Below are 57,671 nucleotides of genomic sequence, written 5' to 3' on the forward strand. Positions count from 1 at the left end.
AACCACAAGTACAGGCTGGTATCTGCTGGATGGACGGATTGTCGTATATGTTCAGCAAGACGCTGCCCACTTCATCCATGATGGAATCTTTGAAATGCGGATACCGCTCTCCCGGATTTCGAAAACTGAGAATTGACATATCGCAAAATATCGATATAATAAATTTCATGAAACCTATTGATGTATTTAAAGCATTGTCCAATGAATCGCGGATTCAGATCTTACAATGGCTCAAGGAACCTAATATTCATTTTACACCCCATGAAGGGATTGATATGACGGAAACCGGGGTATGTGTCAGTCAAATTACCGATAAGCTGAATATGACTCAATCAACGGCCTCCCAGTATCTTTCGATACTGCAGAGAGCAGGGCTTATTACAACCAAACGTATTGGCAAATTTACGTATTACCAAAGGGATGAAGAAGCGATTCTCAATATGGCTGAATACATGAAGCAAGAAATGTAAGGCACAAACTGAGTTCTTGATCTAAGAATTCGGTTTTGTTTTAAGTGAACAATTCGATATTTCGTAATATGTAGAATTTTTATGATTATTCATATCTACAATTCGCGATATATCTTTATATACAATTACAACTTAGGAGCTGAACATTACATATGTCTACGAACTGGAAGATATACACACTCGCCATAATCAGTTTTTTGGTTGGAACCTCGGAATATATTTTATCCGGGATTTTAGATAAGGTTTCACTTTCGTTTGGTGTATCGATAGCGTCTGCAGGTCAACTGATTACGATTTTCTCACTGGTATATGCGCTCTGCACACCTGTTCTAATGGCTTTGACGGCAAGCATGGACCGCCGCAAATTAATCGTCTCTGCACTCGGTGTATTTGTTGTATCCAACATTCTTGCTTTCGTGCTGCCTGGGTATGGACTATTCGTGGCTGCACGCATCCTGATGGCGCTTGGAGCCGGAGTAGTCGTGGTTACGGCATTAAATATTGCTGCCAAAATCGCTCCTGAAGGCAAACAGGCCAGCTCGATCGCAACGGTCGTCATGGGATTTACGGCATCGCTTATTATCGGAGTCCCTCTGGGGCGGATGACCGCGGAACTCCTGGGCTGGAAGTTTGTGTTTGGCGGAATTGCTCTGCTGGGCATCTCGGCAATGATCATTCTCTCGTTCACCATACCGAATATTAAAGGAGATTCACCTGTACCGTTGCGTAACCAATTAGCACTGTTGAAAAAGCCAAAAGTAGCACTCGGATTGTCCATTTCTTTCTTCTGGCTTGGCGGTTATTCTATCGCTTATACGTATCTGTCGCCGTTCCTGCTCAAAGTATCGGGTATAAGCAGCGGCTACATCAGCGGGGCTTTGCTGGCTTTTGGGATCGCCAGTATGATTGGCTCAAAGGTAGGCGGCTACAGTACAGACCGCTGGGGAGTACACCGTACCTTATTCAGCGGAATGGCGCTTCATATCGTAATGCTGCTCTTGTTAGCTGTAGTTAAGGACTCTTTGGCCGGAGTATTGGCTGTATTGGTATTATGGTCATTTGCTGCCTGGTCGTCAGGACCGACACAGCAATATTATTTAACAACGATTGAGCCTGAAGCCTCTGGGGTTATGCTAGGTCTGAATCAGTCCATGATGCAGCTCGCGATGGCTGCCGGAGCGGGGCTGGGCGGTGTAGCCATCAATCAAGTTGCTTTGTCCTCCGTTACATGGTTTGGAGCTGCCGGCGTTGCCCTGGCGATTATTGCTGCTTTTATTCTGTATCGGCTGGATTCCGCACATCAATTGACAGCCTGCTCATTAGAATCTTATAATGAATTAACTTAAACGTATAAGTTGACCTTTAATTTTATTTATAAGGAGCGATTATTATGGAACTGGCAGCATTTATCCACGAACCGAAGGGGGCATTTTCCTATGCGGTTAATCAGGAGACCCTTCATATCCGTATTAAGACCAAAAGAGATGATATTCAAGCCGTTAAGCTTCTTCCTATTGACCCGTACAACTGGAAGCCTGTAAGCAAAGGGTCACATGTGTGGGAGTTTGCAGTAAAAACCATACAGCCTGTGGAGATGAAGAAGGAATATGTTACCCGTCTGCATGATTGCTGGTTTGCAGAGGTGCCGGGGTTCAAATGGAGCAGAATCCGCTATGGCTTTATATTGGATGACGGGCAGGAGCTGTGTTTTGCCGGATCCCATAGCTTCATCCCGCTGCAGGAAGACTCGGCGCCGCCTGCCGACCATACGAATTATTTCAACTATCCCTATATTCTCGAAGATGATCTTTATAGGGCACCCGCTTGGGTAAGGGATACCGTGTGGTATCAGATTTTCCCGGACCGGTTCAACCGGGGAGCTGCCGGGGAACAGGACAATCTGCTCGCTTGGGGCAGCGATGAACTGGACGGCCCTGAGAAGAAATTTGGCGGGGATCTGCAGGGCGTGACAGAGAAGCTGGATTATATCCGGGGTCTTGGTTGTGATGGGATTTACTTTACGCCTATCTTTGAGTCACCTAGCTCGCATAAATACGACACCAAGGATTATTTCCGGATCGACCCCCAGTTTGGCGACAATGAGAGCTTTGGACGGCTGGTGGAGGAGGCGCACAAACGGGGCATTAAAGTGATGCTGGATGCCGTGTTCAACCACTGCGGGCAGGAGCATCCCTTCTGGCAGGATGTATTGAAGAATGGACAAGACTCGCCTTACTTTGATTACTTTTATATCATGGACCCGGGCAAACCTGTGGTATCAAATTCTATGGCGGCTACGGCGGATGACGATGATTTGGGAGCACATCTGAACTACCGGACTTTTGGATTTGCCGAAAATATGCCAAAATGGAATACAGAAAATGCAGAAGCAAGAGAGTACCTGCTGAGTGTAGCTGTGTATTGGACTGAGCGATATAATATAGACGGCTGGCGGCTGGATGTTGCCAATGAAGTGCCCCATGATTTCTGGCGGGAATTCCGCAAAAAAATCAAAGGCATTAACAAAGAGATCTATATTCTCGGTGAAAACTGGTTTTACTCCAACCCTTGGCTACAGGGCGACCAGTTCGATTCGGTTATGAACTATGAGTTCACGGCAGCAGTTACCCGTTTCTTCGGGGTCCATCTTCAGAATCAGGAACGGTTTACAGCAGCAGATTTTGTATATGCGATTAACGGGCTGCTCGTCAGCTATCCCAAACCTGTGATGCAAAATATGTTCAACCTGCTGGACAGCCATGATACCGCACGAGTTCTCCACATCTGCGGGGACAATGCAGAACTGGTGAAGCTAGCCTATGTCTTCCAGCTTACGTACGGTGGTTCCCCAAGCATTTATTATGGTGGCGAAGTGGGTCTGGGCGGGGATGAACACCACAACCGGCAATGTATGCCGTGGGATACTGCGAAGCAAAACCAGGATCTCTATCAGACCATTCGCCGGTTGATTGAATTAAGAAAGCAATACAACGTGTTCAAGGAAACTGATATCTCCTGGCTGTCCATTGATGATGAGACCGGAAGCTTGATTTATTCAAAAGAATCACAAGGCAGCACTCTGTATGTGCTGATTCATAATTCACCGGTCGCGGCAAGCCTCAACCTTCCCGTTGATCTGAAGGATCAGGTGCTTCAGGACATTTTTGCCGGAGAATCCGTTCGCCTGTCAGATGAAATCAGCATGGAACCTTACTCCTTCCGGTTGCTGGCTCAATAAAGTAAAACGTAATAATTGTGGAGGTTAAAGTTAATGAATGCAGAGGGCAAACCAGCTATTCTAGAATCGATGACAATGTTTGTTCCACAAGACGCCAATCGCGGCATTTCTTTTACCAATAAGGAAGCGGCCTTTTACTTCACTCAATCGCACCTGACGAATCATCCGGAGCATGCCCATTTTGAAGGATTCAATGTGGCCAAGAACAGAATTTTCGGCGGATATTCTCTATTTATAGATAAGCAAAAGCTAGATAATCGAAAGTCGGATGTCTGGGTGTATCCCTATAAGATGCTTCGCAAACACGGGGAACGGACCGAAGAGCTCTGGATGTTTGATTATAAAAATGTAATAGAAGTAAGTCTGGAAGGCGGCTCCGGGCAGGCTGCCGGTATTGTTTTAAACGGTGAAGATGTTGAATTTATAAGCCTTAATCATCAGATTGCTCTGTTTGCCTCCATGGAGGGAGACTGGATTATTGCTGTAAGCTCCAAAAATATCCAGCCGCTGTCTATAGACAACGGGATTATAACCAGCTCTGGCAACTCAGACGGCTTTTACATTGCGGTTGGCAAATCAGCCGCTGAGGCAACTGCCTTGATTCAGGATGCCCAGAAACATGCTGCCCGCTGGAAAGCGGATCGTGTGAAGCGGATGGAAGACTTTTTGAACCATAATGTATATGTAGATTCCAGCCCGGAGTCACTCACCCTTGCGCTGAACTGGCTGAATCTCACGATGGATCAATTGGTGACAAGGCAGCAGGGAGAGGGGATCTATGCTGGTCTGCCCTGGTTCAATGAGTACTGGGGGCGCGATCAATTTATTGCTCTTCCGGGTGCAGCGCTCGTAAACGGACAATTTGAGACAGCCAAGCACATCCTGTTATCTTTTGCAGAATTTCAGGATACGGAGGAGTCGTCCAGAACTTTCGGCAGAGTGCCGAATATTCTCGCTCCCCAGAACATTGATTACCATACCACTGATGGTACACCACGTTTTATTATCCAGCTGCAGGATTATGTGAAATACTCCGGTGACACTGCAATCATCACACAGCTATACCCGGCGGTGCAGAACAGTATAGAAGGGTCGATTCGCAACTGGGTGGATGACAAAGGATATCTTACACATAAAGACAATGAAACGTGGATGGATGCCCGTGATGCGGAGCTGAATTCTTATTCGCCAAGGGATACCCGGGCCAATGATATACAAGCGCTTTGGTACAATCAGCTTCGGGCGGGCGTATATTTTGCGGAGGTTATGAACGATCAAGAAAATGCAGCCAAATGGGATGCGATTGCTGAGAATTTAAAGGGCAATTTCGAGCTGGATTTCCGTGATCAGGCACATCCTTATCTGGCAGACCGTTTGACTGCGGAGGGCGAAGCGGAATTCTCCTTGCGTCCGAACCAGCTGTTTGCTCTGGATATGCTCGAAGACAGTGAATTTAAGAGCAAAGTTATCCGCACCGCATGGGAGAAACTAGCTTATCCTTGGGGAGTTGCCTCACTCGACCGTCAGCATCCGTTGTTCCATCCCTTTCACCTAACGGAGCTTTATCACAAAGATGAAGCTTATCACAACGGCGCGGTATGGACATGGTTAAACGGCATCGCCATGCAGCGGATGATTGAAGCAGGCCAGCCAGAAACGGCATACAAGCTGTTCCGAAATATGAACTGGCAAGCGCTGAATCTCGGTGTGGTCGGAGGACTGAGTGAGAATCTGGATGCTTACCCTCAGGAGGGTGAGGACTGGGCGAAGCTAACTGGAGCTTATTTGCAGGCCTGGTCCAATGCGGAGCAGCTGCGGGTCTGGTACCAATATTTTCTTGGCATCCAGCCGGATATGATCCGCCGTACGCTTACGCTTGCACCCAGAATCCCTGAAGAGATCAAAGATTTGCACTATCAGGTCAAAGTAGGTGACGGCAGTATTAATGCGACCTATTCCGCGGAAGCTTCCGGACAAACCTATCAATACAGCTTTAATGGAATTGGGCTGACTGTAATTATTGATATTTTGCCTTTTGAGATCGCGAGAATAGAGGTTGAGTCCAATACCATGCTGGAGATTAACCGGACTGGGCATACATTAAAGATTACTCAGCGTGATGCGGAGGACAAGATCATTACAGACGCTACCATACCACTATCAGAAGAGAGAACCCGGTGGCAGTCGCAAAGCGATCAGATCTTTAAGGATGTCAAATTTGCAGAGCCATTGCCTCTGAATACGCATCCGGTGATGCGGCGGTACAATGTTTCAGCAGAAAGCCCGAGTGACTAGAGGATGTCTTCAAACTGGAAGAGCTCTGGGGAAGCAGGGATTTAGTATTGAAAGTAGGGTCCCTAAAAGCCCACGGCGGGTTCGTTCTCGTAGAGGACTCAGGAGACGTTATGGAGAGTAAAGCCCCTGTTTATTCTCTTTTGCGGACCCAGGCGGCCTTATCTGCTCTGCATTAGATCTAAAAACGGCCAGCTGAAAGAAATAACTGCGCTGGAGTCCGTTGTCCTACTGTAACAGGCTAAAAGCTCCAAATAAGTGCAACTCGGTCCTTTCGTGCTCAGAGCACCCATGATTCCTTAGGGCATACAGCAGCAGGTTTTGGCGGGGAAGCGGTTTGAAGCTACGCCTTAGAATAAAAGAATGTTGAAGCCGCCCTTTTGGGCGGTTTTTTTAAAACATAATTTATTTGAGGACGGCGAAGCCGTTTCCACTTGGCAGAACAAAGGTTACGTTCGATGCCGCTTTCGATACGCCATTGGCGGCTCACCGACAATTTTTTTGAATACGGAGTTAAAAGTGTCGATATCCCGGTATCCTACCGACTCGGCAATCATGCTGATTTTGAGATCAGAGGTGCGCAGCCGTTCGCAGCTTTTTTGAATCCGCAGATGCTGCAGATAGGAGCCAAAGGACTGGCCGGTATGCTTGAGGAACATACGTTGGAGATGCCGGCTGCTCCAGCGGGATATTTGGGCCAGATGGGCAAGAGTGATTCCCTCGGAAAGCTTCTGCTCCATAAATAGAATGACCTGGGCGAAATCGGAAGCCTCGATTGTGGACCTGTCTTGATCCGCATATAGTTGCCTGTATACAGTGACTATCAGCTGGCTTAGCAGTGTTTGCAGCATAGTTACGGAGCCGATGCCAGGCACAGACATTTCGCGGTGTAGATTCAGCATTAGTATCTCTATCGAGCCGTCCCAATCCGAGACGGAAAAATAAGCTGATCCGCTGCTGCCGAGTGACTGCAGATGTTCTATAATTGGTGATTCTTCTTGCAGCAGGACGGACAAACGGTCCACCATATAATCATCAAAAAGACAGTTATAGACTATCAAACGGTCTTGTTCTGGATGAGATGTGGCCGGCCGGAATACGTGGGACACGCCCACAGGAATCACGAACAGCATGCCTTTGCGGACCGGAATAACAGCTTGATCCATGTGATGAAAACCCCGCCCTTCAGCGACGTAGCAATATTCAATAAAGTCGTGGGAGTGATAAGGAGCGAAGAAGTTTTCCGCGTAGCGGTTGACCAGCAAGTGCAGATTATTCTGCAGAAAACTCTCGCTTTTGAACAATTGTGCCGATCGTTGCATGTAATCTCCTCCCATAAAAAATGACATGATTTCAGGGATATATTGACCGTATTGCCGGGTAATGAAAGCGGTGCCGAAGCTATAATTATAGAGCAATGATTAAATTATAGCTATAGAGGGAGGATCACACCGATATGTTCGCAATAGAAAAACTTCGCTGTGAGTACAAACAAAACCCGCTCGGCATCGATCTCGCTGCAGCGCGAATCAGCTGGCAGCTGGTAACGGATCGCAGAGATTGCAAACAGGCTGCTTACCAGATTCAGGTTGCTATGGATAACGGCTACCGTGAAATGCGCTGGGATTCCGGCAGAGTGGAGTCATCGCAGTCCATTCATGTCGAGATGGAACAGGTGAAGCCGGAAGCGCGCACACGTTACTATTACCAAATTAGGGCATGGGATCAAGGCGGTGTGTGCTCCGGCTGGTCGGAGACTGCATTTTTTGAAACCGGGTTGATGGGTGAGCCATGGGAGGGAGAGTGGATCAGTGCTCCAACCGAGTATTTCACTGAAGATTCCGAGGTTTGCCCGCAGCTTCGTACATTCGTTGAGCTTAAAGGGATGGTTGCAAGCGCAAGAATTTATGTTACCGCACTGGGTCTGTACGAGCTGCAGTTGAACGGCCGGCGTGTCGGAGATCACTATTTCACTCCCGGTTGGACGAGTTACGGCAAACGCTTACAGTATCAAACGTATGACGTAACCAATCTCCTGTCCGGGGGGACAAATGTGCTAGGCGCGCTGCTGGGGAATGGCTGGTACAAGGGACATTTGGGATGGAAAAAGGAGGAAAAAATCTATGGATCAACAACAGCGCTTTTACTGGAACTTCATATAAAATATACGGATGGCAGTACGCAGCGCATCCATACCGGGCAAGGCTGGGAGGCGGCAGAAAGCGCGATCCGCATGTCGGATATCTATATGGGTGAGACTTACGATGCGCGGCTTGAGCGTAATCTTATGAGTACATCGGAAGCAGGATGGCATCCCGTTGCTGTCATCGGGCATACCAAAGATATTATTGTGGCACAGGAAAATGTTCCTGTAACCCGGAATGAGAATCTGCAGCCTATTGCACTGCTGACAACTCCCCAAGGTGATAAAGTTCTGGACATGGGGCAGAACATGGTCGGTTGGCTTAAATTTTCGGTACAGGGGAAGGCCGGGGAGACTGTTGAACTTCAGCATGCTGAAATATTGGACCGGGACGGCAACTTCTACCGGGAAAACATCCGTAGTGCGACGCAGCTCATCCGCTATACGCTGAAGGGTGGTGAAATAGAGAGCTATGAGCCTCATTTCACCTTCCAGGGGTTTCGTTATGTGAAGCTTACAGGCTTCCCGGAAACCGTTCAGCTTGAGGATTTCACAGGTGTGGTGGTGCATTCAGACATGGAGCGTACCGGGGACTTCCAGTGTTCGGATCCATTGGTGAACCAGCTGCATCACAATATTCTTTGGGGGCAGAAGGGGAACTTTCTGGATGTGCCAACCGACTGCCCGCAGCGGGATGAACGGCTCGGCTGGACCGGTGATGCGCAGATGTTTGTCCGTACAGCTTCGTATCTGATGAACACTGCGCCGTTCTTCACCAAATGGCTGCGGGATTTGAAGGCGGATCAGACCCCTGAAGGAGGTATTCCGTTTTATGTTCCCAACCTGACAGAAGCTTTCTCTGACGGCTGGGGAGAGACAAGCAACTCGTCGGCAGCTTGGGGTGATGCAGCTGCAGTCTGTCCCTGGACAATCTATGAAATGTACGGCGACAAGCGGCTTCTAGCAGAACAGTATGAGAGTATGAAAAGCTGGGTGGGATATATTCGCGCCCAGGGAGACAATCCTTATTTGTGGAATACCGGATTTCATTTCGGGGACTGGCTGGCGCTGGATTCAAAGCCGGACAGCTATGTTGGAGCCACAGATCCCAATTACGTAGCTACCGCATTTTATGCCTATTCGGTTTCACTGACAATTAAAGCAGCTGCCGCACTGGGAAATACAAAGGATGCAGATGAATACCGCGAATTACATCGTAGAATACTTGAAGCCTTCCATGAAGAATATGTGAATCCAGACGGGCAGTTATCCGTCCCCACCCAAACGGCTCAGGTGTTGGCGCTGCGCTTTGATCTTATAGATGGGGTAGCGAAGGAGCAGGCGATCCTGAAACTGGCAGAGCTGCTCTCCGAAGCCGGAGATCATCTGACGACAGGCTTTGTCGGCACACCTTATTTGAATCCTGTGCTTAGTGACAACGGGCATAACGACCTTGCTTACAAGCTGCTCTTTCAGAAGGATTATCCATCCTGGCTCTATCAAGTGACTAAAGGGGCAACTACGATCTGGGAGCATTGGGACGGGATCCGGGAGGATGGCAGCTTCTGGAGTGCAGACATGAACTCCTTTAATCACTATGCATACGGAGCAATCGGAGAATGGCTGTACCGTTATGTTGCCGGAATGGGGCCGGACGAAGCTGAGCCGGGATTTAAGAAGGTTCACATCCGTCCGAGACCGGGCCAAGGCATGGATTTCGCTAGAGCCAGTCTAGAAACCATGTATGGCACATTGGCTTCGTCATGGCGGCGGCTGGAGGATGGCGGCATGGAAGTTCAGATTACGGTCCCCGCAAATACAAGTGCGGTAGTTATACTTCCGGGAGCAATGCTGCAGGGATTGCTTGAGAGCCGCATTCCGGTGGAGCAGGCTGAAGGCATCTACAGCACATTGCCTGCAGAAACTGGTGTGCAAATAGAAATGGGATCGGGCAGCTACCTATTTACTTACGGGTATCCTTCGTAAATGCCGTAATTGCTGCCGTTCAGACTCGGCAGCGTCAGGCTCTTACTCCACAGTGAGAGCCTGACGCTGTTTTTTTCGCTTAATTATGCTTTCTGATCTTTGCACTTACGCTCTCTGCAAACGTCTTAACTGCAGACAAAACTTAGAGGAAAACATTAAAGTACAGCGCTAAACTTCTTTAAATTGATATTACGACTAATCAAGGGTATACCAGCTTTAGCTTAGCACTTGCATAAATGTTGTACGATTACATTAGAAACGAAAGGAGGAAATCTAAAATGGAAGAAGAAAATTTTGCTTTCACGCTGCACTTGAGCGCAAAGCCCGGCGAAATCTTTACTTTCGGCACTTATCCGCAGACTGTTGGCGGCGGGGACAGAACACCGATTAAGTGGCGGGTGCTGCAAAATTCGGGTAGTGAGCTATTCATTTTGAGCGAGTACATTTTGGATTGCAGGCGATATCATGGGGAGTATGCCGATATTACATGGCGTGACTCTGATTTGCGAAGGTGGCTGAACGATGAGTTTTATAATGCCGCGTTCAATGACTCCGAGAAGAGATTCATCAAGACTACACATTGCGCTGACAATGGAGAGGGTAGTGCAGACACGGAGGACAAGGTTTTTTTGCCCAGTGTTCTGGAGGTGAAAGAACTGACCTATAAACTTGATGAAGTCTCTTTAAGTGCGAAACGGCGGGCAATAGCAACAGAATTTGCCAGAATAAAAAAGAACGATGGATGCCACTTGTACGTGTATAATAAAAAAGTGAAAAATGACTATATCACCGAGGAGGGTGAAGAATTGGGCTGCTCCTGGTGGTGGCTGAGAACTCAGCTTGGCAATTCTTCGCGCGCGTTTTTTATTGGCCCTCGCAGCAGTATTCGCAGTTATGGACGTGTCAACTTAGCTTGTTACGGTGTGCGTCCCGCTTTAATAATTCATCTTCAATGATAACGATCGGCACTGGATTATTCATGGTATCGGCCATCTTTTCCGTAGAAATACCTCTCATAAGTTATTCTGCGTAATCTCTATAATGAAGGTGTATTGCATAGAAAGGAGGAGCATCGGCTACAGCTACGATCAGGCACCTACACATTTTGGAGGAGGAGTATCATGCGCAGCAAGTATCTTGCAGGCTCACTTGTAGTCATTCTGCTGATCTCAAGCTGGTTCCTGGCCGTTGGGCCTTTCGCACCCGTATCTGCGGCTGGCGGAACGAACCTGACGCTGGGAAAGCACGTAACGTCGAGTGGACAATCTCAAACGTACAGCCCGGACTTCATCAAAGACAGCAAGCAGGAAACCTACTGGGAAAGCACAAACAGTGCATTCCCCCAATGGATTAGTGTCGATCTTGGAGCAAGTACGAGCATGGATCAAATGGTACTCAAAGTTCCTGCAGGCTGGGAAACCCGTACGCAAACGCTGGCCATCCAAGGCAGCACGAACGGCACCACGTTTACAGATATTGTCGGTTCCAAGGAGTACGTATTTAATCCGGCGGTGGCAGGCAATTCAGTTACCATTCATTTTACCGCTGTCAGTACACGTTACGTCCGTCTGAACGTAACAGCCAATACCGGCTGGCCAGCTGCACAACTCTCTGAATTCGAAATTTATGGTACCGGCAGTATTACGCCAACACCGACTCCTACAGCAACAATTACACCAACAATTACACCAACAGCTTCACCAACGGTTACACCGACACCAACAGTCAACCCAACAGCAACTCCAACGACTTCTCCGGGCAGCAACATTGCCACCGGCAAACCAATCAGCGCATCCTCAAGCACACAATCGTACGTGGCTGCTAATGCAAACGATAATAATACGAGCACATACTGGGAAGGCAGCGGCAAGCCAAGTACATTAACGCTTGATCTCGGCGCAAATTACAACGTTACATCGGTCGTGCTCAAGCTTAATCCGTCCACTGGATGGGGTAAGCGCACACAAACCATTCAAGTGCTCGGCCATAACCAGGACACGACGGCTTTCGGCAGTCTGGTATCCGCACAATCGTATACGTTTAATCCGTCCTCCGGCAATACGGTCACTATTCCGGTGAACGCAACGGTCAAACGCATACAGCTTAACATCACAGCAAATTCCGGTGCACCCGCCGGACAGATTGCTGAATTTCAAGTGTTCGGCACACCTGCACCGAACCCGGATCTCCTGATTAGCGGCATATCTTGGACACCTGCCGCCCCTGTTGAGGGCAGTGCGATCACGTTAAATGCAACGGTTAAGAACAACGGCAATGCAAGTTCCGCAGCCTCAACGGTGAATTTTTACCTGAACAGTGAACTTGCCGGAACTTCCCCGGTAGGCGTATTAGCGGCAGGCGGGTCGGCGAACGTTTCGCTGAATATCGGAACAAAAGCCGCTGCATCCTACGCCTTAAACGCCAAAGTTGATAAGAGCAACCTTATTATTGAGCAGAACGACACCAACAACAGCTATACGAACCCAGCATCGCTTGTTGTCGCTCCTGTGACTAGCTCAGATCTGGTGGGTAGAGTATCGTGGACACCAAGCAACCCGGTTGCCAATAAAGCTGTCAACTTTACTGTGAATCTGAAAAATCAGGGAACCATGGGTTCAGCAAATGGTGCTCATGGAGTCACTGTAGTGCTTAAGAATTCTGCAGGTTCAACCATTCAAACCTTTAACGGCTCCTACAGTGGTACCCTTGCTGCCGGAGCATCTGTTCATGTTGCAATTCCGGGGACTTGGGCAGCGCTTAATGGCAACTATACCGTAACTACTACCGTTGCCGCAGACGCCAACGAAGTGACGGCAAAGCAGGCTAACAATGTAAATACAACAAATCTGGTTGTATATTCTCTTCGTGGGGCAAGTGTACCCTACACACGGTACGACACCGATGACGCTGCCCGAGGTGGAGCTGCAGCCCTGAAGAGTGCACCTACGTTCAATCAGGCATTGATTGCTTCGGAGGCTTCCGGCCAGCGTTATGTGGCACTGCCCTCGAACGGTTCTTATGCCCAGTGGACAGTAAGACCGGGTGAAGGCGGTGCGGGTGTAACCATGAGATTCACCATGCCAGATTCGGCAGATGGTATGGGACTTAACGGTTCGCTGGATGTATATGTAAATGGAGTCAAGGCCAAGACTATTCCACTGAGCTCCTATTACAGCTGGCAGTATTTCTCGGGCGATATGCCGGGAGATGCTCCTAGTGCAGGACGCCCGCTGTTCAGGTTTGATGAAGTGCATTGGAAAATGGACACAGCGCTGCAACCGGGAGATACGATACGCATTCAGAAGAATAACGGGGACAGCCTAGAATATGGTGTGGATTTCATTGAAATTGAGCCCGTTCCGGCGGCTGTCTCACGTCCGGCAGGTGCAGTTTCTGTAACGGATTACGGGGCAATGGCGAATGACAATAAGGATGATCTTGCTGCTTTCAATTCTGCCGTTACTGCAGCAGTTGCAGGCGGGAAAACACTTTACATTCCGGCAGGAACCTTCAACCTCAGCAGCATGTGGCAGATTGGCTCAATCAGTAAAATGATCAGCAACATAACAATTACTGGAGCGGGTTACTGGCATACAAATCTCCAGTTTACCAATCCAAATGCGGCGGGTGGAGGCATTTCGCTCCGAATAACAGGCAAGCTTGATTTCAGCAATGTGTATCTTAATTCGAATCTGCGTTCCAGATATGGGCAAAATGCGATTTACAAGGGTTTCATGGACAATTTCGGAACCAATTCCATCATCCATGACGTCTGGGTAGAGCATTTTGAATGCGGCATGTGGGTAGGGGACTATGGGCATACTCCGGCAATCTATGCCAGCGGGCTGGTGGTCGAGAACAGCCGCATCCGCAACAACCTCGCCGACGGAATCAACTTCGCCCAAGGAACAAGCAACTCCACCGTACGTAACAGCAGCGTGCGGAATAACGGAGATGACGGTCTTGCGGTGTGGACCAGCAATACCAATGGTGCACCTGCCGGTGTAAACAATGTCTTCTCCTACAATACAATCGAGAATAACTGGCGTGCAGCGGCTATCGCCTTCTTTGGCGGAAGCGGGCATAAGGCGGATCACAACTACATCATTGACACCGTTGGAGGTTCCGGAATCCGAATGAACACGGTGTTCCCGGGATATCATTTCCAGAACAACACCGGCATTGTATTCACGGATACAACCATAATCAACAGCGGAACCAGTAAAGACTTGTACGATGGAGAACGCGGAGCGATAGATCTGGAGGCTTCCAATGATCCGATCAAGAACGTAACATTCACCAATATTGATATCATCAACACTCAGCGGGATGCAGTTCAGTTCGGCTACGGAAGCGGATTTGAGAATATTGTGTTTAACAATATCAATATTAACGGTACTGGACTTGACGGGATTACCAGCTCGCGGTTCGCGGGGCCTCATCTGGGTGCGGCGATCTACACTTATACCGGCAATGGTTCTGCAACGTTTAAGAACCTGACGACAAGTAATATCGCTTATCCAGCGTTATACTTCATCCAAAATGGGTTTAAGTTGACCATTCAATAAGATTAACTAAAAGCTCCTGCCTGAGAATGATTCCATGAAGGAATATCTCGGGCAGGCCTTTTTGTATAAACCTGGATATCAATCCTGACAGAGTAGAATATTCATGTTATGATATGAATGAATAAATATAAATTCATTCATTTGCTAATTCACTAGGAAATTCGACTTAAACACAGAAGATACTGGAGGGGCTTCAATGAAAAAAGTTACTGCATTTATCGGAAATCATCAGAAGCATTCGACTTACAAGGCAGTATGTGAATTTGAGCGTAATCTCAAAGCTTATGGTAATATTGAGTTCGAAATCGTATTTCTGAAAGATTATCAGCTTGAATATTGCCGGGGTTGTAAGGTATGTTTTGATAAAGGGGAGGAATATTGCCCATTGCATGATGATCGTGACATTCTGATGGAAAAGATGATCCAATCAGACGGAGTTATTTTTGCCACTCCCAATTACGCATTTCATGTATCCGCACCAATAAAGAACCTGCTGGACCGGCTTGCTTTTACTTTCCATAGACCGCGTTTTTTCGGGAAGACCTTTACGGCGATTGTTAATCAGGGAATCTTTGGAGGCAACGCTATCGTCAAGTATCTTAGCAGTATGGGGGGGAACTTCGGATTTCGGGTCTCCAAAGGCTGTGTCCTGACGACGCTTGAGCCCCGAAGTGAAGCTGCGCAGAATAAAATAACCCGGGAAATCAATAAAGCTTCTGCGAGATTTTACAAGAACCTTATGCGTCCAGCACCACCAGTTCCTTCTTTTTTCAGGCTGATGACATTCCGTATGTCCCGTACCAGCATTCAGCTAATGCTCGACGATAAGTCTAAGGATTACCGGTATTACAAGGAAAACGGCTGGTTTGAATCGGGGTACTATTACCCGGTTTCCTTAGGGCTTGTCAAAAAAATGGCTGGTCGCATTTTCGATGGAATGGGAAAAAGAATGGCTAAACGCTCATAGCAAATAACAGTAACTATATATCTATCTATCGGAGGGCAATAGAGTGGAGGATAAGAGAACAGAGATTTTTAACAATGGTAAAGCAATCTTCAGTACGAAAGGTTTTAAACAAACCAATGTCTCCGACATTACAAAAGCGGCCGGGATTGCAGTAGGCACATTTTATAATTACTTCTCTTCTAAAGAGAAGCTGTTTCTGGAGATATTCCTGGAAGAAAACGTGAAGCTGAAAAAAAGCATTATGAAATCCATCGACTTAAACGAGGAACCTCTGGCGCTGATCAAAAAATTAATAGAATTAAACATTAATGGAATGAATTCAAACCCGATCCTTAAAGAATGGTTTAACAAAGACGTTTTCGTCAAGATTGAGCAGCAATACCGTGAAGAGAACGGCGTCGATCAGGTTGATTTCTTATATGACAGTTTTGCAGAACTGTTCAGACGCTGGCAAGCTGAAGGAAAGATAAGAAATGACCTGGATGTTGAGCTGATCATGGCTTTTTTCACAGGAATTATTATTATAGACACCCATAAAGATGAAATCGGGATTCAGTATTTTCCGCAGATTATGGATTACATGGCGGAGTTTGTAATGAAGGGGCTGACTGATTATCCGCAGGCAAAACCCATGTAGATTGAAGTTAAGCAGCCGCAACAAGCTGCCGGGAGAACCGGCAGCTTGTTCACTGAATTACTTTGAGATATAGGTACCGCCGCCTTTAATGCAAACGGGCTTGTCATTAATGGATAGCCAAATGTCCACGGAGGAAAGATTGCGGATGATCTTGCGGTCGACACTAAACTTCAAGGAACGGACAGCTTGAATATAATCCATGATTTCGACATTTGTTGCATACCATACATCGGAGTGACCGCCGGCTTTCCGGCAAAAGGCTTCGATCAGTTCCCAGTTGTTCTGACGCTCGAACTCAAAGCTGTGCCCCCAAACATAGCAGAGCCTGAACTTCTGCGAAGGTCCTTCGGTAGTAAAGCGCTCCCAAATCCCCTCAAGCTCGTCCTTGTGATGACAAGTAGGATGCCATTCCATAAAATCAAGAGGGACATCAAACTGCCTGGTGGAAACAACAGTACGGCTGTATTCAATACCTGCTGTTTGTAGCGGAGGGATGATAGCTGCCGAATACGAACCATAGGGATAAGACATTCCCCGAATCGGATAGTCTACAAGCTGCTCCAGCCGTCTGCGGTCTTCCAATAGCTCCTCTACCACCATGGGTAATGGCAGTCGGTCCAAATGCGGGTGGGTTACAGAATGCGCCGATATTTCATGATTGCGGGCTATGGCCCGTACATCATCATTCGTAAGAAATCCGGGAGCGTTCAGCATTGCGCTGTTGAGATGAAAGGTTCCTCTGATCCCATATTGATCAAATAATCCGGCCAGACGAATATCGTGTTTTTGCCCGTCATCATAACTCATGGTGAGTGCTTTGGACATCCCGCCAGGAAATAAATTAAATTTCAGCTTCATCATTACCACACTCCAATAATGTTCATTTATGTAAACAAGCCTGTATAGCCTTATTATAATGTAACTCCCCGGAAAATTGGGGGATTATTTGCAAATGAAGGCGCCCCTTCAGCCGAGTTTCTGCAGAGGGGACGCCTTTTTTACCACTATGAACCGTTTCAAAAAAGCACTAAATATCATCCGCGTCTCACCAAAGGGTTAAATGCTGTTCACTCCGCTTTTTTTCTCCGTAAAAAAGTAAAGCAACGCCAGCAGCGGCAAGACCGTTCCGATCAGCGAGGTGAAGCTCCAGCCGCCATGAGCATAGGACCAGCCTCCCAAGGAGGATCCAATAGCCCCGCCCATAAAGAATATGGACATGAACAGACCATTTAGCCGGCCTCTGGCCTCATTCCCGAGTGAATAAATTGCACGCTGTCCAAGCACGAGATTTCCCGACACAGCCATATCCAGGGCAATAGCGGCGAGTACAAGCAGGAGAAGGACTGCTCTAGAATGGCCTTGAAGCAGAAAAGCCAACAGAAAGGAGAGTGTAGCCAAAACCATCGCCAGTCCGGTTAAACGGCGGGTCCAGCCTTTGTCCGCCAGACGTCCGGCGATTGGAGCGGCTACGGCTCCTCCCACACCGGCTAAAGCAAACCATGCAATTCCTTGCTGGGACAATCCGAACTCATCTGCCAAATGTAAAGGGACTGCCGTCCAGAAAAGGCTGAAGGCTCCAAAAAGAGAAGCTTGATAAAAGGCGCGGCGCCGCAATACCGGCGTTTGCTTGAATAAAGTAACCAGCGACAGGGTTAACTCTCCATAGTTCATTGCCCGCGAGGGCATACGTTTCGGAAGAATCCGCGACAGCAAGACCGACAGTACAGCAATCAGAACCGCGGAGATTGCAAATACAGACCGCCATCCCCAGAAGCTTGCAGTAAAGCTGGCTAATGGACGGGAGAACATAATGCCGAGCAGAAGTCCGCTCATCACATTGCCCACCACACGTCCACGTTGTTCTTCAGAAGCCAAATAAGTAGCATAAGGGACCAGAATTTGAGCGACAACAGAACCTAATCCAATAAAAAAGGAAGCCGTCAGGAACAGGGCTGCATGATGGACGAAAGTCGCGGCCACTAGAGCAATTATGACGACGATCAGCGAAACCACGGCAAGACGCCGGTTTTCGATAATATCACTAAGCGGTACAATGAACAGCAGACCCAGAACATAACCGATTTGAGTAATGGTAACTATTAATCCTGCTGCTGCTGAGGACAGCCCTGTTGCAGCACTGATCGGACCCACTAACGTTTGTGCGTAATAAAGATTGGCAACGATGATACCACATGAGGCCGCGAGCAGAAAGGTAATCCATCCCGGAATAGGCTGATCCTTAACTTCTTGTTCATTTTGCATTGTAATCCTCCTCGTTCATTAAAAGTTTGGTTTAAATAATATACTGAACGTTCAGTTCATTAATTTATAATCAAATAATATACTGAACGTATCGTTTTGTAAATAGACGATTTTGATTTTCTTTTTTATTGGCAATTAAGTATAATGAACGTATAGTATTTATAATTGTGGGATTGTGAAGTTATTTTGCGAAGGGACTGATAGTATGAATACCAAACGAGGGCGTCCACGTAACATGGAGACTCAGAGTTCGATCCTGAAATCGTCTTATGAACTGCTTCTTGAGCATGGTTTTGCGGCAGTAACCGTTGAGAAAATTGCAGAGCGTGCCGGGGTTAGTAAAGCTACGATCTATAAGTGGTGGCCCAATAAAGCAGCAGTTGTAATGGATGGCTTCCTTTCGGCGACTACAGAAAGGCTTCCGTTGCCTGATACAGGTTCGGTGTACAAGGACATTCTTATCCACGCCACGAATCTGGCACGTTTCCTGATTAGCCGGGAAGGCAAAATGATTACCGAGATTATCGGTGAAGGACAACTCGATGAGGGTCTGGCAGAGGCGTACCGCACACGGTATTTTCAGCCGCGCAGGCTGGAGGCCAGACAGTTGTTGGAGCAAGGCGTCAAGCGGGGGGAGCTACATGCAGAACTCGATATCGGGATATGTACGGATCTCATTTACGGGCCTATTTTCTACAGATTATTATTAACCGGTGAAACACTTGACGATGCCTATATTGAGAAACTTGTAAAGCTTGGGTTTCAGGGAGTTGCTCCCGATGCAACGCATAAATGAAAAATGACCGTGCCCAGGCGATTTTGCCAGGATACGGTCATTTTATTGAGCTAAAATATTTTGAACAGCAGATATATTACAGCGATGATTCCGGCGATGATCAGCCAGCTGGATATTTCATCCCACAGACTGGGAACGCCCCGAGAGTGAAGCTTCTGTTCGTTTACATCAAAGTTGGCTTTATGGCCTAAATGGTCTGTTGTACGGGGCGGAGGAGAGCTATTGCCATCAAACATATAAATCAGCTCCTTGCTTCATTATTAGTTAATTATACCCTTTTGAGAACATTAAAGGAAGGTTGATCTGCGGTATAACATATGAGCGCGGTTTGTTGCGTGTATGCTGCACCTTATAAAAATAAATCAATCGTTTTCCCGTTGAACGGCGTCTTACTTACATGAACTCTTTCAGAGGGCCTCTTCTACATGCCAGCACTAAAGAAAGAGAGGGGGAGTGGCGATGGTAGAAAATACTATGAAAGAGGTCAGAATGGTGGATGTTGCACAGATGGATGAAGAAGCTTTTTTTCAACGGCTGTATGTGGAGCACCGCAAGCTGTACTCGATCGCGTTCAGCTACCTGAGAACTGAAGCTGACGCGCTGGAAGTGGTGCAGGAAGCGTCTTGCCGGGCATGGATCAAGCGCAAAAAGCTCAAAGACGAGCAAGCCTTTACATCCTGGGTGATACGAATTACCATCAACTGCTGCATGGATGAACTCCGGCGCAAAAAACGTGTGTTTCCGGCGGAGACGCTGATAGAAGCAGCGGCGCAGGAAATGAAAAGCAATGAACGGATTGACCTGGAACGGGCGATGGACCGGTTGAAGCCGAAATACCGGCATGTGGTGATTCTAAAATACTACCAGGACATGACCACTGCCCAAATTGCCAGTGTGCTGCAAAAACCGGAGGGTACGGTTAAAACCTGGCTTCGCGAGGGACTTAAGCAGCTGCGGGAATATCTGTAGAGATACGGGAGGTGAAAGAACATGATTGACAAAGAAGAACGCGTTCTGCGCCAGAATGTGGATGAAGTAAAGCATAAGGCTGAATCCCTTGAGGAAATGAAACTCTATAATGCAATGCGAGGAGGAATCATGCAGGGGAAAAAACGCGAAAAGCGGCGCAGCTATTTCTACGGAATGGGTGTAGTAATCGCAGCCGCTGCAGCAGCACTGTTTCTTTTTAGTATCAATGATGCTCCAGGAACGGAAGTTGCCGAACAATCTCCGCCGAGCTACACGGCTACCACTAAATCATGGACTGATTCCGCGAAGTTTAGCAGAGCCTCAATGAGAGATAGGTCTTTTCAAAGCATACTAGACCGGAATCTTATAAAGCCTGTCTACCAGAGCGTGGAAAAAAACGGCCTGCGGGTCGAAGTGATGGGCGCCGTCGCGGACACACGCAAGCTGTTTATTCTGTATAGTGTACACAACAATACGGACCAAACGGTATCTCATGCTGATTTCTCATTGGATTTTGGAGCTTTTGAAGCAGCGTCTATCGGAGCGAGTTTAGAGATAACTGCTCATAGTAGTCAAATCAACGCGGGCCAAACCTCCTATTTCATCTATACGAATAACCTGTCACCCACGGTTGACTATCCTAAGGAAGTGACATGGAATGTGATGCTGTACCAAACTTCAGGCAAGGGACTCCAGACTAACCTGTCAATTCCTTTCGAGCTTGATCCGGACATGTTCAAGGAACAGACACGAACGCTACATCCCGAAAGCAATCTGATTGTTGATGGTCAGACCATTAAAGTGAATCAGGTGCTCTATACTCCGCTGAACACCTATGTGGATTTGGAATTTGAGAAGAATAATGATAAACAAGTCTTCAGCCTGATTGAGCCTGTACTGATTGTTAAAAGCGCAGGAAAGACGGTGAAATCGTACTACCCCGGGATAATTACAGCAGATAATTCCGAGGTCTATTCGGACCGCTCCAAGTCCACGCTTTACTTTAAGAACACCCAGGACGGCCAGCCGGACGCTGCCACATTGAAGACCTTCGGAATTGCCGCTCTGGATAAAGATCAAATGAAAATTAAAGTCGATCTAAGCAAAAAGCAGATGATCGAAGCTCCGGGCACAGACCTTTCCATTATTAAGTCTGAAGAGGGGGCGGAAGCTGGAAAAATCCTGTTCCGGCAAACGTTTAACAAAGTCCCATTAAACAGTATCATTAGTATGCGGCTGTCCGATACCTTTACCGATGCCAATGGTCAATCCCACAAAACGGCTGGTGAGAACGGCCAAATCAGTAGAAGTTCTTCGAACAAGGAGAGTACGGCCGTAGATCAATACCTCTATAATTTTGGAAAGGAAGCCGCTGAATACCCGCAACCGCTAACCTTAACTATTGAGCGGTATTGGAATCCGATTATGGACACGCAAACTGTAGAGTTCTCATCGCAAAAATAGGCGCTGTTTCCTGTAAATGGTATTTTAATTTAAACGGAATTTAACCTTTCACCAACCCGGCTTTTAAACTATGTCTTTTACAATAGAAGAGTAGGGGAGAGACAATTATCCGTTTACATTCAAAGACTTGTTACAGGGAGCAGTGAAACCAATGGAAGAGAAAAAGAAGTTTAAATTTTGGAGAATTGTTAGAAGTATTGGACTGCTATTATTAGTAGTCTTGATTCTCGGTGTGGTTGCCAATATGCTTGTGACCAAATACGAACAAAAGAAATACCCTGCATGGGGCCAACTCTTGGAAGTCTCCGGCAAGAAAATGCATGTGTACAGCAAAGGTGAGACGGGAAACACCATTGTTCTATTAAGCGGACTGGGAACGGCAGCCCCTGTCTTGGATTTCGAACCTTTGATGAATGAGTTAGCTCAAAACAACAAAGTGGTCGTCCTGGAGCCTTTCGGATCTGGCTGGAGTGAGCAGACTTCAAAGCAACGAACGGTGGAAAACATCGTCGAGGAATGGCGGACCGCTTTGCAAAAGGCTAATGTAAAAGGTCCTTATGTTCTAATGTCCCACTCTATATCCGGAATTTATAGCATGTATTATGTCAATAAATATCCGTCTGAGGTAAAGGCAGTTATAGGCGTTGATCCAGCCTTGCCGCAGGCGATAGAGTATTTCAAAGAGTCTGCGCCCGCGATACCAAAATATATGAGCTTGGCGGCACCAACCGGGTTAGCAAGATTGGCATCTTATGTCAATCCCAAGAGTATTCTGCCTATTTCTGCTGATGGAACTTATTCTGAAGAGAATTTAAAGCTGACCAAGATCCTCACTGCATGGAATGCCTATAATAAGAATGTAGTAAATGAAACAAACGAAATTAACAACAATATCAAAAAAACAAAGAACCTGTCATTCCCTTCAAACGTACCTGTAATGATTTTTACTACCAAGCCTGACAAAGTGAATGAAGAAGGCAAATCCAACATTACCTTTTACGAAACCCAGCTGAAGAATGTAGCTTCAAACAAGCTCGTCGTATTGGAAGGACATCATTATCTGCATTGGACGTATTCCAAGAAGATCGCAGAGGAAGTAAATGAATTCCTAACCACTGCATATCCAGGGAACTAATAGTTCACAAATGAGCCGCTCCAAACAAAGAAGTCAAGCACCCCTTACTAGAGGCGCTTGGCTTTTGATATTTCCTGCCTTGAATTTTTTCTTGCGATAAAGTTGCTCTCGACTAAAACAGCAATATAAGCGAATATAAATACAGCAATACTAAAAACTAGAAACAACCTATGGGGGTACATATATGAGAAAGCCAATTATTGCCGTGGATATGGATGATACGATTTGTCATCTGGTCAAGCGGGCGATATACCATAACAACAATGATTTTCCTACGCATCTGCTGCGTTATGAAGATATGCTTGATTGGGATACCGATCATCTGCGTCATCCGGATTGTACTCAGGAAATTTTCTACGGGCGACCTGGTCTGTATGAGGAGCTTGAACTGTTCGACGAACATGTCGTCGGGGAAATGGAGAAGCTGCATAACGCTTATGATGTAATTATCGTTACGGCTGCACAGCCGAAGACTGTCGTAGAGAAGTGGAACTGGCTTCAGAAGCATATGCCCTTTATTCCAATCGAGAACTTCTTTCCTTGTAAGCGGAAGTCGCTGATTAACTACGATCTGCTCATTGATGACGGGGTACATAATTTGGTGCCAGCACTGCAGGAGGGAAGGAAAGTACTCTGCATTCCACATCCTTGGAACCTGAAGGCCCGGGAGCAATATGCGTTTCCGCTGCTTACCACCTGGAAAGGTGCCAAAGAGCAGGTTGATCTAATCCTCGGGGGTCAGCCCATTTTATCTTAATACAATCTTAATACCACAGCCAAAGTTGTAACACTATGCAGATTTTGCTCATGATATACTAGCGCTAAAAGCGAAGATATTGTAAAAGGGGTAGCCAAATGGCAACAAACCGCACCGGCTCAGCTTCCGTATTTGAACAAATTCCTGATATGCCGGAAGAGAAAAGACTTGGAAGACTGAAAATATTCTTCGGTTACGCGGCAGGTGTCGGCAAGACTTGTGCCATGCTGAGTGCCGCCCATGAGGAACAAAAAGCCGGAATTGATGTTGCTGCAGGCTATATTGAGTCTCATCACAGGCCGGAGACACTGATTCTGCTCAAGGGTCTGGAGCTTATGCCGCTACTGGAAGTCACCCATAACGGAACGCTTACAAAGGAGTTTGATCTGGACCGTGCGATCCGGAGAAGACCTGATCTTATCCTGTTGGATGATCTGGCCCATATCAATGCGGCTGGCAGAAGGCATAAGAAAAGATATCAGGATATAGGCGAGCTGCTACGCGCTGGAATCCATGTCTATACGACCATTAATGTGCAGCATATTGAAAGCCTGCAGGATGTAGTTGCTTCAATAACCGGTATTTCTGTAGATGAGCGTATTCCTGATAGTGTATTCGATAGTGCCGATCAGGTTGAACTGGTTGATATTGAACCCGATGATTTGATCGACCGCCTGAACAAGGGAAACATCTATCCGGATGAAGAAGCACAAAGGGCAAATGCCCATTTGTATAACAAAGAAAAACTGACTGCCTTGCGTGAGATTGCACTGCGGTACACGGCAAATCAATTGAACAGAATCGCTTCACACATCGGTACTCAGGTAAAAACCAACGAATATTATGCCAAAGACCATGTCCTAGTTTGCCTTTCTTCGGCGGCTACCAATAAAAAGGTAATCCGCACGGCGGCGAGAATGGCGGAGGCTTTTCACGGGGAATTCACCGCATTGTTCGTGGAGACACCGAAGACGCAAAAGCTAACCCAAAAAAACAAGGCGGAACTTAGGGCAAACTTTCGGCTCGCAGAGCAGCTTGGCGCACAAATTGCCACAGTCTACGGAGAAGATATTCCTGGACAGATTGCGGAGTATGCCAAAGCAAGCCGGGTTTCGAAGATCGTGGTGGGGCGCTCCCATAACAAAAAGAAGTGGTTTGCAAAAGCGAATTTGGCTGATAAGCTGACCGCATCTGCACCCAATATCGACATTTATATTATTCCGGACACCCAGCCTACGTTCTATAAAAGATTTCCGCAATATGTGAGCTATCCCGAGCTGTCGCTGGCTGATACAGCCAAGACAACTGGAATTCTGGTTGTCTGCACCTTAATCGGACTGTGGTTTAATTATCTCGGTTTCAGGGAAGCCAATATTATCACGGTCTATATTCTGGGTGTGCTGCTCAATGCGATGGTTACCGGAGGCCGGCTGTACAGCGCTGTGTCTTCGGTTGTCAGTGTGCTTGTGTTTAATTACTTTTTTACCAAACCTTATTTTTCTTTACAGGCGTATGGTTCGGGTTATCCGGTTACCTTCCTGGTGATGCTGTCGGCTTCCTTTATCACGAGCACTCTGACTATGCGGGTAAAAGAGCAGGCCCGGCAATCTGCGCAAAAGGCTTACCGGACAGAGGTGCTTCTGGAGACAAGCCGTAAACTGCAGCAGGCCAAAGACACCACGGCAATCATTCATGAGACGGCACAGCAAATGGTGAAGCTGCTGGACAGAACGATTATTTTTTATCCGGTGCAGCAAGACAGCTTATCTGAGCCGCTCGTTTTTTTAAAGGAAGAGTCAGCTGTGGACCCTCTGGAGTTTTCGGGCGGAAATGAACAAGCGGTTGCGGACTGGGTCTATAAGAATAACAAACGGGCCGGGGCTACCACAGATACCTTTTCGGCCGCCAGTTGCCTGTATCATGCGGTGCGGGGCGGCGATTGCGTATTTGCAGTGGCAGCCATTGCCATGGATAAGGAAGACCCACTTGAGGTTTTTGAGAAAAGTCTGATGATTGCCATGCTGGGAGAATGTGCGCTGGCGCTGGAAAAAGAAATGCTAAATGAAAAACAAAAAGAAATCTCGATCCAAATCCAGCAGGAACAGCTGCGGGCGAACCTGCTGCGGGGAATCTCCCACGATTTGCGTACCCCCCTGACCAGTATATCCGGCAATGCAGGAATCCTCATCGGGAATTCCAAGGTGTTGAGCGAGGAACAGAAGAAGGGGCTGTACACCGATATTTATGATGATTCCATGTGGCTTATTAATCTGGTGGAGAACCTGCTGTCCATCACCCGGATTGATAATGGGTCATTAAATCTGAATATGCAGGGAGAGCTTCTGGAGGAGGTTATTGCGGAAGCTTTGCTTCATATTCATCGGAGCAGCATAGATCATATGATCAGCACCGTACTTGATGAAGAGCTGCTTATGGCTAAAATGGATTCCCGGCTGATTATTCAGGTCCTGATCAATATTGTCGACAACGCAATTAAATATACCGGGACCGGGTCGCATATTACAGTCTCGGCGAGACGCGATAAAGAAATGGTCAGTGTAGAGATTTCCGATGATGGTCCCGGTATTCCGGAAGAAGCGAAGGCCAAGCTGTTTGACATGTTCTATACGGCGGATAATATCCGCGGAGATGGCCGCCGCGGACTGGGACTCGGGCTTTCATTGTGTAAATCTATTGTCACTGCTCATGGAGGCACAATAAGTGTGAAAGATAATGTTCCGCAAGGTACAGTATTCCGCTTTACCCTGCAGGCCGTGGAGGTGGTTGTTCATGAATAAGCCTTTAATTCTTGTCGTCGAGGATGACAAGCCCATCCGCAAATTGATTACTACAACACTGGAAACGCAGGGCTATAAGTACCATACAGCTGAAACAGGCCAGGCCTCGATTCTGGAGGCGGTCTCCAAGCAGCCAGATATTATGATACTGGACCTTGGACTTCCCGATATGGATGGCGTAGATATTATTAAGAAGGTTCGGGCATGGTCGAATATCCCGATTATTGTGGTCAGCGCCCGCAGTGAAGACCGGGACAAAATCGACGCGCTGGATGCAGGCGCAGACGATTATCTGACCAAACCCTTCAGCGTGGAAGAACTGCTGGCAAGGCTCAGGGTCAGCCTGCGGCGTATCCGCTACGATAGTGACAAGCTGCTGAAGGATGCATCTATTTTTACTAACGGAAGTCTCAGAATCGATTATTCGGCAGGCATAGTATTGTTGGACGAAGAAGAAATCCATCTCACTCCCATTGAATACAAGCTAATCTGCCTGCTGGCCAAAAATGTGGGAAAAGTATTGACCCATAATTACATCCTGCATGAAATCTGGGGCAGTCATACCTATGACATCCCTGCCTTGCGCGTATTTATGGCAACTTTGAGAAAGAAAATAGAGAAGCAACCTTCTCAGCCAAAGTACATTCAAACCCATATCGGAGTAGGTTACCGTATGCTGCAGGTTGGCGACGATACAAAGTGACCTGAGTTAATGCTTAGAATTCAGTACACTAATAGGGTGTATCTATTATTTTGTTATTATAATTATGTGTTAAAATGGTAATGTTACAATAATATAGAAAGGAGGTTGAGTGGTGAAAAATAAAAAAGTGTTTACCGTTTTAGCTACAGCATTTATGCTAACTTCCATCTCTGTTTCTGTATCGGCGGCAAGTTCTACACCAAATGCTTCGGATGCACCTGCCAGAATTGCTCAGGTTGTTCCAAGTAGCAATTTCGTAGATGATTTGAATACAACACAGACTGAGACTAATTCTACTGCTCAAGTTACTGATGTCCCTAATATCACTGTCCCTCTATCCGCAGAGCCTGTGCAAGTTCTGACAGAGAAAAACGTTGCTGCAAGAGGAAGTAATGCTCCAACAACTTTTGGAACTTGGCAAATAACTCTTATGCAGGCTCTTTCTCTTATGTAGAGGACGATGAATTTACGAATAATTATTTTCCTGTTAATAGTGAGACAATAATATATATCAATGTTACTACTACCCCGGTGAATCATGGGGCAACTGGAAAATATAGAATTGTTGCTTATGAACTTACAACTGGTAATGTTGCTGCAACCTATAAGGGGACTGTTGGCGTAACTGCAAATGCAATGTTCTATAATCTCAATCAAAATAAGACATATTACTTTGGTATTTTAAATGATATGGATAGCCCAATAGATGGATCGCTTACAGTTTTTCACTAATAAAATATTATTTATCTGCCCAACGGCTTCGGCTGACGGGCATTTTTTTTATTCACTTTGTGAGGATTTTGGAACTGTAGGAGCAACAGCGGCCGGAAGTCCAAACATTCTCTGTAGTCACGACCAATCCCAAAATAGAAGAATTATAAGTTCAATCCACCAAACAGCGTTATAAATAGTGGAGATACTTGGTCCCCACAGAGAAAAGGATCACGAGCGGATAAAAAACCGCCTGTGATCCTGCTTTTGAATGATACTAAAATAAATTAGAATACCTCGTAATTATGGCCATAGTTATTATCCCAATACGTTTGACCGCCAGTTGTATACTCAATCGAATATTTAACATTTGTAGCACCTGGAACATTGATACTGTAATTCCAGTTTTCAACACTATTGAAATTATTCAAAGAGCCCGTATAAACGGCGTAGGCCTCATGAGTCGTCGCCCAGTCGTCCGTTGTGTACAGTATTTTTACTGATTTCGCCGGATTCAGATTCTTCACATAGATATTTCCGCTGAATTCACCATTGCTCAACGTACTATTGGCGTTAAGCACATTGGGGGCTCCCAAAATCACGGATCTAAGGGGTACGTTATGATTCACTTGATTGTAATAATTCGCTCCCCCGTTGTTATCCCAATAGGTCTGGTTATTCACTTCGTATTTGATTGCGAATTTAATGAAGTCCAGATTCTTCAACTCTAAATGATCTGTTGAAGAATCAGTTCTGGAAATGCCAAAATGCCATTTCTCATGGTCTACATCCGTCGCCCCAACATAAGATGCACTCGTATCATACCAATTTGTGTTATCTGTCGTGTAGTGGACAGTCACATTCTTCACGGGTCCCAGATTAGCAACTTCAATATTGCCGCTGAATCCGACATATCCAGGTTTATAAATAACGCCGACATCTGAGTCAATAAGCTTAACCTCATTACCGCTGGCAAATGCCGATCCGGTAAAGGATACACCAAAAATCAGAGTAAACATCATCAATCCAGCAAAAAGTTTTTTCATTGCTTTCACAGTTCTCGCTCCTCTAATTTCAATTTTTCACATCTGATTCTGAGCCGACAGGGAAGACATACATTTGTACGCGGTATTGTTCTATCATCCCTCCTTTAACACTTCGAAACCAAAATGTAAATTGCTGAATGGAAATCAATTCCTGTAAATACAATAACTTTAACTAGGCTTAATGTAAATAGTAAATTAGTAACAAAAATTATATATTAAGTAAGGTGACTTTCGTACATGGAAGAATGTACAGACTAACTGGATACTGTAGTACGGAATTAACCGTCTTGGGGGAAGGCGGCTTTTTTCGTTCCAAAAAAGGAAGAACTCGCCGTCTATACGACCAACTTAATGCAATCTTTATCCGCTCATACAAACCCTGACCCTGAATTAATGCCGTGAGTGCTATTCTTAACCGGTAGCAAAATATGACATTCGGGAAAGGATCCTTAGGATGGATGAATTTTTGAAAAATGCCGGGTTGATCGCAATCATGATCGTGGTGCTTTATACCATTAAGAAGATTTACGACTACATTGATTTAAAGAGGGCAGGCGACTATGAAGATGATGAATTCTGACAATCTTAATGTAATCTTTATTCTCTCATGCAAACCCTAACCCTGAACTAATGGCATAGATGTTACGCTGAATCAGTAGTTAAAAGCAGAGATGAGAGAATGTTGGAGAGGAGTGCGAAGGATATGATGGACATGTATATGGTGGTGGCACTCGCTGTGTTTTTCGGTATGTTCTACGCATTTGCACAGTGGTGTGGGCACGTTATCGACGATAAAGGGGGGAAAGAGCAATGACAGTGGTCCTGATCGCAACGCTGCTGTTGTTTCTCTATTTGGTCTATGCCCTGATTCATCCGGAGAAATTTTAGGCAGTGCGGTAAAAAAACAGCAAGACATATAGAGCATTGAGCTGAAGCTCATTAAATGGAGGAGGGGCATTCGTGGGTATTATACAAATCGTCGTAGTCATTGCCATACTGCTGCTACTGGTTAAACCGGTAGGAACTTATTTATATCATGTGTTCTCAAATGAACCAAACCGGTTGGACCGGATCTTTGGGGGATTCGAGCGAGGCATATACAAGGTAAGCGGCCTGAAAAACCGTGAAGGGATGTCCTGGAAGACCTATGCACTCAGCTTTCTTTCAACCAACATTGTGCTGGTTGTGTTCGGTTATCTGGTTCTCCGCCTGCAGGGCGGACTGCCTGTAAATCCAAATGGAATTACCGAGCTGGAGCAGACCCTTACGTTTAACACGGTAATCAGCTTTATGACTAACACTAATCTGCAGCATTACAGTGGGGAGACAGGTCTTTCCTATTTCTCGCAGATGGCGGTTATCACCATGATGATGTTCACATCGGCAGCCAGCGGTTTTTCCGTAGCAGCAGCTTTTGTGAGAGGGATTACCGGTAAAAATTCACTGGGGAATTTCTTCGAAGACTTCACCAAGGCGATTATTCGGGTGTTCCTGCCGCTTGCACTGCTTGTAACAATGGCTTTAGTTGCACTGCATGTTCCGCAGACATTGAAACCTACACTGGAGGTAACTACGCTGGAGGGTGCTGCTCAACAGATTGCGATCGGGCCGGTTGCCTCACTGGAATCCATCAAGCATCTGGGAACGAATGGCGGAGGATTCTTCGGGGCGAATTCCTCACATCCATTTGAGAATCCGTCACCGCTTACCAATGTGATTGAAATCCTGTCCATGTGGATGCTGCCCGCATCCTTGCCTTATATGTACGGACTGTTCGCTAAGAATAAACGGCAGGGCTGGGGCATCTTTGCGGCCATGATGACTTTGTTTGTATTGCTGTTGTCGCTCAATTATGCTGCGGAGATCAAAGGTAATCCGGCAATGGCAGACCTGGGCATTGAAACTTCTCAAGGCAGCATGGAGGGAAAAGAAGTCCGCTTCGGTGTACCGCAATCCGCCTTGTTTACGGCAGTAACAACCGCAGCGACGACAGGTAGCGTCAACAATATGCATGATACTCAAACCCCGCTGGGAAGTATTACGCCGCTTGCGTTAATGATGCTGAATAACGTCTTCGGTGGCAAAGGCGTTGGCCTTATCAATATGCTGATGTACGCCGTGCTTGCGGTCTTCCTGTGCGGGCTGATGGTGGGGAGGACGCCGGAATTCCTCGGCCGAAAGATTGAAGCGAGGGAGATGAAGCTGATCGCGGTGGCGATACTGATTCATCCGCTGATCATTCTGGCACCGACAGCAGCCTCATTCCTGACAGATCTGGGGCAAGGCGCTATTAGTAATAGCGGGTACCACGGGTTGACGCAAGTACTATATGAATACACTTCCTCTGCTGCCAACAACGGTTCAGGTTTCGAAGGACTTGCGGACAACAGCACATTCTGGAATGTGATGACTGGTATTGTAATGCTGCTAGGACGCTATATCTCAATCATTGCAATGCTCGCCGTTGCAGGTTCCCTGATCCGCAAGCAGCCTGTACCGGAGACAATCGGCACATTCCGTACAGACAACGGTCTGTTTACCGGCATCTTGATCGGTACGGTGCTGATCATTGGTGCGCTGACATTTCTGCCGGTCGTGGTTCTGGGGCCGATTGCTGAACATTTGACTCTACGGTAGGAAAGAGGGAGAAATAGAGATGAGTACTGTACAAAAAAAGAAGCTGCTGAGTGGGCCTATTATACGAAGTGCAGTCAAGGACAGCTTTATCAAGCTGAATCCGATGACGCTAATGAAGAATCCGGTCATGTTTGTTGTTGAAATTGGAACGATTATTGTTCTGCTGATGATTCTCGCCCCTGGTTATTTCGACGCAGAGGAGGCTAGAGGCTTCAATATAGCGGTCTTCTTCATACTGCTGGTTACCGTATTGTTTGCCAATTTTGCGGAAGCGCTGGCGGAAGGCCGCGGGAAAGCACAGGCGGATACACTGAAGAAGACCAAGCAGGATATTTCCGCGAATAGACTGGTAGGAGGCGTCATTAAGATAGTTGCTTCCTCCGAACTGCGAAAAGGCGATGTCGTTGTTGTCAGTCAAGGAGAACTTATTCCCGGCGACGGCGAGGTCATTGAAGGGCTGGCATCTGTGGATGAATCGGCTATAACAGGTGAATCGGCTCCCGTTATTAAAGAAGCCGGCGGAGATTTTGGCTCCGTGACAGGCGGCACGAGAGTCGTAAGTGATCAGATCAAGGTACAGATTACAAGTGAACCCGGCGAGTCTTTCCTTGACCGGATGATCTCACTGGTGGAAGGAGCCAAACGGCAGAAAACACCGAATGAAATTGCGCTGAACACGCTATTGATCAGCTTGACGATTATCTTCCTGATCGTGGTAGTCACCCTGCAGCCGATTGCCGCTTATCTGGAAGTAAACCTGGAAATTCCGGTCTTGATTGCGCTGCTGGTCTGTCTGATCCCCACTACCATCGGGGGATTATTGTCGGCAATCGGGATTGCGGGCATGGATCGGGTTACCCAGTTCAACGTGCTTGCCATGTCTGGTAAAGCGGTCGAAGCTGCCGGAGACATTAACACGATGATTCTTGATAAGACCGGCACGATTACCTTTGGCAACCGCATGGCCAGTGAATTTGTTCCTGTGGGTAATGAGACGGTAGAGGATCTGGCCGGGTGGGCAGCTGTCAGCTCGCTGAAAGATGAGACACCGGAAGGACGCTCCGTCATTGAGCTGGCCAAGAAACAAGGATACAGTTATGACAGCAGCCTTATGGCTGGAGGCGAATTTATAGAATTCCGCGCCGAAACGAGGATGAGCGGCATGGATCTGCAGGACGGCCGGATGGTCCGCAAAGGGGCTGTAGATTCCATTAAACGCTGGGTGTCCTCCCAAGGAGGGCAGATTCCAGATGATTTGGATCAGCAAACGAATGCCATTGCCGGCAAAGGAGGAACACCGCTGGCTGTTGCAGTTGATAACCGGATATACGGACTCATCTATTTGAAAGACACGGTTAAGCCGGGGATGAAGGAACGATTTGATGAACTGCGCAAAATGGGCATCAAGACGATAATGTGCACAGGGGACAATCCGCTGACTGCCGCTACTATCGCCTTCGAGGCCGGAGTCGACGGATTCATTGCCGAAAGTACACCGGAGAATAAGATCGAGGTCATCCGCAAGGAACAAAGTGAAGGCAAGCTGGTGGCGATGACAGGGGACGGCACGAATGATGCGCCTGCATTGGCACAGGCGGACGTGGGACTTGCGATGAACAGCGGAACCACAGCAGCGAAGGAAGCGGCCAATATGGTTGATCTGGACTCCGACCCGTCCAAGATCATTGAGGTTGTGGCGATCGGCAAGCAGCTGCTGATGACACGCGGAGCATTAACAACCTTCAGTATCGCGAATGATATCGCCAAGTATTTTGCGATTATTCCGGCCATGTTTACGCTGGCCATTCCAGAGATGGAAGTGCTGAACGTAATGGGACTAGGTTCTCCAAGCTCCGCGATTATCTCGGCATTGATCTTTAATGCAATTATCATTCCATTGCTTATCCCTCTGGCGATGAGAGGCGTATCGTATAAGCCGATGAGCTCCACCAAGCTGCTGAGCCGGAATATTTTCATCTATGGGCTTGGCGGGATCCTGGTTCCCTTCGTCGGCATTAAGTTGATTGACCTGGTTGTAAGCATATGGATTTAAGATCATTGCACTTAGCTAGAAGAAAGGATGAATAAATAATGCAAATCGTCAATTCAAGCGCAATAGAGCAAAAGCCTGTATCTAAAGGTTCTTATATATTTAGTGTGATAAGACTTAGCCTAGTGTTCATTGTATTATGCGGGATCATCTATCCGCTGGCTTCTACCGCGCTTGCCCAGGTTCTTATGCCTTCCCAGGCGAACGGGAGCCTGCTAAAGAATGGAGAAGGCCAAGTGATTGGGTCTGAGCTGATTGGCCAGAACTTTAAGAATCCGGCGTTATTCCAGGGCCGTGTATCCAGTATTGAGTACAAGGCTGAAGCCTCGGGATCGAATAACTATGGACCGTCCAATCCGGTTTTGCTTGAGCGCACCAGCGATTCTATAGCTGAGTGGAAAGCGAATAACCCTGACGTTCCGGTTAGTGAGCTGCCTATAGATTTGGTCACGAACTCCGGTTCCGGCCTGGATCCGCATATATCACCCGCTGCGGCTACGGTACAGATCCCCAGAATCAGCAATCTGACCGGTATTTCAGCAGATAAGCTAGAAGCATTGGTGGCAAAATATACTGAAGGCCGCGATCTTGGGGTGTTTGGTGAGGAACGTGTCAATGTGCTGAAGCTGAATCTCGCTTTAATGGAAACACCGGCGAATTAGAACCGGCTCACCCCTGCCTGCGCTTCCAGCGGACAGGGGTAGTTTCCGCTTAAGGATTGGAGGTTAACGAGTGGCACCCTACAAACGCAAAACCCCGGAAGAAATTCTGTATTCCATTTACCGTTTGCACCGGGGCAGGCTGAAGATTATCATCGGCTCCGTCAGCGGATCAGGCAAAACCTATCATATGCTGGAGGAAGGCAAGTTATTGAAAAAGCAGGGCATTGATGTTGTAATCAGTGCCGTATCAACGATGCAGAGAGCAGAAACCATGCAGCAGCTTGCCGATCTGGAGCGTGTCCCCAGCATTCATTGGCTGAAGGACGGCAAGGAGCAGAAGGATCTTCCTTTGGAGACTCTGCTGGAGCGCAATCCCGAGGTACTGCTTGTAGATGGCTTGGCGCACCGGAACCGCAAAGAAGCCCGTTTTCAGACGCGGCTGGAAGATATCCGTTATTTGATGGACAACGGCATCAGCGTGATTACGACCATCAATGTGTATGAATTGGCCGGAGTGGGTGAGACCATCTTTCAAATGACGGGAATCCGTGCAGATGAAACCGTACCGCTGCATACTCTGGAGCTGGCGGATGAGGTCCGCTTGATTGATGTCTCACCAGAAACCATTCTGAAGCGGATCGAGGAAGGTGTTTTAGGCCATGAGACGCATCCTGCACTATCCCGGCCCGGCAATCTCGGCGTGCTTCGTGAGCTGTCTCTGCGTCTGGTGGCCGAAGGTGTCAACGATTCTCTAGAGAAACATCGCGAAGAACATGGGCTCATTGGTCCTTCCGGCGCGATGGAGCGGATACTGGTATCCGCTCAGTACCATTGGAACGGGTCGCTTTATGTGAGAAGAGGCCAGCAAATCGCCAAGCGGCTCGGCGGAGATCTGATTGTGGTGACATTTGCTATTCCTAACCGGCCGCTGACGAAGGACCAACAGACCTTTAAGCGTTCGATTGTAAAGCTGGTAGAGCGGGTGGGTGCCAGGTTTGAAGAGCTTCCTCTCACCCTTCAACGCCAGCTTCCTTCCGAACTGGTGCGTTATGCCATTAAAAACAATGTGACCCGGATCGTTATGGGCCACTCTCAAAAAAGCCGGTGGCAGGAGCGGTGGCAGGGCTCGATTGCTGACCGTGTGCTGCGCCAGACACGCAATATTGATGTGTTTCTGATGGCCGACCGGGCCGAGCAGGAAGGAGAACGGATTCTGCCGATCAAACGTAATCCGCAAGGAAAGAAGGAGCCTTTCCACCGGTTGACCAGTCAAGAGATGGAGAAGAAGATTGAAGTGATCCGCCGTGGCACCTTTAAGGTATATATCGGTGCAGCTCCCGGAGTCGGCAAAACCTACAAGATGCTTCAGGAGGGAAATATACTTCAAAGCAGAGGCATCGATGTTGTCATCGGGCTGCTGGAAACCCATGGCAGGAAGGAAACCCAGGAGCAGATAGGCGAATTAATAATGATACCCCGGGCCAAAATTCTATATCAAAGTACGCATTTGGAAGAAATGGACACGGACGCAATTATTGCCCGCCGCCCGGAGGTCGTCCTGGTGGATGAACTGGCACACACCAACGTGCCCGGAAGTGTAACCAGAAAGCGGTATGAAGATGTGATCCGTCTGCTCGAAAACGGCATTTCCGTCATAACAACTATAAATGTGCAGCATCTGGAAAGCTTGAACGACGCGGTAGCCCAATTAACCGGCGTACGCGTCAGGGAGACCGTGCCGGATGCGATTCTTAAAATGGCCAGTGAGGTCGAACTGATCGATGTAACGCCACAAATGCTGCAGGAGCGGATGCGGGAAGGGAAGATATACGCCTCAGAGAAAGTAAACCAGGCGCTGGAATCGTTTTTCAAGATCGGCAATCTCATTGCACTGCGTGAACTGGCGCTCCGCGAAATTGCGGATGATGTAGACGAACGGCTGGAGGCCTGGGACCGGGACAATTCCTTGCGGGGCCCATGGAGCAGGAAAGAGGTGATCTTCGTCTGTGTGGATCTGGGAGCGAGGGCAGAGCGGCTGATTCGCCGCGGATTCCGCATCGCGCATCGCTTGAAAGCCGAGTGGTATGTTCATTATGTGCACTGCAGTTCGAAAGAAACTCCCGAGGAGCAGAAACGGCTGGAGACGCTGCGTCGTCTAACAGAACAGCTTGGAGGGAATTTAGAGGTGACTATGGCAGAAAGCCGTAAGAACCTGCACGAGCATTTATTAATCAGGATCAATGAAGTGAAGACGACACAGCTGATCATCGGGCAGGTACGGAAGCCGCTCTGGCGGACGCTCATCAAAAAAAGCTTCGTCCACTATCTGCTCCGTCATGCCCGGCATATGGATATGCTGGTTGTGGCTGATCAATAGTAGAGTGAGGAACACAGAAGGAACCGATCCTGTAGATCGGTTCCTTTTACATTCTTATTTTAAAGTCTTATAATAGGAGAATGAATATTCATTCCGCTCTAATCTATACCGGTTTAATCCGGAACCATTCCAGTCTAAGGTAAGGGTGATTACACTGGCTACTAACAAACGGGAAGATATCATGAAAGCGGCCTTGGTGCTGTTTGCCGAGAGAGGATATGACGGCACAACCGTTCCGATGATTGCTGAAAGTGCGAAGGTAGGGGCAGGTACGATATATCGCTATTTTGCCAATAAAGAATCGCTTGTTAACGGATTGTTTCAACATTGCGTGCAAGTGTTCTCGGACACGTTAAAATATGAGGCCATTCATTCCACGCCAGATATTCGGGAGCAGTTTCATTATATTTTTCAGCGTTTAGTGAAGTTTGCCGATAATAATGTGAATGCGCTGCTCTTTATCGAATCCCATAATAGCGCTTATTATCTGGACGACCGAAGCAAGCAGGTGTTTGATGAGCTGCTTGGAACGTTTCGCCAAGTTTTGGAGAATGGTAAAAAAGTAGGGGTCATCAAAGAGTTCAACACAGATGCGCTGATTGCCATTGTATATGGTGCGTTCGTGATGCTGTTCAAACTGATTAAGTCTGGAGTGTTAACCGAAACCCCCGATCTGCTGGAAGGGGTCGAAGAAAGCTGTTGGAATGCCATTAGAATCCTATGATTCTAGTGTATTAAGGAGACTGCCAAATGACAAAAGTAAAGATATTTACAGATAGTCTTTCAGATCTGCCGCCCACCGTAATTGAACAATATGAGATTGGCATAGCTCCTGTATATGTTGTTTTTAGCAATGAGCTGATATTTCGGCATACGGTCGATATAACAACTGAGGAGATATACACCTACGTAAGAGAGAAGGGGACGATTCCCGGTATTGCCGCTCCAACACCTCATGACCTAAGTACTCTCTTTGCTCCTTGTATTGCTGCCGGAGACAATGTGTTATTCATCAGCATGGCCTCGGGGTTATCCCCAACCTACAAGAATGCAGTGGCAGCTGCCCAACAATTCCCTGAAGGAAGAGTTACTGTCATTGATTCCTCAAGCATTTCCTCAGGGACGGCAATGATGGTTCTGCGGGCAGTCGCAGCGGCGAGGAAGAGAAGACATCCCGCAACTATAACCAAAGAGCTGCACCACTCGCGGACAAACCTGGAGGAAGAAATGCTGCTTGATAAGCTTAACTTTATAAATCAGGGTGGGAATGTTTACGGATTGCATAATCGGATAAAAAGTCCTTTGAATTTAAAAAGTCCGGCAACGGTCAGGTCGGGGCGAATGCATTTCTCCATGAATGAGCCACAAGGCGGCGTTACAAAAGCGCTGGATAAGATGCTGTACAATGCACTTGACAACAAAGACGAGATTGACCAGAAGCTTGTGCTTATCTCACAGACGATGGCAGAGCAGCCAGCCGAATATTTAAGGGAAGCGTTGATTAATAAAGTGGGATGCGATGAAGTGCTTGTGACTTCGAGCATCAGCGGCTTTCTCTCCCGCACCTCACCACGAAGTTTGGGTGTAAGCTACTACCGCAGAGCTGATCAGGGCTGATACATTACGGAAAAGCGGGGAATACAGCAAATGAAGAACATGTATGCAAAATGGGCGACGCTTACGGAAAGAAGCAGCCATCTGGCGCTGTGGAGCACTTTTCTGAAATGGATTGTCCTGGGCGGCACAATAGGCGTATTGTCCGGAACGGCCTCGGCTTTTTTCCTCAAGAGTCTAGATTATGTTACTGAGGTTCGGCTGAATCATGGATGGCTGCTCTTTCTGCTTCCGGCGGGAGGTGCACTGGTAAGCTTTCTATACATGCGCTACGGCAAAAACAGTGCCAAGGGAAATAATCTGATTTTGGAGCAAATCCGGGAGGGTAATGAAACGATTCCGTTGCGGATGGCTCCTTTGGTGCTGTTTGGCACGCTTATCACTCATCTCTTCGGTGGTTCAGCCGGGCGTGAAGGAACTGCGGTACAAATGGGGGGCAGCTTGGCCGAAGGATTCGGGAGACTTATTAAGATCAATGCCCTGGACCGGAAAATATTGCTGATGTGCGGGATAAGTGGTGGTTTCGGCTCAATCTTCGGGACTCCTTTGGCCGGGACCATTTTTGGGCTGGAGGTGATTGCGATTGGACTCATCAGCCATAAAGCGCTGCTGCCCTGTTTCACAGCCAGTTTTGTGGGCGATCTGGTGACTACCCGCTTATGGAAGGTGCATCATACCCATTATCAGGTGGATGTTTTTCCAGATCTGGATGTAGTCGTCCTGTTAAAAGTTATCGCTGCTGCAATAGTGTTTGGTTTAGTCAGTATGTTGTTTAGCGAGCTGACCCACTTTTTAAAGCGAACGTTCACCTACATCTTTAAAAACCCGATGCTAAAGAGTGCGGTAGGCGGGCTCATTATTATTGCCTTAGTTTATGTCATAGGTTCCAGGGATTACTTGGGACTTGGTATTCCACTCATCAGCGGGTCCTTTGAGACAGAAATGCCGCCTTTTGCGTTCCTGTGGAAGCTCATTTTCACTGCACTTACTTTAGGCACAGGCTACCAGGGCGGTGAAGTTACTCCTTTATTCGCTATAGGGGCGACACTCGGAAACAGCCTGGCTGGTGTGCTTCATTTATATGCTCCTTTCCTGGCCTCACTTGGCTTTATTGCGGTATTCTGCGGAGCCACCAATACACCAATTGCCTGTTTCATTATGGGGATTGAACTATTTGGTTCCACCGGGGCGGTTTATATGTTTATCGCTTGTGTAGTCAGTTTTTTATTCTCAGGACATACCGGTATTTATACATCCCAGCAGATCGGTGTATCGAAAAGTCATCTGATCCCTATCCAAGAAGGGACTACCCTAGCCTCCGTCAAGGGTCTGCGCAAACGAAAAACAAAAGCCAGCGGAGAAAATCATACGTAGATTTGCTGATCAAAACCATGCTTGGGTTGAAAATAAAAAAAAGGTATGGTAAAATTCTGTTACTTTAATGACTGGAGTTGAAAAGGATAATGTAGAAATTTTCTTGCGAATCTTTTAAACAATAAAACGACAGCTGCGATTTTATTTCGCATGTGTTTTATTCTTTATACGCAAGAAAGTTACGCATTTCTTTTCACTCAGACGAATATCCTTGTCTAACTCCGCTTTGGGGCTGGATTTGCTGTATTTATTTGAGCTACAAGAAAGTAACTTTCTTGTAGCTCTTATTTTTTTATATACAGGAGGAATATATATGTCATTAATCAATGTTGCGAACCTGACGTTTGCCTATGAAGGCAGCTACGATAATATATTTGAGAACGTAAGTTTTCAAATTGATACCGATTGGAAATTAGGATTTACAGGAAGAAACGGAAGAGGGAAAACGACCTTCCTAAGCTTGTTGCTTGGTAAATATGAATATAGCGGAACGATTTCGGCTAAGGTCGATTTCGACTATTTCCCGTTCCCTGTCGAGAATAAGGGGAATAATACCCTTGACGTAATCAGCGATATCTACCCGGATTATATTCACTGGAAGCTGATGCGGGAGCTTTCTTTACTAAAAGTGTCCGAGGATGTGCTATACCGGCCCTTTGATTCCTTGTCCAACGGTGAGCAGACGAAGGTGCTGCTTGCTGCATTATTTATTAAGGAAAACAGCTTTCTGCTCATTGATGAGCCTACCAATCATCTGGATCTGAATGCAAGAAAACTGGTCAGTGCTTATCTGAATACCAAGAGCGGCTTTATCCTGGTCTCCCACGACAGATCCTTTCTGGATCATTGTGTAGACCACATCCTGTCAATCAATAAAACCAACATAGAAATTCAAAAGGGGAATTTCTCCGCTTGGTGGGAGAATAAAAGGCGGCAAGATCATTTTGAACTGGCAGAGAATGAAAAACTAAGAAGAGACATCAAGCGCTTGTCGGATTCTTCTAAACGAACGGGCAACTGGTCGCATGAGGTGGAGAAAAGCAAAAATGGAACACGGAATTCCGGTTCCAAGTTGGATAAAGGTTATGTTGGCCACAAGGCTGCTAAAATGATGAAACGCTCTAAAGCCATTGAGCAAAGACAGCAATCAGCCATTGCCGAAAAGTCTAAACTGCTGAAAAATATTGAAAACTCCGACAGTCTGGAGATTTCACAGCTTGATTATCATAAAAACGAGCTGGTTGAGCTTGAACATGTCTCGATTCAATACGGGGAGAAGATCGTCTTCGCAGATATCAGCTTTTCGATTGAGCAGGGTGAGCGAATTGCGCTTTCCGGTATAAATGGCTCCGGTAAATCAAGCATTATCAAGCTGATTTGCGGCGAGGAGCTAGACTACACAGGCACACTCAGGAAGGACAGTCAGCTTACAATATCATACGTATCACAGGACACCTCGCATTTACAGGGCAATTTAACGGACTACGCCAGAAGCAACGGGATTGATGAAAGCCTGTTTAAGTCGATTTTAAGAAAACTTGATTTCTCCAGAGTACAGTTTGAAAAGGATATATCTGCGTTTAGCGGCGGGCAAAAGAAGAAAGTGCTTATTGCGAAAAGCCTAAGTGAGAAGGTCCATTTGCATATTTGGGATGAGCCGCTTAATTTTATTGATATTATTTCCCGGATGCAGATTGAAGAGCTGCTGCTGGAATACACACCAACTATTCTTTTTGTCGAGCATGACAGTGAATTTTGCAACAATATTGCTACAAAAATCATTCATCTGTAATCCATTACCTGAATTTCTCAGGACCGGTCACTGCAGACTTTCTCGGCTCTCCCGAAATAACTCCTAACTCGTAACCCAATGAGTTCTTTCACGTATATGATATAACTATGATCCGGCGAAGCTGCAGGGATTGAATGTTAAAGGTCCAAACTAAAAGAAGTTGAGGTAATCCATCTTATGAATGAATTTACACTGCATGCCGATACAGCGTATAAGCTGGCTGAGCAGAAAGCTGCTCAATATTTTGCATCACTATTTACACAGGTCAAGAATAGGAGTTATGCGCCTGCCTTAACTGCAGACTTTCATTTGTGGAAGAAGAGCCATATTCATCATCATTCATGGCTGTCCTTTTTTTCGCGAAACCAAAGGAACCCCGGGTCTGCCGATTACCACCGGTATATTCAATGGCTGAACTACACGGGAAAATTAAATGATTATCTCGACCGAAGCATTTCCTATATCTACATGAGGGATCTGGGCAAAGCGCTGGATTCTCCAGACACTCAAAACAGGATTCAACGGATGGTTGCTGATATCAAAGATCAGTTGATCCCCTCAGGCGCAGCAGGCGGGCAAACACAGCCGGACATGCTGAATCTGGCAAAGCTGTACCGCTGGGCCCAGAAAGAAGGGGTAGAAACAGCCACGATCTGGGTGATTACTAAACTCAAAACTGTCTCCGCCAATCTGCCGGTGGAAATGAATCCCGAGCAAGCCCAACGTAAGCTGATTAAGATTATTATCGGGGTTGTCATGCATGTGATGGAAGAGATGGAAGATAACCTTGCCCCTGCAGAACGTGCCTTAAGACTTGATGAAGCCATCCGGCTGGGGTATTCCTATGGCCTTACCTATCCTTTCATTGACGATCTTTTAGATTCTGCGGTCTTAACCACTTCTGAGAAAGAACAATATTCCCGGTTGATCCGTCAAGCGCTTCTCAGCGGGATTGTCCCGGAGCTTGGAGAGTGGGATGGGGAAAAGATTCCGCTGATGGAGTATGTGCATTCGGAGCTGCGGGAAGCCTTTGAGTACATTAAGAACCATCAGCGGATGGAGACGCAGAAATCGTTTTTTGAGCGTTCCTATGTGTTTTTTCACTCTCAGGAAATAGACCGGGCAAAGAATCTGTCTCATGATGGTTATACCAATGAGGAACTTTATATTCCTGTAATCCTAAAATCATCTTCCTCCCGCTTGATTGTCCGCTCTGTAATCAGTGCGCCTCTAGATGACGGTTTTGATCATCGAACCTTCTATTATGGCTTATACAATCAGCTGGCGGATGATTTTGCCGATATGTCCGACGATATGCTGGGTGGCGCGGTTACCCCTTATACCTATTATTTAAAATACCGCGAGCAGCGCAACGATTTGATCAATCCCTTTGAAATGTACTGGACGGTCATTTCCCATCTGCTCCATAACGTGTTTCATTCTGATCCCAAAACTTGCGAGGTAATTCTGGACCGGGTCATTAACGGTCTGAAACGCTCTAAAGAACGTTTAGGCAGGGATAAATACAACGAAATCATGGAGATATTTGCGTCTGGCAGCCCGGAGTTCAAACGACTGGTAAACCGGATGGTTCATAAAGCAGTGGATGTCGATTTCTTCGACAAACTGCTTCGGGACCAGTTGCTTAACACATTGCGTAACAACCGGAAGGAAAAGGAGGAGTTTCACGATACGATCAAAACGGTGCGCGAAGTGATCAACAGCCAGCTCCTAATCCCAAAGCCTGAGCGAATGCAACCGATGAAGGAACTGCTTATAGATGCTGCTAATTACAGTCTCGAAGGTGATGGGAAACGAATACGCCCAGTCTTAACGTGGGTTATGGGCGTAAGAGAATATGGACTGGAGCCAGCGGAGATTGTGCCGCTGCTGAGATCCTTGGAATATATGCATACCGCTTCCTTAATCTTCGATGATCTGCCATCCCAGGATAATGCGTCAACCCGCAGAGGGCGTGAAACCTTGCATCAGGTACATGATGCTGCGACTGCCGAATTAACCGGATTGTTTCTGATCCAGAAGGCCACGGAGGAACAAGCATCTCTCCGTCATTTCGATCCGAAAACCGTGCTTGCGCTCATGCAGTATTCAGCACAAAAGACGGGGGATATGTGCATGGGGCAGGCGATGGATCTGCATTCTAAAGGCGAAGAGTTAACTCTGGAGCGACTGAATGAGATCTGCTTTTACAAAACCGGGATTGCCTTCGAGGCGGCGCTGGTCATGCCGGCTATGCTGGCCCAGGTGAAGGAGGCGGAAATTGCGGCGCTGAAGAAATTTGCTTATCATGCGGGGATTGCTTTTCAGATAAAAGATGATTTGCTCGACCAGGAGGGAGACCAGCTATTGCTCGGCAAACCCGTTGGACAGGATACCGGAAACAACACTTCAACTTTCGTATCCATTCTTGGGCTGGAGAATGCCCGGAAAGAGCTGTGGGAACACTACTGTCTGGCCTCGGAAGCATTGTGCGAGCTGCCGCGGAATATTGCTTTTCTGAAACATTTATTAAATTATATGGTTAACAGGAACCGCTGAACTGCGGCTGAACCTGCCCGGAACGGAATAGGATCAAGTATTACCGGCACCCATACGGGTTGCCGGTTTTTTGTCGTCCTACATACTACAGCAGCTGTTATTCCGTTCATTATGGGGACCGGGAATTTTACGTAACCAGGCCAGATATGTTTTCTCCACTCCGGCATCGGACTACCGGCAGTGCAGGGATGGAAGTGATCAATCATGAGCCATTTTTTTATTTACAGGTAACTGCGGCACTTCATATATTACAATCCGTGTTATAAAAAGAAGAATAAAGATGGATTTGGAGTAATAGAGATAAATGGTGTTATTTAGTATATGGTAAAAAAAGTAATGCAAGGATGTCTTATCAGTGTGAAATTAATTTTTTAGGAGGATTTGATGAAAAAACTTAGGAAGTCACTTCAGATTTTATCTCTAATGGTGGTAACAGCAACAGCGGTTGTAGTAGCTGACTCACCATCTGAGGTACTAGCTCAATCTTCAGAGGTAGCCATTACACAGCAAAGTAATCTTGTTGTTCAGCGAAATTTTGAAGTGAAAGCCCTTGGAGATATATGGGCAGAAGGCAAGCGGGAGCGTAGAGCGGCGGGGTATGCAGATGCACGAAAATTATTTCAGCCAACTGGTCTATATGCAAAAGCCAATGAACAAATTGAGATTGAGGTCTCAGGTGACAAACCAATTACAGCGATTATTGGGATGCATCAACATGATAAAGAGTGGGCGATTAGGTATCCATTAAAAACAGGTGCAAACACAATTTCCTCACCAAATGGCGGTTTGTTGTCTTTTGATAACAGCAACAATGAAGGTAGTATTAATGTAAATGTAGTGAGTGGGGGAAGCCCTGTTCCATTTTTTGTATTAGGTAAGAATACCAAAGAGGATTGGCAGGCAATGATGAGTGCTTATCCTGATGCACCTTCTGTTGTTCTTCAATCAGAAAAGGCTCTCTTAGTCTTCACATATGCTTCTGCTAAAGACCATATCTTGAATCAAGACCCAGATCCTGTTTTACAGACTTATGATAAGTTTATTGCAGCACAGGATAAAATTTCTGGACTATCGAATTCTGATTCTGATCCTAGACATTGGTTAGATAAGCATTTGATTGGCATCATTGAATCACCAACATACACAGGAGGAGCGTATGCATATGCAACCTGGGATGGAGCGATTATGCCTACAAATACTGGAGCCAATGCGGATGCTTTAAACCTTACAAGAATGGGTTGGGGGCAGTATCATGAGGCAGGTCATTTGAGACAACAAGGACCTTGGACATGGGATGAGATGTCTGAAGTGACAGTAAATCAATATTCTCTGGCTGCTAAGAAGGTTCTTAAACCTACTGAGCCTGCAAGGTCGCAGGGTGAGTACTTAACCGCTTTCTCGTTTGTAGAGCAGCCAACCAAGAATTTTAAAGACTCTAATTCAAAATTAGAAATGTTGTGGCAACTTAATCTTGCTTTTGGGGATAACTTCTACCCAGACTTACATCGATTATATCGTGAGATGGCAGAAGCTGAACTGCCAACAACAGATGTTCAGAAAAAACAGGCTTTTATTCTAAGCACTTCAAAAGTAGCGCACTATGACTTGACGCCTTTCTTTGACAAATGGGGTCTGTCTGCAACAGATGAAACACGAAACAAAATTAAATCATTGAATTTACCTCTTCTAACTGCACCGATTTGGTTTGGGTCAGAGTATAACATCATTAAACCGACTGATGGAATGGATAAGGTAAGAGGTATCATTGAGATAACAACAAATAGCCAAGAGACTTCAAGTGATTATGATGTCGCAATAAATGCATTTGATGGAAATACAAATAGTATCTGGCACAGTGAATGGAATAAACCCAATCAATTCCCTTACAGTATTACAGCAAAGTACGCAAATCCATCAACATTTTCCAAACTAACCTATCTGCCGCGACAAACCGGAGAAAATGGAATTATTACAAATTATAGAATCCTAACTAGTCTTGATGGGGGGACATTCACTGAGCTTGCAACAGGCACTTGGGCAAAGGACAACACAGAAAAGACAGTAACTTTCACACCTACTCTTGCTAAATATGTTCGACTTGAAGTTCCTCAAGGTGGTGGAACAAATGGTTTTGCATCTGCAAGTGAAATTAAAATTTTTGAAAACGATCCAATAACACCACAACCTGTTACAACGTATCTCAGCGATATTGATTGGTTTTCTGCCACAACAGATTGGGGAACGATTCAAAAAGATCGTAGTCTTGATGGAAATACACTTAAGTTAAATAACAAGACCTATACAAAAGGGTTGAGCACACATGCTAACAGTGAAATTGTCTACAAACTAGATGGGAAGTACACGTCCTTTGCCGCACTAGTTGGGGTAGATGGTGAAGTAGGTTCTGTAGGTTCTGTGGAGTTCAAAGTTGTTGTAGACAATCAAGTTGTATTCTTTAGTGGTGTAATGCATAATAATACAGAGCCAAATGAGGTAAACGTTAATCTTTCTGGAAAGAATGAGCTAAAGCTTATTGTAACTGATGGTGGAGATGGTATAAATAGTGACCATGCCGATTGGGTAAATGCTCGTCTTATCAAATAGTATTGAAGAATAAAAGTCTATTATAGGCTTGGTAAAAGCTTCGCCACGAATACACTAAAAGGTGATCTTCCATAGCGCTGTACAAAATAAGCCGGATTTCCTTATCGTATAGGATTTCCGGCTTATTTTGTATGACTTTCGCTTAGTGTTAGTTTTAGCGTTTTGTAGCGGTGGGCATAGGGACAGCATGGATTTTATCGGGAGTCATCGGATATGTACCGTCATTTCCTGGTTAATTGATTTGTTTATCGGTATGCCTCATCTCGTGTTTGCTTTGGAAAAACAGAATAATGCGGATGATCCGTTGTTATTGTATTATTCGATTCACATACCAGCCAAAAATTATATGAATAAGGTTTACAATCCTAACATATCAAACTATGATTTAGCTAAATATAGATGACAAATCTCATAGGGATTAATATTTTCATCACACTAACGGAGGTCGCAAGTTGAAGACAAAAGAGATGGTATTTGCCGCATTATTTGCTGCACTAATAGGGGTATTAGGAATGATTCCACCGATTCCACTAGGGTTTATCCCGGTGCCTATTACCGCACAAACACTTGGTGTCATGCTGGCGGGAGGTTTTTTAGGTAAGAAGACAGGAAGTCTTAGCCTGATTTTATTTATCGTGTTAGTCGCTCTGGGTTTACCTTTATTATCCGGCGGACGTGGAGGTTTCTCTGCATTAGTCGGGCCGTCAGCCGGTTATATTCTAAGCTGGCCCGTAGCAGCATTTTGTATCGGATATGCGACAGAAAAAGTCTGGTCCAATGTCAAAACATGGAAAGTTATCGTCATTAACTTAGTTTTTGGTGTGGTGCTTGTTAGTTTGATCGGTGCGCCGGTTATGGCTTTGATTACACATACCTCTATTTGGGCCGGACTTGTGGGAGCAACCGCATTTTTGCCGGGGGATTGTATTAAAGCGGTCATAGCTGCTATTATAGCGCTACAATTAAAAGCCGTCAGTCCAATCGAAGAGAAGTGATGAACGATGAATCTGATTGAACCCTTACTGCGTTATGCAGAGCAGCAGCCCGACCATATCGCCTTAACCGATGGTGATGAGAGCCGTACTTATTGGTCATTAGTACGGCGTATGACTACAATTGCACAGGGTATACGGCAAAATGGCCTTCACCATGATAAGATTGCCATTTTATCTGCGAACCGCATTGAATTTGTAGAGGTGTTTTTAGGAGCTATTTATGCCGGGTGTGTTCCTATCCCTTTGGATCCTAAATGGAGCATAAATCAAGTGAACGCTGTTCTACAGCAATGTCAGCCGAAAATGATTTTTGCAGAGACCCATTCGGCAAAGATTCTAGACATACAGGACACGGCAATTCAACTTCTAACTTTTTCTGATCAGGATACAGGTTCAAGTTCTTATGACAGCTGGTTGCTCACTCTCAAGCCGGAAGCTGAGATGGATGAATCGAATGAATTATTGTTTATCGGCTTTACTTCAGGCACAACAGGAACACCTAAGGGGTATATGCGCACCCACTTGTCGTGGATACAGAGCTTCGAGGCGACCAAAGAGGCTTTCCGGCTAAACCGCATAGAGCATATGTTAGCTCCTGGCCCCTTTGTTCATTCCTTGTCTTTATTTGCGGTAATGCAGAGTCTATACAGCGGTGCAACCTTTCATATCATAAAAGAGTTCAATGCCGGCAAGGTTCTACAGTTGTGTAAACTGAATCCCGATGTTATTTTGTTCGTCGTGCCGACGATGATTGAAGCACTGCTCCAACAGAAGGATAAATTTGGTCAGACACAAATCCAGGCTTTGATCAGCTCAGGCGGGAAATGGTCAGAGATGTCTAAGAATAGGTGCAGGGAGATATTCGGCGCAGCGAAGCTATATGAATTTTATGGCTCATCTGAAGCTAGTTACATCAGCTACCTGGATGTTCATGCCGACAATAAGCCGGATTCAGTAGGCAAACCCTTTTCCGGTGTACAGATATCCATTCGTGATGAACATCTGCAGGAGGTAACCCCAGGGAGCATCGGGCAGCTTTATATTCGGAGTGAGATGATGTTCACAGGGTATTATCATTTGCCGGAAGAGACTTCAGCGGTTTTTCGTGACGGATGGCTAATCATCGGAGATTTTATGTATATGGATCAGGATGGATATTTGTATTTGGCTGGCCGCTCAAAAAACATGATGGTTTCCGGTGGTCTTAATGTTTTCCCGGAAGAAGTAGAGTCTGTGCTGCAGCAGATGCCGGAAATTCAAGAAGTGATGGTACTGGGAGTACAGGATGCCTATTGGGGTGAACAGGTGACAGCAATAGTGAAGTGGAGCGGACAAACGCGTTTATCTGTAGAACAAATCAAGAATTACTGCTGCCGGCAAATTGCGAACTACAAGGCCCCCAAACAGCTTATCACGGTAGAGCAGTTCATTTATACAAGTAGCGGAAAAATTGCCCGGCAGGCAATGAAAGACTACGCGAAAAGATGGTTGTTATGATAGAGGCTGTAATTGTGATCGCTAAACGGACGCCCATTGGCAGGATCGGCGGAGTGTTAAGTGCTCTTGAGCCGGAAGCATTATTAGCACCGCTTATTCAGCATATTGTCGCAGAAACGAATGTGCCGAAGGAATTAATTGATGATGTCATCATTGGCAATGTAGTAGGTCCAGGCGGTAACATCGCACGGCTTTCTGCTCTGGAAGCAGGACTGCCAGTGACGGTCCCGGGTGTCACAGTTGACCGGCAGTGTGGTTCTGGTCTGGAGGCAGTCAATCTTGCGGCAAGGCTGATTCAAAGTGGTGCTGGTGAGATTTATTTGGCCGGTGGAGTTGAGAGTACGAGCCGTGCCCCATGGAAAATGGCCAAACCGCAAACGCTAACGGGCGCACCACAGCTATATACACGGGCCCGTTTCACTCCAAGCCCCTACGGCGACCCGGATATGGGCATTGCAGCCGAGAATGTCGCCCGTAAATACGCGATTTCCCGTGAAGAACAGGACCGTTATGCTTTGAAAAGCCATCAAAAAGCCATTCATTCGCAGCAAACCGGCCGATTTCTGAAAGAGATCGTTCCTGTACAAGCGAATGGCGGATGGGTTACCCTAGATGAATGCCCCAGAGCCAATACTAGCCTGGAAAAGCTGCAGCAGCTGCCGCCAATCTTTCTGGAACAGGGTACGGTAACGGCTGGCAATGCATGTCCTCTGAATGATGGAGCGGCTCTGGTTCTGATGATGTCCCGTGAGAAATGCCGGGAGCTTCAGCTAAAGCCTATTTTGCGTATCGTCGATGCCCAAGCGGCAGGTGTTGATCCCAATTTTTTAGGCATGGGGCCTGTTCCAGCTGTTCAGAAGGTGCTTTACCGCCAGCACCTGAGTGTTGCCGATTTGGATATTGTAGAGTTTAACGAAGCTTTTGCCTCACAAGTATTAGCCTCACTACAGGAGCTTCAGATTCCGCAGGAAAAGGTGAATCGTGGAGGCGGAGCACTTGCCATTGGCCATCCTTACGGTGCTTCAGGCGGTATCTTAATCACACGGTTATGCTCCGAGATGTTATATAAACCTTATAAACGGGGGCTGGCAACACTAGGCATTGGTGGCGGGATAGGTCTGGCCACGCTGGTGGAGGCGGTCCAATGAACAAAGTCCGGCATCAGGTTCATATCACTGCGGAGTGGATTTCAGACTTTGCACAAAGTATCGGTGCTCCCTTGCAAATGATAAAAGGTGATCTGATCGCACCTGCCACAATGCCGATTATTTTCTGGCAGTTCTTCGATATTCCCTGGTTGAAGACGGATGCCCCCTTAATTCACGGCACACAGCAATTCACTTACCAGGAACCAATTACCGCAGGGATGATCCTGGATTGTGAATTATTCTTAACGAGGATGGATAAGAAAAAAGTTAGGCAGGAATGGATGACCTTTTATTACCACACGCTTGTTTATACATGTGGCGGTAATCTCATAGGGACGGCAGATACCCTATTAATCCGGGCAGGTGATTAAGATTAAGAAACGTGTAACTGCCGGGTCTGTCCGGCAATACGCGGCTGTCTCTAATGATACGGCTGCCATTCATCTGAATGCCGAAGCTGCTGTTAAGGCTGGCTATAAGCGGCCTATAGCACATGGTATGTATATCATGGGGCTGGCACAATCGTTATATTTAACCGATCATCCAGCACAGTGGATTACAACGTATAGCATGAAATTTCAAAAGCCGCTTGTAGTAGATACGGATGTGGTGTTTCACTTTGAGCCTCGCGACGGTCATATCGAAGTGAAGGTCACATTAGAATCTGGTGATGTGATTGCTTCAGGTACCTTTTCAGTGAAAGAGATGAAGTGATGGATAAAGTAGCCGTAATTACAGGAGCCACCAGAGGGATTGGGCACAGCATCGCCTTACAGCTTGGCGAATCCGGTTATAAAGTAATAGTTAACGGGACAAAGCAGGCGCTAATCGACGAGGTTGTGCAGGAGATTCACCGGACAGGCGGCGAGGCGCGGGGCATTTGTGCCAATGTCGCAGATCCGCTTGAGGTCACTGCGATGGTGGATGCTGTCATCGCTGAGTATGGCCGTATAGATGTATTGATACATAACGCCGGTAATTTGCATGACCAGCAATGTCTGCATATGACGGATGAAGAATGGAATTCGGTGCTGGATGTGCATCTGAATGGAGCTTTTTATAGCATTCGCCGGGCACTGCCTCATATGCAAAATCATGGCGGAGACATTCTTCTGATGACCTCCACTGCCGGTTTAACAGGTTCGATCAAGCAGGTGAATTACAGTGCAGCCAAAGCTGGAATGCTAGGTATGATGTGGACGCTCGCAGCCGAACTAAAGCGCAACGGTATTAGAGTAAATGCGATTGCGCCTGCTGCCTTAACAGATATGACCCGGCCTGTCATCCAGCATATGAAGGAAAAGTACGCCAGCCGCAATGAGCCGTTCCCGGAGTTCTGGCGGGTGGGGGAAACAGACGATATTGCCCGCTTCGCAGCCGCATTGCTGGCACAGCCGGATATTGAGTTAACAGGTGAAATCTTTGGTGTAAATGGTTCGAAGATAACGAAGTGGCAAAAGCCGGAGCCTGCCTTTACCGAAACCGGCATAGAGGCATTTTTCACAACATGGCGGCAGCAGAAGGGTAGTCATTAAATGCTGACATTCGATCACGTTCATTTTTATTATAAAAAAGGGCAGCCCGTCTTAGAGGATTTAAGCTTTACGATTGAGACGGGGGAGTTCGTGGCAATTGTCGGGGCGAATGGCTGCGGTAAGTCTACAATTGCCAAGCTAATGGATGGATTGCTGCTTCCACAACAAGGGGATGTAACCTTTCAGAATCTAAACACCTCCAGACCCGCGGACCTTAGGATGATCCATGAGCAAATAGGGTTTGTGTTCCAGAATCCGGAGGACCAATTCATTACTACAACGGTTATGGATGAAGTGATATTTGGATTGGAAAATATTCGTGTGCCAAGGAAAGAAATACGCAGCCGGTTAGATCAAGCCCTACAGGCTGTGCAAATGGAGGATTATTTGGAGTCGATGCCCCATCAGCTCTCAGGCGGTCAAAAGCAACGGGTAGCTATTGCCGCCATCCTGGCTATGCAGCCCCGGATTATTATTTTTGACGAAGCTACCTCTATGCTTGATCCGCAGGGGAGGGAGCAAGTGCTTTCGATCATGCAGGAGCTGCACCGCCAAGGCATGACCATTATCCACATCACCCATCACATGGAGGAAGTGCTGGCTGCGGGGCGTGTTTTACTTATGGATAAGGGGCGGCTTGTATTTGATGGAGATCCGGTTTGCTTTTTTGAAACGGTGCCCGTTGAAGACTACCAATTAGAACTTCCTTTTGCGGTCCGAGTATATCGAATGCTGCATCCAGACATGCCGCTAATGGTAGATTGGAAGGAGATGATCCGCTCACAATGGTCTACCAGCTAAACAATCTAAGCGTAAGTTATGCCGGTCGGGTAGCTCTGCAAAATGTCAGCTGCACGATTCAAGGCGGCAAGTGGATCTCTGTCATTGGCCATACAGGCGCCGGCAAGTCTACCTTTGTTAAAGTGCTGAAGGGGCTGATTCCGGACATTGCCGGAGAGTATTGGATTAATGATCATCCCATTCCCAAGGACCGTAAAGGACAACTAAAAGTCCTGCCTGATATAGGCTACGTATTTCAATATCCCGAGCATCAATTATTTGAATCGACGGTGTACAAGGAGCTTGCCTTTGCTCCTAAGCAACGTGGGGATACGCCTCAGCAGATAAAGAAGTCGATAGAAGTCATTCTTTCGCAAGTAGGTCTGACAGAAGATATCCTGCCATTGGTTCCGTTTCAGCTAAGCGGGGGGCAAAAGCGCCGTGTGGCTATCGCTTCCGTATTGATGATGGATCCGAAGCTGCTTATTCTGGATGAACCTACAGCAGGTCTCGATCCAGTAAGCCATGCCGCATTACTTCAGCTGCTGAGTAAATGGCAGCAGCAGGGTAATCGCACCGTTCTCTTCGTATCTCATCAAATGAACGATGTTGCCGAATACTCGGATGAAGTCATGGTATTTCACGAGGGGCAACTCATGGGGCATTATGAGACCGGCACTTTATTTCTGGAACAAGCAGAATTGCTGGAGCAACTCGGTTTATCCCTGCCGGAGCCTGTGCAACTGTTAAAGATAGTTGAGGAAATGTCCGGTGAGATAATTGAAGTGGCGAGCTGCAGAGAGCAGGATATTTTCGCAAAAGTGCTGCCCATCTGGCAGGCAAGGAGACTCTAAATGTCTAATACCCTGTTAATGGGACAATATTTGGAGACCCATTCCATATTTCACCGTCTGGACCCGCGGACAAAGCTTGTAAGCATGATTATCATCATGCTGAGCTTCCTAATGCTGGACACGTTCGTCAGCTACGTTGTCGCAACCCTTTTCTTGGCCGGCATTTTATGGTTATCCAAAATCCCGTTACTGGTCTTTTGGAGAGGCTTGAAGCCGGTCTTGTTTATTTTGATGTTTACTTTTCTCTATAATGCCTTATCCACGAAGGGGAATATCATTTGGTCCTGGTCTGTTATAGAGATGACAGAAGAGGGTCTGCTGAACGGGTTACGTTTCGTTTGGCGTATTGTCTTAATCATCTTGCTGGCTTCTATTTTAACGTTAACTACAAAACCGCTGACTTTAACTCATGGGCTGGAGAAATTACTGGCCCCTTTATCCAAACTCAATGTGCCGGTGGAGCAGTTTTCCCTAATGATTGTGATTGCGATCCGGTTTATCCCGACGATTATGCAAGAGCTTGATCGGATTCTCCTGGCCCAGAAGGCCAGAGATTATGATATTTCAGCCTTAAAGCTGCCAAAACGTATATTTGCCTATATTCCGATTCTCGTGCCTTTGCTTCTAACGGTGATTCAACGTGCCGAACAATTGACTCACGCCATTGATGCGCGTGCTTATGGGAATGGGAAAGGGAGAACTTCCTATAAGCAATTGACATTTCAGCGTGTCGATTATCAAGCAGGGGGAGCAGTAATTCTAATGACCGTGATCCTGCTGCTGTTGAAAATATGGGGATTTTAAGTGGATAGAAGGAGAGATAACGATGAAATGGGCTACACGGGTAACTGAATTATTACAAATAAAGTATCCTATTATTCAAGGGGGACTTGCCTATCTAGCCTATGCAGATCTTGCGGCTGCGGTTTCAAATGCAGGGGGATTAGGCCAAATTACCGCTATGAGTCTCCCGGATGCAGATGCCTTGCGCTCGGAAATTGAGCGTGCGCGCACCCTGACGAACCAGCCCTTTGGTGTCAATTTTGCTATTGGCAACCACAATATTAATTATAGGGATCGGGTCCAGACCGCTATTGATGAGCAGGTCCACGCTGTGACGATCACTGGTGGAGATCCTACGCCGATACTAGAGATGATGCAGCCCACGGCTATTAAAACACTGGTGCTCGTTTCCTCACGAAGACAAGCACAAAAAGCGGAACAGCTGGGCGCATCGGCGGTGATTGTTGTCGGGCAGGAAGGCGGCGGGCACTTAGGGCGTGATGATGTTGGAACGCTGGTACTTGTCCCGCAAGTGGTCGATGCTGTTCAAATTCCAGTTGTTGCCTCAGGCGGAATTGGGGATGGCCGGGGCTGGATGGCTGCCCATGCACTTGGTGCTGAAGGTATTGAGATGGGGACACGCTTTATCGCCACTCAGGAATGTGTGGACGCCTCTGCCTCTTACAAAAAAGCCTTGATTGAGAGTTCCGAGGCGGATACAACAGTGATCAAACGTTCCATCCATTCACCCGCCAGGGTATTGCGAAGTGCCTACACGGAGAAAATTCTCGAAATCGAGCGCGTAACCCCCACCTATGAAGCACTAAAAAAATATATTAGCGGTGAAGCCAACAAACGCTGGATTTATGAGGATTGTGAAGAAGAGGGGTTTGGTTGGGCAGGTCAAGTGACCGGCATGATCCATGATATCCCAACCGTCGCCGAATTGATCAATAGAATGGTCCAAGAGGCGGAGAAGGTTCGCGGAAAATGGGGAAGCTAGCGTCCACGGAAAGTCCGGCGCAAGTCCTCGGTCCATTTGTCCGGGATTTCCCAGGGGATAAAATGTCCACCTTCTGCATGGGCTGTGATATTGACATGGTTATACCAGGGTGCGCGATCGCTGTCCAGGAAGTTCTGTATGCGGTTTTCGGTTGTGATCCCTGGCGGATTTTCGTAGCCCACGAAGCTAATACCGGTTGGTGCCTCAATGACAGGCCAGCGATCATGAGCAGGCGTCCACGGATAGCGGTTGGCGTTGGCGTAGACGCGTATTGAGGTTTCGATGGCGTTGTTAACCCAGTAGATTGTTGCGTGTGTAAGGATGTCGTCCTTGGAAAAAACATTCTCAACGTTACCTTTATTATCACTCCATCTTGCCCAGCGTTCCAAGATCCATGCGAGCATGCCTGCGGGCGAATCGCTTAGTCCAAAGGCAAGAGTGGCGGGATCAAGGACATGTACGGCGAGATGCGAGGCGAAACGGCGATCCAGATTTAGAATCCCCTTTCGGATGTCTTCAGGGATATTGCCGGGTATAGGTCGGCCTCCTGCGAAATCCCAAGCGCGCTCCCCGTTGAAGAAGTTAAGTTTCAGCGCTGACCCAATGTGTATCGCATAGAGCTCATCTGGATATTTATGTCCCAGTTGACCTGTTACGAGAGCGCCTACATCGCATCCTCCTGCAGCGTATTTAGTATAGCCGAGGATATCTGTCATGAGTGTATGCCAGAGATCGGCAATTTTCCAAAAGTTCATATCCGGGTTGTCCGGCAGTGGCGCCGAAAATCCGAAACCGGGAAGTGAGGGGACGATTACGTCAAAGGCTTCGGCTGGATCGCCTCCGAAGGCGCCAGGATCCGCAAGCTGATCAATGACCTTGGACCAGTGCCAGAATGTCCAGGGCCAGCCATGAGACAAAATTAAGGGTGTAGGGTCTGGTCCTACGCCTGGTTTACGCATAAAGTGCACAGAAACTCCCTCAATGTCTACTTTATAATGTTCATAGAGGTTTATCGCTTTCTCGGCTTTGCGCCAGTCAAACTCGTGAATCCAGTAATCAACGAGTCCCTCAAGATAGTTCCTGTTTACCCCGTAAAACCAGTCATCATTACCGGCGTCTAAAGGCCATCTCGTAGACTTCAGACGGGTTTGAAGATCAGCAAGCAATTCATCCGAAACGTGGATCGGAGTGGGTTCAAGCGCAAATGGAGCTTTTGTCATTAGTGTTCCTCCCTATACGTATGAAATATATTTGCTAACTGCTGCATGACTATTTTAATTTCGAAGAAAGGAAATATCCCTCTATGGGACTATTCGTTCCCCAGTTCGGCCAGATGCTGCAATGCGGGGATTGCGGATGTAATGGCCTGTTGTTCCTCCAGGCTGAGTCCTTGGGTGAACGTTGAGAGCTGTGCCATGCGGTCCAAGCGACGTGAATCGATCACATTTGCGCCAAGTCCGGTTATGTGCACTTGAACGACCCGGCCATCATTCGGATCCGGGCGGCGCTCAACGAGCCCGTCCCGTTCAAGCCGGGTTACGAGCTGTGTGATTGCCGACTGAGTAACCTGCTCAGAGGCTGTCAGCTCAGTCAGCCGCATGGGGCTTTTGCGCGACAAGGTGTGCAGGACAGATAATGTTGTGAAGCTTAGTTTTTCAATGGACGGTAACCGAATCAGGATCCTCGTCAAATTTTCGAGCACCAGGGTTAAATCGGCGACATTAAGGTCATTAGGATGGTTTTTAGGTTTCATGCTGAAATTATATCACTAATTAATATAAGTTTCTAATGTAAATATGAATGATTTATTTAGAATGAACTTAATAACTACACAAAAAGGCAAAAGTTTCAATCTATATAGCTTCCTAATATCCACTATTGAGGTGAAGATCCATGAAGCAACCAGAGATAAGAAAAGCCACCGTCAAAGATGGCATAGCCGTATCAAAGATTATTACTGAATCATTTAAAAGACGAACCGAATTACTTCTGGTATCAGAAACAGAATATCCCAATCATGCTGCGTTCGAAACGGAAAGGATGGCAATAACCAGAATTAACAATTCAACGGTTAAAATTTTATTTGTGAATGATGAACCAATAGGGACCATAGGCACCCGGCGGGATGGAGAGATTGGAATTGTTGATAGACTGGCTATCCTCCCATCCTACAGAGGTGAAAATTACGGAGGATTATTATTAGAGCATTCAGAAAATGAATTATTTAACAACGATTGTCAAGAAATACATATTTCCTTAGTTGCCAGCTATCAAAATTTAAGGAGGTTTTATGTTGAACACGGGTATACCTGCATAAGTTCAACAACTCTATCAGGCTTACCCTGTGAGGTGCTTTCATTATGTAAATATAATAGATGAGTTGTGCTGAGATGGACCACGATGCATCACCAGTAAGAGAGGAAGACCGATACAGAAGCCTTTATACAATTTCTCCAGGATCTTCT

Annotated in this window: 48 protein-coding genes (1 of these 48 only partly in view); 42 read left to right on the forward strand and 6 right to left on the reverse strand. The window is 46.7% G+C overall.

Going from position 1 to position 57,671, the window contains the following annotated elements; translation table 11 throughout:
* From NST07_RS16120 to NST07_RS16140, 5 genes are all read left to right on the forward strand, one after another.
* Window positions 1–136, forward strand: partial view of a DUF4163 domain-containing protein gene (locus NST07_RS16120; RefSeq protein WP_342481864.1) — the end only. The gene continues 1,064 nt to the left of window position 1, outside the view; only the last 136 of its 1,200 coding nucleotides appear in the window; the start codon falls outside the window, past its left edge; the stop codon is at window positions 134–136.
* A 31-nt stretch (window positions 137–167) separates the two neighbouring features.
* Window positions 168–470, forward strand: coding sequence for a metalloregulator ArsR/SmtB family transcription factor (locus tag NST07_RS16125; protein WP_341093054.1), 303 nt, complete (start codon window positions 168–170; stop codon window positions 468–470).
* 152 nt (window positions 471–622) lie between these two features.
* Window positions 623–1,816 carry an MFS transporter gene (locus tag NST07_RS16130; RefSeq protein ID WP_342481865.1) on the forward strand — a complete coding sequence of 398 codons (1,194 nt, stop codon included), beginning with the start codon at window positions 623–625 and terminating at the stop codon, window positions 1,814–1,816.
* A 44-nt stretch (window positions 1,817–1,860) separates the two neighbouring features.
* Window positions 1,861–3,708: a glycoside hydrolase family 13 protein gene (locus NST07_RS16135; protein WP_342481866.1), complete on the forward strand. Its 1,848-nt coding sequence runs from the start codon at window positions 1,861–1,863 to the stop codon at window positions 3,706–3,708.
* 33 nt (window positions 3,709–3,741) lie between these two features.
* Window positions 3,742–6,003: an amylo-alpha-1,6-glucosidase gene (locus NST07_RS16140; protein ID WP_342481867.1), complete on the forward strand. Its 2,262-nt coding sequence runs from the start codon at window positions 3,742–3,744 to the stop codon at window positions 6,001–6,003.
* A gap of 446 nt (window positions 6,004–6,449) precedes the next feature.
* On the opposite strand, the gene NST07_RS16145 is transcribed toward NST07_RS16140, so the two are convergent.
* Complete coding sequence (locus tag NST07_RS16145) at window positions 6,450–7,322, reverse strand: AraC family transcriptional regulator (protein ID WP_341093059.1); 873 nt, start codon at window positions 7,320–7,322, stop codon at window positions 6,450–6,452.
* Window positions 7,323–7,456: 134 nt separating this feature from the next.
* Between NST07_RS16145 and NST07_RS16150 the strand changes: the two genes are divergently transcribed.
* The 5 genes from NST07_RS16150 (at window position 7,457) to NST07_RS16170 (ending at window position 16,301) form a co-directional block, all read left to right on the forward strand.
* Complete coding sequence (locus tag NST07_RS16150) at window positions 7,457–10,129, forward strand: family 78 glycoside hydrolase catalytic domain (RefSeq protein ID WP_341093061.1); 2,673 nt, start codon at window positions 7,457–7,459, stop codon at window positions 10,127–10,129.
* A gap of 278 nt (window positions 10,130–10,407) precedes the next feature.
* Window positions 10,408–11,085, forward strand: coding sequence for a DUF6273 domain-containing protein (locus NST07_RS16155; protein ID WP_341093062.1), 678 nt, complete (start codon window positions 10,408–10,410; stop codon window positions 11,083–11,085).
* 165 nt (window positions 11,086–11,250) lie between these two features.
* A complete protein-coding gene (locus tag NST07_RS16160) occupies window positions 11,251–14,697 on the forward strand; it encodes a discoidin domain-containing protein (RefSeq protein WP_342481868.1) in 3,447 nt (1,148 codons plus the stop codon).
* Between the two features lie 196 nt (window positions 14,698–14,893).
* Window positions 14,894–15,664 carry an NAD(P)H-dependent oxidoreductase gene (locus NST07_RS16165; protein ID WP_342481869.1) on the forward strand — a complete coding sequence of 257 codons (771 nt, stop codon included), beginning with the start codon at window positions 14,894–14,896 and terminating at the stop codon, window positions 15,662–15,664.
* A 43-nt stretch (window positions 15,665–15,707) separates the two neighbouring features.
* Window positions 15,708–16,301: a TetR/AcrR family transcriptional regulator gene (locus NST07_RS16170; RefSeq protein WP_342481870.1), complete on the forward strand. Its 594-nt coding sequence runs from the start codon at window positions 15,708–15,710 to the stop codon at window positions 16,299–16,301.
* Window positions 16,302–16,358: 57 nt separating this feature from the next.
* On the opposite strand, the gene NST07_RS16175 is transcribed toward NST07_RS16170, so the two are convergent.
* Together NST07_RS16175 and NST07_RS16180 are read right to left on the reverse strand one after the other, a co-directional pair.
* Window positions 16,359–17,162, reverse strand: coding sequence for a polysaccharide deacetylase family protein (locus tag NST07_RS16175; protein WP_341093066.1), 804 nt, complete (start codon window positions 17,160–17,162; stop codon window positions 16,359–16,361).
* Between the two features lie 195 nt (window positions 17,163–17,357).
* The gene (locus NST07_RS16180) at window positions 17,358–18,563 is read right to left on the reverse strand and encodes an MFS transporter (protein ID WP_342481871.1); all 1,206 of its coding nucleotides are present in this window, start codon (window positions 18,561–18,563) and stop codon (window positions 17,358–17,360) included.
* Between the two features lie 205 nt (window positions 18,564–18,768).
* Between NST07_RS16180 and NST07_RS16185 the strand changes: the two genes are divergently transcribed.
* The 10 genes from NST07_RS16185 (at window position 18,769) to NST07_RS16230 (ending at window position 27,917) form a co-directional block, all read left to right on the forward strand.
* A complete protein-coding gene (locus NST07_RS16185) occupies window positions 18,769–19,359 on the forward strand; it encodes a TetR/AcrR family transcriptional regulator (RefSeq protein WP_341093069.1) in 591 nt (196 codons plus the stop codon).
* Window positions 19,356–19,550 carry a hypothetical protein gene (locus NST07_RS16190; RefSeq protein ID WP_342481872.1) on the forward strand — a complete coding sequence of 65 codons (195 nt, stop codon included), beginning with the start codon at window positions 19,356–19,358 and terminating at the stop codon, window positions 19,548–19,550. Before NST07_RS16185 ends, NST07_RS16190 begins: the two co-directional genes overlap by 4 nt.
* A 268-nt stretch (window positions 19,551–19,818) precedes the next feature.
* The gene (locus NST07_RS16195; protein WP_341378562.1) at window positions 19,819–20,328 is read left to right on the forward strand and encodes a sigma-70 family RNA polymerase sigma factor; all 510 of its coding nucleotides are present in this window, start codon (window positions 19,819–19,821) and stop codon (window positions 20,326–20,328) included.
* 21 nt (window positions 20,329–20,349) lie between these two features.
* Window positions 20,350–21,792, forward strand: a complete 1,443-nt coding sequence (locus NST07_RS16200) for a hypothetical protein (protein WP_342481873.1) — start codon at window positions 20,350–20,352, stop codon at window positions 21,790–21,792.
* 151 nt (window positions 21,793–21,943) lie between these two features.
* A complete protein-coding gene (locus tag NST07_RS16205; protein WP_342481874.1) occupies window positions 21,944–22,927 on the forward strand; it encodes an alpha/beta hydrolase in 984 nt (327 codons plus the stop codon).
* A gap of 184 nt (window positions 22,928–23,111) precedes the next feature.
* A complete protein-coding gene (locus NST07_RS16210; protein WP_341093074.1) occupies window positions 23,112–23,684 on the forward strand; it encodes a hypothetical protein in 573 nt (190 codons plus the stop codon).
* Window positions 23,685–23,782: 98 nt separating this feature from the next.
* Window positions 23,783–26,482 carry a sensor histidine kinase KdpD gene (locus NST07_RS16215; RefSeq protein ID WP_341093075.1) on the forward strand — a complete coding sequence of 900 codons (2,700 nt, stop codon included), beginning with the start codon at window positions 23,783–23,785 and terminating at the stop codon, window positions 26,480–26,482.
* Window positions 26,475–27,185, forward strand: coding sequence for a response regulator (locus tag NST07_RS16220; RefSeq protein ID WP_341093076.1), 711 nt, complete (start codon window positions 26,475–26,477; stop codon window positions 27,183–27,185). Before NST07_RS16215 ends, NST07_RS16220 begins: the two co-directional genes overlap by 8 nt.
* Window positions 27,186–27,297: 112 nt before the next feature.
* Complete coding sequence (locus NST07_RS16225) at window positions 27,298–27,639, forward strand: hypothetical protein (protein WP_342481875.1); 342 nt, start codon at window positions 27,298–27,300, stop codon at window positions 27,637–27,639.
* The gene (locus NST07_RS16230) at window positions 27,600–27,917 is read left to right on the forward strand and encodes a hypothetical protein (RefSeq protein ID WP_342481876.1); all 318 of its coding nucleotides are present in this window, start codon (window positions 27,600–27,602) and stop codon (window positions 27,915–27,917) included. The genes NST07_RS16225 and NST07_RS16230 overlap by 40 nt, the downstream gene beginning before the upstream one ends.
* A 266-nt stretch (window positions 27,918–28,183) precedes the next feature.
* Here the strand turns inward: NST07_RS16230 and NST07_RS16235 are convergent, their stop codons facing one another.
* Entirely contained in the window at window positions 28,184–28,942 is a 759-nt protein-coding gene (locus NST07_RS16235) for a hypothetical protein (RefSeq protein WP_341097665.1), read from the reverse strand.
* Window positions 28,943–29,621: 679 nt separating this feature from the next.
* Here NST07_RS16235 and NST07_RS16240 point away from each other — a divergent pair.
* The 21 genes from NST07_RS16240 (at window position 29,622) to NST07_RS16340 (ending at window position 55,206) form a co-directional block, all read left to right on the forward strand.
* Window positions 29,622–29,756, forward strand: coding sequence for a hypothetical protein (locus tag NST07_RS16240; protein WP_341378565.1), 135 nt, complete (start codon window positions 29,622–29,624; stop codon window positions 29,754–29,756).
* Between the two features lie 146 nt (window positions 29,757–29,902).
* Window positions 29,903–31,579: a potassium-transporting ATPase subunit KdpA gene (kdpA, locus tag NST07_RS16245; RefSeq protein WP_341093080.1), complete on the forward strand. Its 1,677-nt coding sequence runs from the start codon at window positions 29,903–29,905 to the stop codon at window positions 31,577–31,579.
* A 19-nt stretch (window positions 31,580–31,598) separates the two neighbouring features.
* Entirely contained in the window at window positions 31,599–33,632 is a 2,034-nt protein-coding gene (kdpB, locus tag NST07_RS16250; protein WP_341093081.1) for a potassium-transporting ATPase subunit KdpB, read from the forward strand.
* A gap of 38 nt (window positions 33,633–33,670) precedes the next feature.
* Window positions 33,671–34,291, forward strand: a complete 621-nt coding sequence (gene kdpC / locus NST07_RS16255; protein ID WP_341093082.1) for a potassium-transporting ATPase subunit KdpC — start codon at window positions 33,671–33,673, stop codon at window positions 34,289–34,291.
* Between the two features lie 70 nt (window positions 34,292–34,361).
* Entirely contained in the window at window positions 34,362–36,668 is a 2,307-nt protein-coding gene (locus NST07_RS16260; protein WP_341093083.1) for a histidine kinase, read from the forward strand.
* A gap of 181 nt (window positions 36,669–36,849) precedes the next feature.
* Window positions 36,850–37,392, forward strand: a complete 543-nt coding sequence (locus tag NST07_RS16265) for a TetR/AcrR family transcriptional regulator (RefSeq protein ID WP_341378569.1) — start codon at window positions 36,850–36,852, stop codon at window positions 37,390–37,392.
* A 26-nt stretch (window positions 37,393–37,418) separates the two neighbouring features.
* On the forward strand, window positions 37,419–38,285 hold the full coding sequence (locus NST07_RS16270; protein ID WP_341093085.1) for a DegV family protein: 867 nt from the start codon (window positions 37,419–37,421) through the stop codon (window positions 38,283–38,285).
* A 39-nt stretch (window positions 38,286–38,324) separates the two neighbouring features.
* Window positions 38,325–39,656: a voltage-gated chloride channel family protein gene (locus tag NST07_RS16275; RefSeq protein WP_341097666.1), complete on the forward strand. Its 1,332-nt coding sequence runs from the start codon at window positions 38,325–38,327 to the stop codon at window positions 39,654–39,656.
* Between the two features lie 313 nt (window positions 39,657–39,969).
* On the forward strand, window positions 39,970–41,448 hold the full coding sequence (locus NST07_RS16280) for an Lsa family ABC-F type ribosomal protection protein (protein ID WP_341093086.1): 1,479 nt from the start codon (window positions 39,970–39,972) through the stop codon (window positions 41,446–41,448).
* Between the two features lie 177 nt (window positions 41,449–41,625).
* On the forward strand, window positions 41,626–44,007 hold the full coding sequence (locus NST07_RS16285; protein WP_342481877.1) for a polyprenyl synthetase family protein: 2,382 nt from the start codon (window positions 41,626–41,628) through the stop codon (window positions 44,005–44,007).
* 384 nt (window positions 44,008–44,391) lie between these two features.
* Window positions 44,392–46,611 (forward strand): NPCBM/NEW2 domain-containing protein, encoded by a 2,220-nt coding sequence (locus tag NST07_RS16290; protein WP_342481878.1) that lies wholly within the window; start codon window positions 44,392–44,394, stop codon window positions 46,609–46,611.
* Between the two features lie 452 nt (window positions 46,612–47,063).
* Complete coding sequence (locus tag NST07_RS16295; RefSeq protein ID WP_341093090.1) at window positions 47,064–47,606, forward strand: biotin transporter BioY; 543 nt, start codon at window positions 47,064–47,066, stop codon at window positions 47,604–47,606.
* Between the two features lie 6 nt (window positions 47,607–47,612).
* Entirely contained in the window at window positions 47,613–49,103 is a 1,491-nt protein-coding gene (locus NST07_RS16300) for an AMP-binding protein (protein ID WP_342481879.1), read from the forward strand.
* Entirely contained in the window at window positions 49,100–50,251 is a 1,152-nt protein-coding gene (locus tag NST07_RS16305) for a thiolase family protein (RefSeq protein ID WP_342481880.1), read from the forward strand. The genes NST07_RS16300 and NST07_RS16305 overlap by 4 nt, the downstream gene beginning before the upstream one ends.
* Window positions 50,248–50,622, forward strand: a complete 375-nt coding sequence (locus tag NST07_RS16310; RefSeq protein WP_341093095.1) for a MaoC family dehydratase N-terminal domain-containing protein — start codon at window positions 50,248–50,250, stop codon at window positions 50,620–50,622. The genes NST07_RS16305 and NST07_RS16310 overlap by 4 nt, the downstream gene beginning before the upstream one ends.
* Window positions 50,615–50,965 carry a MaoC family dehydratase gene (locus tag NST07_RS16315; RefSeq protein WP_341378578.1) on the forward strand — a complete coding sequence of 117 codons (351 nt, stop codon included), beginning with the start codon at window positions 50,615–50,617 and terminating at the stop codon, window positions 50,963–50,965. The genes NST07_RS16310 and NST07_RS16315 overlap by 8 nt, the downstream gene beginning before the upstream one ends.
* On the forward strand, window positions 50,965–51,786 hold the full coding sequence (locus tag NST07_RS16320) for an SDR family NAD(P)-dependent oxidoreductase (protein WP_341378579.1): 822 nt from the start codon (window positions 50,965–50,967) through the stop codon (window positions 51,784–51,786). Before NST07_RS16315 ends, NST07_RS16320 begins: the two co-directional genes overlap by 1 nt.
* Window positions 51,787–52,587 carry an energy-coupling factor transporter ATPase gene (locus NST07_RS16325; RefSeq protein WP_341093102.1) on the forward strand — a complete coding sequence of 267 codons (801 nt, stop codon included), beginning with the start codon at window positions 51,787–51,789 and terminating at the stop codon, window positions 52,585–52,587.
* Window positions 52,572–53,420 carry an ATP-binding cassette domain-containing protein gene (locus NST07_RS16330; protein WP_341378582.1) on the forward strand — a complete coding sequence of 283 codons (849 nt, stop codon included), beginning with the start codon at window positions 52,572–52,574 and terminating at the stop codon, window positions 53,418–53,420. Before NST07_RS16325 ends, NST07_RS16330 begins: the two co-directional genes overlap by 16 nt.
* Window positions 53,421–54,224, forward strand: a complete 804-nt coding sequence (locus NST07_RS16335) for an energy-coupling factor transporter transmembrane component T (protein ID WP_342481881.1) — start codon at window positions 53,421–53,423, stop codon at window positions 54,222–54,224.
* Between the two features lie 22 nt (window positions 54,225–54,246).
* Window positions 54,247–55,206, forward strand: a complete 960-nt coding sequence (locus tag NST07_RS16340; RefSeq protein ID WP_341093105.1) for a nitronate monooxygenase family protein — start codon at window positions 54,247–54,249, stop codon at window positions 55,204–55,206.
* Here the strand turns inward: NST07_RS16340 and NST07_RS16345 are convergent.
* Window positions 55,203–56,426 carry an epoxide hydrolase gene (locus NST07_RS16345; RefSeq protein WP_342481882.1) on the reverse strand — a complete coding sequence of 408 codons (1,224 nt, stop codon included), beginning with the start codon at window positions 56,424–56,426 and terminating at the stop codon, window positions 55,203–55,205. The two genes, NST07_RS16340 and NST07_RS16345, sit on opposite strands and share 4 nt — an antisense overlap.
* Window positions 56,427–56,515: 89 nt before the next feature.
* Window positions 56,516–56,959 carry a MarR family transcriptional regulator gene (locus NST07_RS16350; RefSeq protein ID WP_342481883.1) on the reverse strand — a complete coding sequence of 148 codons (444 nt, stop codon included), beginning with the start codon at window positions 56,957–56,959 and terminating at the stop codon, window positions 56,516–56,518.
* 140 nt (window positions 56,960–57,099) lie between these two features.
* On the opposite strand from NST07_RS16350, the gene NST07_RS16355 reads away from it, so the two are divergent.
* A complete protein-coding gene (locus NST07_RS16355; protein WP_341093109.1) occupies window positions 57,100–57,585 on the forward strand; it encodes a GNAT family N-acetyltransferase in 486 nt (161 codons plus the stop codon).
* Window positions 57,586–57,671: the final 86 nt, after the last annotated feature.

The sequence above is a fragment of the Paenibacillus sp. FSL L8-0340 genome, from assembly GCF_038593145.1.
Classification (GTDB): domain Bacteria; phylum Bacillota; class Bacilli; order Paenibacillales; family Paenibacillaceae; genus Paenibacillus_AQ.

What these genes read in the sequence shown, in the direction of transcription:
- NST07_RS16125 (WP_341093054.1), top strand. Translation starts at nt 168, where the DNA reads ATGAAACCTATTGATGTATTTAAAGCATTGTCCAATGAATCGCGGATT.
- NST07_RS16130 (WP_342481865.1), top strand. Translation starts at nt 623, where the DNA reads ATGTCTACGAACTGGAAGATATACACACTCGCCATAATCAGTTTTTTG.
- NST07_RS16135 (WP_342481866.1), top strand. Translation starts at nt 1,861, where the DNA reads ATGGAACTGGCAGCATTTATCCACGAACCGAAGGGGGCATTTTCCTAT.
- NST07_RS16140 (WP_342481867.1), top strand. Translation starts at nt 3,742, where the DNA reads ATGAATGCAGAGGGCAAACCAGCTATTCTAGAATCGATGACAATGTTT.
- NST07_RS16145 (WP_341093059.1), bottom strand. Translation starts at nt 7,322, where the DNA reads ATGCAACGATCGGCACAATTGTTCAAAAGCGAGAGTTTTCTGCAGAAT.
- NST07_RS16150 (WP_341093061.1), top strand. Translation starts at nt 7,457, where the DNA reads ATGTTCGCAATAGAAAAACTTCGCTGTGAGTACAAACAAAACCCGCTC.
- NST07_RS16155 (WP_341093062.1), top strand. Translation starts at nt 10,408, where the DNA reads ATGGAAGAAGAAAATTTTGCTTTCACGCTGCACTTGAGCGCAAAGCCC.
- NST07_RS16160 (WP_342481868.1), top strand. Translation starts at nt 11,251, where the DNA reads ATGCGCAGCAAGTATCTTGCAGGCTCACTTGTAGTCATTCTGCTGATC.
- NST07_RS16165 (WP_342481869.1), top strand. Translation starts at nt 14,894, where the DNA reads ATGAAAAAAGTTACTGCATTTATCGGAAATCATCAGAAGCATTCGACT.
- NST07_RS16175 (WP_341093066.1), bottom strand. Translation starts at nt 17,162, where the DNA reads ATGATGAAGCTGAAATTTAATTTATTTCCTGGCGGGATGTCCAAAGCA.
- NST07_RS16180 (WP_342481871.1), bottom strand. Translation starts at nt 18,563, where the DNA reads ATGCAAAATGAACAAGAAGTTAAGGATCAGCCTATTCCGGGATGGATT.
- NST07_RS16185 (WP_341093069.1), top strand. Translation starts at nt 18,769, where the DNA reads ATGAATACCAAACGAGGGCGTCCACGTAACATGGAGACTCAGAGTTCG.
- NST07_RS16190 (WP_342481872.1), top strand. Translation starts at nt 19,356, where the DNA reads ATGAAAAATGACCGTGCCCAGGCGATTTTGCCAGGATACGGTCATTTT.
- NST07_RS16195 (WP_341378562.1), top strand. Translation starts at nt 19,819, where the DNA reads ATGGTAGAAAATACTATGAAAGAGGTCAGAATGGTGGATGTTGCACAG.
- NST07_RS16200 (WP_342481873.1), top strand. Translation starts at nt 20,350, where the DNA reads ATGATTGACAAAGAAGAACGCGTTCTGCGCCAGAATGTGGATGAAGTA.
- NST07_RS16205 (WP_342481874.1), top strand. Translation starts at nt 21,944, where the DNA reads ATGGAAGAGAAAAAGAAGTTTAAATTTTGGAGAATTGTTAGAAGTATT.
- NST07_RS16210 (WP_341093074.1), top strand. Translation starts at nt 23,112, where the DNA reads ATGAGAAAGCCAATTATTGCCGTGGATATGGATGATACGATTTGTCAT.
- NST07_RS16215 (WP_341093075.1), top strand. Translation starts at nt 23,783, where the DNA reads ATGGCAACAAACCGCACCGGCTCAGCTTCCGTATTTGAACAAATTCCT.
- NST07_RS16220 (WP_341093076.1), top strand. Translation starts at nt 26,475, where the DNA reads ATGAATAAGCCTTTAATTCTTGTCGTCGAGGATGACAAGCCCATCCGC.
- NST07_RS16235 (WP_341097665.1), bottom strand. Translation starts at nt 28,942, where the DNA reads ATGAAAAAACTTTTTGCTGGATTGATGATGTTTACTCTGATTTTTGGT.
- NST07_RS16240 (WP_341378565.1), top strand. Translation starts at nt 29,622, where the DNA reads ATGTTGGAGAGGAGTGCGAAGGATATGATGGACATGTATATGGTGGTG.
- kdpB (WP_341093081.1), top strand. Translation starts at nt 31,599, where the DNA reads ATGAGTACTGTACAAAAAAAGAAGCTGCTGAGTGGGCCTATTATACGA.
- kdpC (WP_341093082.1), top strand. Translation starts at nt 33,671, where the DNA reads ATGCAAATCGTCAATTCAAGCGCAATAGAGCAAAAGCCTGTATCTAAA.
- NST07_RS16265 (WP_341378569.1), top strand. Translation starts at nt 36,850, where the DNA reads ATGAAAGCGGCCTTGGTGCTGTTTGCCGAGAGAGGATATGACGGCACA.
- NST07_RS16270 (WP_341093085.1), top strand. Translation starts at nt 37,419, where the DNA reads ATGACAAAAGTAAAGATATTTACAGATAGTCTTTCAGATCTGCCGCCC.
- NST07_RS16275 (WP_341097666.1), top strand. Translation starts at nt 38,325, where the DNA reads ATGTATGCAAAATGGGCGACGCTTACGGAAAGAAGCAGCCATCTGGCG.
- NST07_RS16280 (WP_341093086.1), top strand. Translation starts at nt 39,970, where the DNA reads ATGTCATTAATCAATGTTGCGAACCTGACGTTTGCCTATGAAGGCAGC.
- NST07_RS16285 (WP_342481877.1), top strand. Translation starts at nt 41,626, where the DNA reads ATGAATGAATTTACACTGCATGCCGATACAGCGTATAAGCTGGCTGAG.
- NST07_RS16290 (WP_342481878.1), top strand. Translation starts at nt 44,392, where the DNA reads ATGAAAAAACTTAGGAAGTCACTTCAGATTTTATCTCTAATGGTGGTA.
- NST07_RS16300 (WP_342481879.1), top strand. Translation starts at nt 47,613, where the DNA reads ATGAATCTGATTGAACCCTTACTGCGTTATGCAGAGCAGCAGCCCGAC.
- NST07_RS16305 (WP_342481880.1), top strand. Translation starts at nt 49,100, where the DNA reads ATGATAGAGGCTGTAATTGTGATCGCTAAACGGACGCCCATTGGCAGG.
- NST07_RS16310 (WP_341093095.1), top strand. Translation starts at nt 50,248, where the DNA reads ATGAACAAAGTCCGGCATCAGGTTCATATCACTGCGGAGTGGATTTCA.
- NST07_RS16320 (WP_341378579.1), top strand. Translation starts at nt 50,965, where the DNA reads ATGGATAAAGTAGCCGTAATTACAGGAGCCACCAGAGGGATTGGGCAC.
- NST07_RS16325 (WP_341093102.1), top strand. Translation starts at nt 51,787, where the DNA reads ATGCTGACATTCGATCACGTTCATTTTTATTATAAAAAAGGGCAGCCC.
- NST07_RS16330 (WP_341378582.1), top strand. Translation starts at nt 52,572, where the DNA reads ATGGTCTACCAGCTAAACAATCTAAGCGTAAGTTATGCCGGTCGGGTA.
- NST07_RS16335 (WP_342481881.1), top strand. Translation starts at nt 53,421, where the DNA reads ATGTCTAATACCCTGTTAATGGGACAATATTTGGAGACCCATTCCATA.
- NST07_RS16340 (WP_341093105.1), top strand. Translation starts at nt 54,247, where the DNA reads ATGAAATGGGCTACACGGGTAACTGAATTATTACAAATAAAGTATCCT.
- NST07_RS16345 (WP_342481882.1), bottom strand. Translation starts at nt 56,426, where the DNA reads ATGACAAAAGCTCCATTTGCGCTTGAACCCACTCCGATCCACGTTTCG.
- NST07_RS16350 (WP_342481883.1), bottom strand. Translation starts at nt 56,959, where the DNA reads ATGAAACCTAAAAACCATCCTAATGACCTTAATGTCGCCGATTTAACC.
- NST07_RS16355 (WP_341093109.1), top strand. Translation starts at nt 57,100, where the DNA reads ATGAAGCAACCAGAGATAAGAAAAGCCACCGTCAAAGATGGCATAGCC.